The 57,671-nt window shown below is 45.7% G+C and carries 59 protein-coding genes and 1 tRNA gene (1 of these 60 running past the window's edge); 30 read left to right on the forward strand and 30 right to left on the reverse strand.

Going from position 1 to position 57,671, the window contains the following annotated elements:
- Nucleotides 1–14: 14 nt before the first annotated feature.
- From ACYVGR_RS01945 to ACYVGR_RS01955, 3 genes are all read right to left on the reverse strand, one after another.
- A complete protein-coding gene (locus ACYVGR_RS01945) occupies nt 15–857 on the reverse strand; it encodes a DUF4011 domain-containing protein (protein ID WP_460953510.1) in 843 nt (280 codons plus the stop codon).
- A 353-nt stretch (nt 858–1,210) separates the two neighbouring features.
- Complete coding sequence (locus ACYVGR_RS01950) at nt 1,211–1,774, reverse strand: ImmA/IrrE family metallo-endopeptidase (RefSeq protein WP_460953512.1); 564 nt, start codon at nt 1,772–1,774, stop codon at nt 1,211–1,213.
- A 2-nt stretch (nt 1,775–1,776) separates the two neighbouring features.
- Complete coding sequence (locus ACYVGR_RS01955) at nt 1,777–2,142, reverse strand: helix-turn-helix domain-containing protein (protein ID WP_460953514.1); 366 nt, start codon at nt 2,140–2,142, stop codon at nt 1,777–1,779.
- Between the two features lie 168 nt (nt 2,143–2,310).
- On the opposite strand from ACYVGR_RS01955, the gene ACYVGR_RS01960 reads away from it, so the two are divergent.
- The 5 genes from ACYVGR_RS01960 (at nt 2,311) to ACYVGR_RS01980 (ending at nt 11,338) form a co-directional block, all read left to right on the forward strand.
- Nucleotides 2,311–3,402 (forward strand): restriction endonuclease-related protein, encoded by a 1,092-nt coding sequence (locus ACYVGR_RS01960; RefSeq protein WP_460953516.1) that lies wholly within the window; start codon nt 2,311–2,313, stop codon nt 3,400–3,402.
- Entirely contained in the window at nt 3,399–7,028 is a 3,630-nt protein-coding gene (locus tag ACYVGR_RS01965; RefSeq protein WP_460953517.1) for a pPIWI_RE_Z domain-containing protein, read from the forward strand. The genes ACYVGR_RS01960 and ACYVGR_RS01965 overlap by 4 nt, the downstream gene beginning before the upstream one ends.
- A 14-nt stretch (nt 7,029–7,042) precedes the next feature.
- On the forward strand, nt 7,043–9,934 hold the full coding sequence (locus tag ACYVGR_RS01970; protein WP_460953519.1) for an RNaseH domain-containing protein: 2,892 nt from the start codon (nt 7,043–7,045) through the stop codon (nt 9,932–9,934).
- Nucleotides 9,935–10,012: 78 nt separating this feature from the next.
- A complete protein-coding gene (locus ACYVGR_RS01975; RefSeq protein ID WP_460953520.1) occupies nt 10,013–10,546 on the forward strand; it encodes a hypothetical protein in 534 nt (177 codons plus the stop codon).
- 60 nt (nt 10,547–10,606) lie between these two features.
- Entirely contained in the window at nt 10,607–11,338 is a 732-nt protein-coding gene (locus ACYVGR_RS01980; protein ID WP_460953521.1) for a hypothetical protein, read from the forward strand.
- 117 nt (nt 11,339–11,455) lie between these two features.
- On the opposite strand, the gene ACYVGR_RS01985 is transcribed toward ACYVGR_RS01980, so the two are convergent.
- A tRNA-Leu gene (locus ACYVGR_RS01985) sits at nt 11,456–11,539 on the reverse strand.
- Nucleotides 11,540–11,695: 156 nt separating this feature from the next.
- Complete coding sequence (locus ACYVGR_RS01990; RefSeq protein WP_460953523.1) at nt 11,696–12,934, reverse strand: ABC transporter permease; 1,239 nt, start codon at nt 12,932–12,934, stop codon at nt 11,696–11,698.
- Nucleotides 12,935–13,091: 157 nt separating this feature from the next.
- Between ACYVGR_RS01990 and ACYVGR_RS01995 the strand changes: the two genes are divergently transcribed.
- The 3 genes from ACYVGR_RS01995 (at nt 13,092) to ACYVGR_RS02005 (ending at nt 15,666) form a co-directional block, all read left to right on the forward strand.
- A complete protein-coding gene (locus ACYVGR_RS01995) occupies nt 13,092–14,354 on the forward strand; it encodes an asparagine synthetase B (RefSeq protein ID WP_460953524.1) in 1,263 nt (420 codons plus the stop codon).
- A gap of 2 nt (nt 14,355–14,356) precedes the next feature.
- Entirely contained in the window at nt 14,357–14,815 is a 459-nt protein-coding gene (locus ACYVGR_RS02000) for a hypothetical protein (protein ID WP_460953526.1), read from the forward strand.
- A gap of 71 nt (nt 14,816–14,886) precedes the next feature.
- Nucleotides 14,887–15,666 (forward strand): prohibitin family protein, encoded by a 780-nt coding sequence (locus ACYVGR_RS02005; protein ID WP_460953527.1) that lies wholly within the window; start codon nt 14,887–14,889, stop codon nt 15,664–15,666.
- An 86-nt stretch (nt 15,667–15,752) separates the two neighbouring features.
- Here ACYVGR_RS02005 and ACYVGR_RS02010 read toward each other — a convergent pair whose 3' ends face one another.
- On the reverse strand, nt 15,753–16,805 hold the full coding sequence (locus tag ACYVGR_RS02010; protein WP_460953528.1) for a DNA/RNA non-specific endonuclease: 1,053 nt from the start codon (nt 16,803–16,805) through the stop codon (nt 15,753–15,755).
- Between the two features lie 149 nt (nt 16,806–16,954).
- Here ACYVGR_RS02010 and ACYVGR_RS02015 point away from each other — a divergent pair, with 149 nt between their 5' ends.
- Nucleotides 16,955–18,181 (forward strand): BaiN/RdsA family NAD(P)/FAD-dependent oxidoreductase, encoded by a 1,227-nt coding sequence (locus ACYVGR_RS02015; RefSeq protein ID WP_460953530.1) that lies wholly within the window; start codon nt 16,955–16,957, stop codon nt 18,179–18,181.
- Nucleotides 18,182–18,247: 66 nt separating this feature from the next.
- Here the strand turns inward: ACYVGR_RS02015 and ACYVGR_RS02020 are convergent, their stop codons facing one another.
- The 23 genes from ACYVGR_RS02020 to ACYVGR_RS02130 form a co-directional block, all read right to left on the reverse strand.
- Entirely contained in the window at nt 18,248–19,570 is a 1,323-nt protein-coding gene (locus ACYVGR_RS02020; protein WP_460953532.1) for a hypothetical protein, read from the reverse strand.
- A 182-nt stretch (nt 19,571–19,752) separates the two neighbouring features.
- On the reverse strand, nt 19,753–20,685 hold the full coding sequence (locus ACYVGR_RS02025) for a bifunctional riboflavin kinase/FAD synthetase (RefSeq protein ID WP_460953533.1): 933 nt from the start codon (nt 20,683–20,685) through the stop codon (nt 19,753–19,755).
- A 244-nt stretch (nt 20,686–20,929) separates the two neighbouring features.
- Nucleotides 20,930–21,619 carry a tRNA pseudouridine(55) synthase TruB gene (truB, locus tag ACYVGR_RS02030; RefSeq protein ID WP_460953535.1) on the reverse strand — a complete coding sequence of 230 codons (690 nt, stop codon included), beginning with the start codon at nt 21,617–21,619 and terminating at the stop codon, nt 20,930–20,932.
- Between the two features lie 89 nt (nt 21,620–21,708).
- Nucleotides 21,709–22,140 carry a four helix bundle protein gene (locus tag ACYVGR_RS02035; RefSeq protein ID WP_460953537.1) on the reverse strand — a complete coding sequence of 144 codons (432 nt, stop codon included), beginning with the start codon at nt 22,138–22,140 and terminating at the stop codon, nt 21,709–21,711.
- Between the two features lie 92 nt (nt 22,141–22,232).
- Nucleotides 22,233–23,078, reverse strand: a complete 846-nt coding sequence (locus tag ACYVGR_RS02040) for an undecaprenyl-diphosphate phosphatase (protein ID WP_460953538.1) — start codon at nt 23,076–23,078, stop codon at nt 22,233–22,235.
- A gap of 94 nt (nt 23,079–23,172) precedes the next feature.
- Nucleotides 23,173–23,505, reverse strand: coding sequence for a DUF3098 domain-containing protein (locus ACYVGR_RS02045; protein WP_182461454.1), 333 nt, complete (start codon nt 23,503–23,505; stop codon nt 23,173–23,175).
- 117 nt (nt 23,506–23,622) lie between these two features.
- Nucleotides 23,623–24,504, reverse strand: a complete 882-nt coding sequence (locus ACYVGR_RS02050; RefSeq protein WP_460953540.1) for a cell division protein FtsX — start codon at nt 24,502–24,504, stop codon at nt 23,623–23,625.
- 122 nt (nt 24,505–24,626) lie between these two features.
- On the reverse strand, nt 24,627–25,409 hold the full coding sequence (gene truA / locus ACYVGR_RS02055) for a tRNA pseudouridine(38-40) synthase TruA (protein ID WP_460953542.1): 783 nt from the start codon (nt 25,407–25,409) through the stop codon (nt 24,627–24,629).
- A gap of 243 nt (nt 25,410–25,652) precedes the next feature.
- Nucleotides 25,653–27,020 carry a DUF6600 domain-containing protein gene (locus ACYVGR_RS02060; RefSeq protein ID WP_460953544.1) on the reverse strand — a complete coding sequence of 456 codons (1,368 nt, stop codon included), beginning with the start codon at nt 27,018–27,020 and terminating at the stop codon, nt 25,653–25,655.
- Nucleotides 27,021–27,276: 256 nt separating this feature from the next.
- The gene (locus tag ACYVGR_RS02065; RefSeq protein WP_460953545.1) at nt 27,277–28,101 is read right to left on the reverse strand and encodes a mechanosensitive ion channel family protein; all 825 of its coding nucleotides are present in this window, start codon (nt 28,099–28,101) and stop codon (nt 27,277–27,279) included.
- A 105-nt stretch (nt 28,102–28,206) separates the two neighbouring features.
- The gene (corA, locus tag ACYVGR_RS02070) at nt 28,207–29,157 is read right to left on the reverse strand and encodes a magnesium/cobalt transporter CorA (RefSeq protein ID WP_460953547.1); all 951 of its coding nucleotides are present in this window, start codon (nt 29,155–29,157) and stop codon (nt 28,207–28,209) included.
- Between the two features lie 99 nt (nt 29,158–29,256).
- Nucleotides 29,257–30,156 carry an FHA domain-containing protein gene (locus ACYVGR_RS02075; protein ID WP_460953548.1) on the reverse strand — a complete coding sequence of 300 codons (900 nt, stop codon included), beginning with the start codon at nt 30,154–30,156 and terminating at the stop codon, nt 29,257–29,259.
- 34 nt (nt 30,157–30,190) lie between these two features.
- Nucleotides 30,191–34,171 (reverse strand): FtsW/RodA/SpoVE family cell cycle protein, encoded by a 3,981-nt coding sequence (locus ACYVGR_RS02080; protein WP_460953549.1) that lies wholly within the window; start codon nt 34,169–34,171, stop codon nt 30,191–30,193.
- Nucleotides 34,172–34,307: 136 nt separating this feature from the next.
- Nucleotides 34,308–35,597: a serine/threonine-protein kinase gene (locus ACYVGR_RS02085; RefSeq protein ID WP_460953551.1), complete on the reverse strand. Its 1,290-nt coding sequence runs from the start codon at nt 35,595–35,597 to the stop codon at nt 34,308–34,310.
- 101 nt (nt 35,598–35,698) lie between these two features.
- Entirely contained in the window at nt 35,699–37,267 is a 1,569-nt protein-coding gene (locus ACYVGR_RS02090; protein WP_460953553.1) for a serine/threonine protein kinase, read from the reverse strand.
- The gene (locus tag ACYVGR_RS02095) at nt 37,267–38,715 is read right to left on the reverse strand and encodes a PP2C family protein-serine/threonine phosphatase (RefSeq protein WP_460953555.1); all 1,449 of its coding nucleotides are present in this window, start codon (nt 38,713–38,715) and stop codon (nt 37,267–37,269) included. The genes ACYVGR_RS02090 and ACYVGR_RS02095 overlap by 1 nt, the downstream gene beginning before the upstream one ends.
- A gap of 200 nt (nt 38,716–38,915) precedes the next feature.
- Nucleotides 38,916–39,920, reverse strand: a complete 1,005-nt coding sequence (locus ACYVGR_RS02100; RefSeq protein WP_460953556.1) for an FHA domain-containing protein — start codon at nt 39,918–39,920, stop codon at nt 38,916–38,918.
- Nucleotides 39,921–39,981: 61 nt separating this feature from the next.
- The gene (locus ACYVGR_RS02105) at nt 39,982–41,136 is read right to left on the reverse strand and encodes a glycoside hydrolase family 43 protein (protein ID WP_460953558.1); all 1,155 of its coding nucleotides are present in this window, start codon (nt 41,134–41,136) and stop codon (nt 39,982–39,984) included.
- A 149-nt stretch (nt 41,137–41,285) separates the two neighbouring features.
- On the reverse strand, nt 41,286–41,612 hold the full coding sequence (locus ACYVGR_RS02110; protein WP_460953559.1) for a hypothetical protein: 327 nt from the start codon (nt 41,610–41,612) through the stop codon (nt 41,286–41,288).
- Between the two features lie 65 nt (nt 41,613–41,677).
- On the reverse strand, nt 41,678–44,107 hold the full coding sequence (gene pheT / locus ACYVGR_RS02115) for a phenylalanine--tRNA ligase subunit beta (RefSeq protein ID WP_460953561.1): 2,430 nt from the start codon (nt 44,105–44,107) through the stop codon (nt 41,678–41,680).
- Between the two features lie 484 nt (nt 44,108–44,591).
- Complete coding sequence (locus tag ACYVGR_RS02120; RefSeq protein WP_460953563.1) at nt 44,592–44,945, reverse strand: hypothetical protein; 354 nt, start codon at nt 44,943–44,945, stop codon at nt 44,592–44,594.
- Between the two features lie 161 nt (nt 44,946–45,106).
- On the reverse strand, nt 45,107–45,868 hold the full coding sequence (gene map, locus ACYVGR_RS02125; RefSeq protein ID WP_460953564.1) for a type I methionyl aminopeptidase: 762 nt from the start codon (nt 45,866–45,868) through the stop codon (nt 45,107–45,109).
- 472 nt (nt 45,869–46,340) lie between these two features.
- Complete coding sequence (locus ACYVGR_RS02130; protein WP_460953566.1) at nt 46,341–46,661, reverse strand: hypothetical protein; 321 nt, start codon at nt 46,659–46,661, stop codon at nt 46,341–46,343.
- Nucleotides 46,662–46,794: 133 nt separating this feature from the next.
- On the opposite strand from ACYVGR_RS02130, the gene ACYVGR_RS02135 reads away from it, so the two are divergent.
- The 11 genes from ACYVGR_RS02135 to ACYVGR_RS02185 all read left to right on the forward strand — a co-directional run bounded on the left by ACYVGR_RS02135 (nt 46,795) and on the right by ACYVGR_RS02185 (nt 52,245).
- Nucleotides 46,795–47,079 carry a hypothetical protein gene (locus tag ACYVGR_RS02135; protein WP_460953568.1) on the forward strand — a complete coding sequence of 95 codons (285 nt, stop codon included), beginning with the start codon at nt 46,795–46,797 and terminating at the stop codon, nt 47,077–47,079.
- Nucleotides 47,076–47,354, forward strand: a complete 279-nt coding sequence (locus ACYVGR_RS02140) for a hypothetical protein (RefSeq protein WP_460953569.1) — start codon at nt 47,076–47,078, stop codon at nt 47,352–47,354. Before ACYVGR_RS02135 ends, ACYVGR_RS02140 begins: the two co-directional genes overlap by 4 nt.
- Nucleotides 47,351–47,644, forward strand: a complete 294-nt coding sequence (locus ACYVGR_RS02145) for a hypothetical protein (RefSeq protein ID WP_460953571.1) — start codon at nt 47,351–47,353, stop codon at nt 47,642–47,644. The genes ACYVGR_RS02140 and ACYVGR_RS02145 overlap by 4 nt, the downstream gene beginning before the upstream one ends.
- Complete coding sequence (locus ACYVGR_RS02150) at nt 47,628–47,786, forward strand: hypothetical protein (protein WP_460953573.1); 159 nt, start codon at nt 47,628–47,630, stop codon at nt 47,784–47,786. The genes ACYVGR_RS02145 and ACYVGR_RS02150 overlap by 17 nt, the downstream gene beginning before the upstream one ends.
- The gene (locus ACYVGR_RS02155; RefSeq protein WP_460953575.1) at nt 47,787–48,281 is read left to right on the forward strand and encodes a hypothetical protein; all 495 of its coding nucleotides are present in this window, start codon (nt 47,787–47,789) and stop codon (nt 48,279–48,281) included. It abuts the gene before it with no gap.
- The gene (locus ACYVGR_RS02160) at nt 48,274–49,407 is read left to right on the forward strand and encodes an AAA family ATPase (protein ID WP_460953577.1); all 1,134 of its coding nucleotides are present in this window, start codon (nt 48,274–48,276) and stop codon (nt 49,405–49,407) included. The genes ACYVGR_RS02155 and ACYVGR_RS02160 overlap by 8 nt, the downstream gene beginning before the upstream one ends.
- Nucleotides 49,408–50,149: 742 nt before the next feature.
- Nucleotides 50,150–50,500 carry a YrhB domain-containing protein gene (locus tag ACYVGR_RS02165; protein WP_460953579.1) on the forward strand — a complete coding sequence of 117 codons (351 nt, stop codon included), beginning with the start codon at nt 50,150–50,152 and terminating at the stop codon, nt 50,498–50,500.
- A gap of 39 nt (nt 50,501–50,539) precedes the next feature.
- A complete protein-coding gene (locus ACYVGR_RS02170; protein WP_460953581.1) occupies nt 50,540–50,770 on the forward strand; it encodes a hypothetical protein in 231 nt (76 codons plus the stop codon).
- Nucleotides 50,771–50,803: 33 nt separating this feature from the next.
- Complete coding sequence (locus ACYVGR_RS02175; protein ID WP_460953583.1) at nt 50,804–51,049, forward strand: hypothetical protein; 246 nt, start codon at nt 50,804–50,806, stop codon at nt 51,047–51,049.
- A gap of 482 nt (nt 51,050–51,531) precedes the next feature.
- Nucleotides 51,532–51,774, forward strand: a complete 243-nt coding sequence (locus tag ACYVGR_RS02180; RefSeq protein WP_460953584.1) for a DUF7683 domain-containing protein — start codon at nt 51,532–51,534, stop codon at nt 51,772–51,774.
- A 27-nt stretch (nt 51,775–51,801) separates the two neighbouring features.
- Nucleotides 51,802–52,245, forward strand: coding sequence for a WapI family immunity protein (locus tag ACYVGR_RS02185; RefSeq protein ID WP_460953586.1), 444 nt, complete (start codon nt 51,802–51,804; stop codon nt 52,243–52,245).
- A gap of 175 nt (nt 52,246–52,420) precedes the next feature.
- Here ACYVGR_RS02185 and ACYVGR_RS02190 read toward each other — a convergent pair whose 3' ends face one another.
- The gene (locus ACYVGR_RS02190) at nt 52,421–52,645 is read right to left on the reverse strand and encodes a hypothetical protein (RefSeq protein ID WP_460953587.1); all 225 of its coding nucleotides are present in this window, start codon (nt 52,643–52,645) and stop codon (nt 52,421–52,423) included.
- 112 nt (nt 52,646–52,757) lie between these two features.
- Here ACYVGR_RS02190 and ACYVGR_RS02195 point away from each other — a divergent pair, with 112 nt between their 5' ends.
- From ACYVGR_RS02195 to ACYVGR_RS02240, 10 genes are all read left to right on the forward strand, one after another.
- Entirely contained in the window at nt 52,758–53,429 is a 672-nt protein-coding gene (locus ACYVGR_RS02195) for a hypothetical protein (protein ID WP_460953589.1), read from the forward strand.
- The gene (locus tag ACYVGR_RS02200) at nt 53,426–53,905 is read left to right on the forward strand and encodes an LEA/WHy family protein (RefSeq protein ID WP_460953590.1); all 480 of its coding nucleotides are present in this window, start codon (nt 53,426–53,428) and stop codon (nt 53,903–53,905) included. Before ACYVGR_RS02195 ends, ACYVGR_RS02200 begins: the two co-directional genes overlap by 4 nt.
- Nucleotides 53,906–53,909: 4 nt before the next feature.
- On the forward strand, nt 53,910–54,356 hold the full coding sequence (locus tag ACYVGR_RS02205; RefSeq protein ID WP_460953591.1) for a hypothetical protein: 447 nt from the start codon (nt 53,910–53,912) through the stop codon (nt 54,354–54,356).
- Nucleotides 54,343–54,705: a hypothetical protein gene (locus ACYVGR_RS02210; protein WP_460953593.1), complete on the forward strand. Its 363-nt coding sequence runs from the start codon at nt 54,343–54,345 to the stop codon at nt 54,703–54,705. The genes ACYVGR_RS02205 and ACYVGR_RS02210 overlap by 14 nt, the downstream gene beginning before the upstream one ends.
- Nucleotides 54,706–54,742: 37 nt before the next feature.
- Nucleotides 54,743–55,378 (forward strand): hypothetical protein, encoded by a 636-nt coding sequence (locus ACYVGR_RS02215; RefSeq protein ID WP_460953595.1) that lies wholly within the window; start codon nt 54,743–54,745, stop codon nt 55,376–55,378.
- Between the two features lie 103 nt (nt 55,379–55,481).
- On the forward strand, nt 55,482–55,613 hold the full coding sequence (locus tag ACYVGR_RS02220; RefSeq protein ID WP_460953597.1) for a hypothetical protein: 132 nt from the start codon (nt 55,482–55,484) through the stop codon (nt 55,611–55,613).
- A 44-nt stretch (nt 55,614–55,657) separates the two neighbouring features.
- Nucleotides 55,658–56,197, forward strand: a complete 540-nt coding sequence (locus tag ACYVGR_RS02225) for a hypothetical protein (RefSeq protein ID WP_460953598.1) — start codon at nt 55,658–55,660, stop codon at nt 56,195–56,197.
- 14 nt (nt 56,198–56,211) lie between these two features.
- A complete protein-coding gene (locus tag ACYVGR_RS02230; RefSeq protein WP_460953599.1) occupies nt 56,212–56,547 on the forward strand; it encodes a hypothetical protein in 336 nt (111 codons plus the stop codon).
- On the forward strand, nt 56,547–57,254 hold the full coding sequence (locus ACYVGR_RS02235; RefSeq protein ID WP_460953601.1) for a hypothetical protein: 708 nt from the start codon (nt 56,547–56,549) through the stop codon (nt 57,252–57,254). The genes ACYVGR_RS02230 and ACYVGR_RS02235 overlap by 1 nt, the downstream gene beginning before the upstream one ends.
- Nucleotides 57,255–57,262: 8 nt before the next feature.
- Nucleotides 57,263–57,671, forward strand: the 5' portion of a protein-coding gene (locus tag ACYVGR_RS02240) for a transglycosylase SLT domain-containing protein (RefSeq protein ID WP_460953603.1). It continues 188 nt past the right edge of the window; 409 of the gene's 597 nt are visible here — the first part of the coding sequence; it begins with the start codon at nt 57,263–57,265; its stop codon lies beyond the right edge, outside the window.

The raw sequence follows: 57,671 nt of genomic DNA on the forward strand, positions 1-57,671 counted from the left end.
TGAACAGGAGTACTTTACAAATCTGACAAATTCAGTGTGCCGCTAAATCGGACCACCTCATACATCAAAAATTTGGCGAATGAGAAGAAACCAACACACATGCTATCTTGGTCCACAGACCAACCTGGCATCGTACTGATAGTTTGCTCTACTTTGTTAAAGTATGCACCTATTTCAAAGCTTTCGCTATCAGCACTATTAATGATCGGTAAGGTGATGCCAAATTCGATTTGAAGTTTTTCTGCCAATGAGAGATTATCTTGAAAATCTTCTTCCCTCCATTTGATAGCAAAACGATCGCTAATAGACTGTCGTACTAGATCTATAGGAATCAATAATAGAGGTGCAACACGTTCAGTATTATTATTTGAACGATCTATCCATTTTAAAAAACCGATAGCTAAATAAAGAATATTGACTCCTTGTTCTTCAGTAATAGTACGGGCCTCATTATGAAGGTCAAATAAACGGCGTTGTAAAACCTCAGGAGTAAGCCTAGTCTGTAGGCGAGAATCTGTATGACGTTTGGCCTTACCTGTCAATGGATCTACATCATCCTCTGGCAGTGGTAATTCAACTAGCGGCTCAATATCATTATATATACTCTCTTTATGGCTTGCTACTGGCTTAAAAAGCTCCATTTGCCCTTTACCTGGCAGAAAGGTAAAAGATTTCTTTTCGGAAATAAGCCGTCGATAGACCTCTTCTGATTTTTCATCAAAGATTTGAATAAGCCGAGCACTTTTAGATCCGATAGGGATAGCTATTAATCGATTACGAGTTGATAAATCTAACAACTCTCGTCTGCTGTCATCTAACTGTTTTTGGATTGAATCAGTAATAAAATCTAGGTTCATGTGGACAATAGAGTGAAGGATGCAAGTAAATGAGTTGATTCTCGAATCTATATAGGGCCGATTGAAAGTATAGGGGTAAATTAACAAATAATGTTCCGATATTTATAAACAGCCCTCCTTTATATTGTCAACTGAAAGTAGCAGGTGGAGGTAATATGAATTGAGAAGGAAAATATGATTTTTCCGCCGTTGAGTATTGTGGGCTACTTAGTTTTTTGTTGGTTAGCAAAGATATAATCTTGATTTTTCCAATACTCATCGACTCAGTTTATCAAGGCCATATATTAGTGTTCCTATAGCAAGACGTTTTTCATCGACCGATGATAATGTTCAATAAATAGGTAGGTATTTAACTAGTTTGTACCTAAACGAACATTATTAATTTGGCAGCGCCAAGTGACTATTTTTTGACTGACTCCAAAATGGTTCATCACCTGTTCAACAGTAAATTGTTTTATTGCAGCCCACTCAACAGCGCGTTTAGGTAACAGTAAACACCCCCCTAAGTATGTAGCTTCTGCTTCGTGAATAGGAGAGAAAAGAAACTTACCAGTTACATTATCCAAACTACCTAGTGGGTGATGTAACAATACGTGTGCTAGTTCGTGCATCAAGTCAGATTGTTGTCTGGCAAGTGAATTTGTTGGCTTATACATGACGACAACCGGGTTCTGTTGAATAATAGCTGCAGACCAATCAGGTCGGGCCAACGCATTCGCTACCATCTCTGGCTCAACTCCAGGTAATTTATCAATTGGGTAAATGTGAACTTGCAGCTTTTGAGCCAGTACCTGCGCCGTTAAAGGAGTGAATGCATATAGACCTAATTCGTGACGTTGCAGGGTGGCAATCTCTTCACATCGCTGCCGAAATGCTAATGAAAGTTGTGGTGATTTACTATCTTGGTCGGAAGTCACGTCTACGAAGTGAGAGGGAGCTTGGGTAAGTTGTTATACGTAGCTTTAATAATAGCAGCTAGTGCGTTTGCAGTAGCTGGATCAAGCGTTTTGTCAGATCGTAGCAAAATGTCAATCTGTTCAGCCGTTCCTTCCGGTTCATTCGCAACAAGTGAACCTTCGTCAATAAGTAGCTCTGCGGGCGGAATCTGCAGCCAATCACATACTCGTAAAAAGACCGTCATATCTGGCGTTTTACCGTTTTCTAATCTGGAAAGCGTTGATGGGCTAACTTCACCAATTTCCTCCGCTAACTCCCGAAGTCCACGGCCTGCCCGCTTTGTACGCACGAGCACAGCTAACCGTTCTGTGTCTAATTGGTAAGCCATAATTCTGTTTTAATTGTTTCACACAAAAATAAATTGTAAAATTCTTGACACAAAGAAAAACTATCGCATACTTTGTGAAACAATTTAATAATATAAGAAACAAAAAGATATGCTATGAATGGTCTGCGAGAGTTCAATCAGTTAATAATTGGTTTGAGTCAGCAAACTATGCAAGCAGAAATTTACCGAAGTGGAGTTTTCTCGACTGCTTTGCTACGTGCCTGTAACGCATTAGTCTGTCAACTGCTGGTAGATGCTCCTAAAACACAGATGGGCTGGATACGGCATTTCGCAATGCCTGTGGCTGCTTGGTGGCCACCTGGGTGGCAAATACCAGATACCTACGATAGCTCATTTGCGTTGCTTGATGGCCCATTGCTCAGCGAAGAAGCCAGTGTCTACCTGAATGAGCTAATGAAACAGATAGAACAGGCAGATATTAACGATGGCGTACTCGTTGCTTTGGCTATTGAGAACCTGCATTTTAAACGACTGATTGATCAGCTCAGGGTACGTAGTGAGAATGCTAACCAAGATCAGGTAGCTCAATTTCAGGGTGAATATGTACAATTACGCAAATTCCTAATTGAACATCCATTTACAACGAGTGAAGCCATCTCACGAACGTTTATGAACAACCAGGTCGTATTACCGAAGGTAGTTGGTGGTTTCTACGACGACTGTCCAATTGGTCAGGTTAATTTAGTTTGTAAAAGATGTGGTCCGTTACGGCATAAGGATAATGAATGGCGTGGATTGCGTCCTAGTGTTTGCGAGCAGCACGACACCGAAACAATTATAGCTCAGCGCGACGCCCGTCAGCTTAAGTTATCTCTTCAGTGGCGGGTTTGTCTACCTGGACTGCCTGAAATTCGGCTATTTAACGATTTACTACAGTTGAAGGATCAATACCCTAAGCGACTACTGCACCTCGAACTATGGCCAAGTCTGGATGCTTATGACATCCAACTTCGATTCAGTGATGGTAATGTATGGGCTGTTGACGTAAAGGACTATCGCCATCCTCATCAGATGGCGAAGAAAGTCGAACGATTTAAGATTGCTAACGCGCTGCCTCATCAGATGAGTTTTTACGTGGTACCAACTCACCGAATAGAGCGAAATCGGAATTATCTGAGCCTGGTTCGAGATGATGCTCCAGTTTACACCAATATAGATGTTGTCGATGAGCACGCTTTCATGGACCGTGTGCGTGCAAAGCTACGTCAACGCGCCCAGTCAAAATCCAATAAAACATGAGCCGGAACTACGCATTATTCTCCACACCTGCTGCGTTTGAGCGAATCGCTAAGCGCTTAGTTGAGCGTTCACGTAATGACCTTGATAATAAACTATCAACTCAAGACGCCCGTAATATATTGCTGATTGAAATAGGATTTCGATTGTTCGAATTACTCGGTATTGAAGATGAAAATGTCACGACACCTTGGGTTATCCTAAGTGGCATGCCTCTTTATGAACCTCGACTGGCTAAACTCGATTCTGTCCAACGACGAGCCATTGCTAACGCTCGACAACTTATCCCCTATTCAGCCCGCTTTGCCTGGCAAAATGCACTAAGGCATTATAGCCGAGTTGCAGGTACATATAGGAACTATGAGCTTGCTGAGCCTGAGTGGAAAAAACAGCCGATTATTGACGCAAAAAAACCTGAAAGTGAATCAACTTTTGATCCCTCTCGGCAAGTGCTTTATGATGAGTGGCTAAAAATGACTTTGCCTTTCAAAACGAAGAAGCTCCCTGCTTTCGCTCGCTCTGGAGTTACTTATCAGTTTGATGCTAGAGTTCAAAGCAGTGAGAAAGACTATCTAAAGGTACCCGTCAATATCGGCTTCAAGGCCAATCAAATTGATAATATACTTAAGCCATCACCCAGTTGGTTTAATTCACGTCCAGAACCCGTTTCTTTTGTGGTGAAATGGAGCGAACTAGAAGCCGAAACACGTTGGCTAACTGAACGAGAAAACGCACTACATGAGCAATGGGGCAGTAAAATGAACGGCTGGGTAAAACGATTTGAGGGTCTGGATTTGCGTACTATTTTACCAAATGGTTCGGTCAATCCTGAAAAGTCAGCGGAGTTAACTATCACCGAGTTTATGCACTTAGCCGGTATGGTAGCCTCTGGCAAGTCAACGTTGGCCCAATTACTAGCAGTTTTCATAGCTCGCCATCGACCTCAACAACGGCTAACAATTATTGTAGGTGATGTACAAACGGCTATTCAATGGGCTAATCAGCTTAATACATGGCTTTGCGACGACCCCGAAACAGACACGCCAATCGCGGTTCCCCTTTTCGGGCGTAGTATGCGAAGTAATCATATTCGTTCATTCTACCGATCTCAAGAATACCTGCAATTTAGCCAACGCCAGCAACCCCATTGGGGCGAACGTTGGTTAAGTTCACTTTGCCCTTTGCAGGCCTATTTACCTGACAATACAGTTATTGGATCGCTTAATAATCAACTAATCATTACTGGTCAGGAGCCCTGCAATAGACTCAGTCTAAAAGAAACTAGTGAAGAAGATATTGGTGATAATGAGCCGTCGGATGAAATTCCAAAACAATGTGCCTGCCCGTTCATCGGTGTTTGTCCACAATATCAAGCCATCCGCGATATGCCTACTGCGCCAATTTGGATTACAACGCCCGGTGGATTTAACTCGCGGGTTCCAGTACAATTTGATAACCGACCAATTAGTTTAGGAGAAATAATCTATGAACAGTCGGATTTAGTTATAGTTGATGAGGCCGATGCTGTCATTAATTGGTTTGACAATCAATTTGCTGAAACGCTTTATTTAACAGGTAGTGATGATAGCTTGCTGGATAAGGTTGCGATTCCTTCAATAGGATATGTGATACGAAACCGGGTTATGCCTCCTGCTACAGCCCGTTGGATCGGTGGTCAACAAAGCGCACAACTGGCGGTTTCTGCTATGCTAACCTTACTAGATCCTTTTCAGGGACGAGACTGTCTGCGTCGTTGGGTAGCTAATCATTATTTTACGCCACTTCATTTATTTGATCGCTTAGCCACTAGGTTAGCTGGCTTGGAAGAGGTGGCTAGCCCTGACTTAACCGAGGATCAACATAAAGCGCGAACCGAGCGTATTCAGCCTATTCGTGACTTATTTAATATACTGCTTAACGACGATGAACGCTTGGAAACAGATCAACCAAAACGTGAATCAGAGCAATCAGCTTATGAATTAAGCCGAATTCTACAGGTTATTAATGGCTTAAGTGATAGTGCAACCAGTTCGGTGGTTCATCAACAATGTATTAACTGGATTAAACGCCATTTTTCTAATATTGAAGCGTTATTGAACGACCTTAAGCAACAGTTAATAGATCATCAACAGCAGCAGGTCATTACAGCGAAACGTCGGCGTAAACCTAATCGGAAACAGGAAGTACAAGTTGATACTATCGATACGCTGGCGTATCGATTACAGTTTGCACTAACAGTATTACTACTGGACCATCACAATCGAACGGTGCTCTATGAATGGGACAATCGACCACATACTATTCAAGATGATTCTCCAGCGTATCGTAGAAATACCGTATTACGGAGTCTATTACCGCTACCCTTGACGGGGCGTCAATTTGGTACCTATTATGCACGTGGCGAGGCAGAGAGCGAATTAAAAAGACGCTCAGAACCACAAACGGTAAGTTTATTTGCGTATACGAATATTGGGCGAGCATATATATTAAATTTTCACAGACTTCTTACCGACTACACAGGCCGTCAAGGGCCTAATGTACTCGCCATGTCAGGCACATCATATTTACCCGACTCCACTACATTTCATGTTGGCAATCCACAGGCGATCCTTCTGCCATCAACAGAAGCAGAAACAGCCATTAAGGCAAGCCACTTCCATTTTTGTTGGCAGGAATCATCTATTGGCGAACCTATACGAGTTTCCGGCAACCTGCAACGAGGGGGAATATCTCTATTTACGGAACTGGCCAATGCCTTGGCTGGTCATAACGGAAGTGGCTTAGTACAGCGTATCTTAAACGAATTAGAAGAGGCCGCAATGGAATGTCCCAACCACTGGCAAGACCGGCAACGGATTCTGCTCTTTGTTAATTCCTATGAGCAAGCTTATTGGGCCGCTCTAGCCCTGCAAGAGGCCATTCCAGCACAGAAAAATGCGATAAAGTTCTTAACAAACGGTGGATCACCCTACAATCAATCACCCCATGCTGTTCTCCGTACCGATATTGAACAGTTTGCGCAAACCAATGGGCGGTTACTGATAGCGCCTATGAGTGCCATCGGGCGAGGTTTCAACATACTTAATCAGTATAATAAGGCAGCCTTTGGAGCGGTGTTCTTTCTGACTCGTCCTTATCCGCACCCCCATGATACACAAAGTATCGCCCGAGAATTGAATCGTAGAGCAGACGAATGGGCTAATGACCCCACGTACGAAGCTTGGGCCTTCGATGGACTTGGGGGAAAAGCAGAAGAAATTCGTAAGCGAGCGTCTCGCTACTGGCGATTGGCTGAAAGTCGTACTTACTATCGCACTCTGCGCGACGTACCGGAGCTAACAGCCAAACCTAGGCTCGATTTAGCCGCAACAACCATCGGCTATTTAATTCAAGCTGTTGGGCGGCTTATTCGGGGTAATGTACCATTTAAAGCGTACTTTATAGATGCAGCTTGGGCGCCAGAATGGACAAAAGCGAATCAGCCAGAATCGTCAAGAACTAGTTTGCTGGCAGCTATCATTGAAACTTTAACGAATTACGTGGCGGACGATCCTATCTGTGAGAAACTGTATGGATCGTTGGCTGACCGTTTTGATTGGATTGAAAACTTTGAACGCTCTAATGATTAATAACACACCATTTTATGTCACAACCTCACATTCAATTATTGCGATACTCAATAAACCCTGCTGCCCTTGATAATTTGTCAGCCGCTTGGATACCTCTTCCTTATGCAGGTGCCATCGAACGTTTCCGGCAAGCTGTAGAATCAGATCGGAATAAAGCTGTATGGATACCCTACCGACAGCTTAATAATGCACTTTTGGCCTGTATACCAACTCTTACACATGGTTTTGAGACGTATGAAAATGGAATGCGACGAGCCTTAGTAGTAGGCACAGCACAGAACCCAATTTATCCGCCGACACCGGAGCAACTACAACACTTATTATTGCTCTGGGCCAACAGTTGGATTCAGCAATTGGCCAATAATCCGACACTACAGGCACACGCCAACGTACTTCGAGAGGCTTTGGCTAAACCACTATCAAACTTTCAGTGGACAACCATTGATGTAAAACGGTTGGTTACTGATGTAACCCATCAAAATGGCTTAGCTTTTTCGGCATTACCGAGTCTACTGGCTACCTTATTGCATGGACAAACCACAGTTATTGGAAATAATCAGACACTAACGTGGCGCAAGGTACAGGGAGACGGAGCTGACCGAACGGGTTTATATGTGGTTAGTCAGCCTTTTGAAGGTAAGTATCCCGTAGATGAAAAGGGGACGCTACGCAATGGTTATTTCGCATATAGGCTCGACTTTCGTGTTCAAACGCAGGCTGGGCGATTCAACACAATAAATAAATCGGAACCCTGGATATTTATTACGCTAAGTTGTCAGCGGTACGCTCACGAGCCAGTCAACAAATTCGCTCATAAGCGTAATGTGTCGGTGTTAACAGGTGTACGGCAAGCTCGCTTGACCGAACATCCTTCTGATAGTACTCTGATTAGGCTAGTACTGGAAAATCAGAGCGATAGCAAACCTGTCTTTTGGCGTGATCAACTCCACGATGTTTTACAAGCATTTGGTGCTCGCAAACTAGTGGACCCTATCGACTTACGAACGGACCCTGCTCGATTCGCTAATCTACACAGTCAACCTGATTGGCTCGATGATGAATACTTAATTGTTCACACGGAAGGTATTCATTATGGAGTCAATCGAAAACGTAACCATGCGCTAAAAACTGGCTTTCCATTTGCCGAACGTCGAGCTATTTTGGATAGTGTGCTCAATTTGTTGGGTGGCTTGTTGATCGCTAACAAAACTCTATCAGCTGATACGGTGCCAACTCCGTCTGGTATCAAAACACCACCTATGCTCCGAAGCTATGATTTCTTCGTAGATAGGCAAAAAAGACAGGATGTAAAGCAAAAGGCAGCAAAGCAATTAGGAACGTTAGTTAAGGATGTCCCCTCTGCTCTGTTGCCAGTTCAGGAAGCAATACGGCAAGTTTTACCTAAAAACTTTATTCGGCTAGTTATTTTCCATCAAACTCACCAATCAGGCCGTTTAATGGCTATGCAGTTAAAACTATTGCTCGGTGTTGAGCAAGACAAATCTTTTCCTGACTGGCTGGATGTCAAAACGGTTCAAATTCCTGAAAACGACTTACTCGAACCACTAGCCACACCCGAAACCACTACTAATAAAGTCAATCACTGGCGACAAGAACATGTACGTAAACGCGAAGCTTGGACTACGTTTTTAGCTAAATACTTGCCGGGTAAGAGTGCCCCCACTCTAGCTATTATAGAATTGCCAATCGTTAAGCAAAAAGGCGTTTCATCCCTACAAAGCATTAAGGGAGCTGTTCGGGAAGCCTGCGCTCGCGCAGGTATTAATTCCCAAATGTTACAACTTATGCAGGTACAAACCATTGATGAGGTGGATGTGTTGAAGGATGAGTCCGTATATCGGTTGAATACCGCATTTCTAGATTTATTAATCCGTCATACAGGCACTTTATATGGCACTCCTTCGGCTATGTATCACTGTGCTGGTTTACCAGAGTCTATTGCTAATAAAATGGATGTAATTGCCCTATATCGCCATCAGACGCAGCCAGACTATGGGGATATACACTATGCTTTAGCTATCCGATTACAGGCCACAGGTATAGTTGACGTTCTCTTACCAGGTCAGGAGGATTGGATATCCTATCTGCAAGCAGGGCCGATTCTGGGTAGATTGTTTGCTGAAGCACGGAAGGAGTCTATGTCAAATGGTAAAAGAGATAGCAAAACAAGTTCGGTGAAACTAGCTAATTTTCGACTTAAGAACTTCTTAACGAACGTTTTGAAAAGACCGTCTGAGCGGCCTACATTATTTGTAATTGATGCTGATGTCTGGCGTAATGGACGCACCGACGAGGGAAAAATATGGCCTCAACTCCAGAACGGTTTATTAGCCAAAGAGCGCGAAGTAGTGAATATCAATGAGTTTGAATATTCCCGAAATCACCCAGAACTAGCTCACATTCTAGGTATTATTAGGTTGCGGAATGGAATTGAAACACCTGATTATCTGCCAATCCGTGAATCTATTGAAGAAATACTTCCTGATCGAGATTTCGCTCATCTAAGCGGTTTTATTGATGACAACGTACCTGACCTGTTACACTATTTTTCTGTTGGTCGCCTACCTGAAACGCAAAAAAAGGTACAATGGGATAAAAATACCGTCGACTTGTTTAAGCTTCAGGAGTATATCAAAGGGATAGATCCCCGTAATAATCATTATGGAGTAGACACTGCGTTCAAACACCAACAGGCTATTGAGATGGTTCCTTTTTACGTACATCCCGATTTAAGCCATGAAGAAGGGAAAACAGCTTTATGTCGAGCCATACACTGGTCACGAATTTCGCCTGCTTGGTCAGCAGGCAATACTCTGCTTCCCTACCCAATGCACTTAGCTAAGTGTCTGCTTGAAGATCAACTTTGTATTATACGTAGTGAGTAATGGTAGGAATTATAAGCGCCAGGCAAAAAGGGCAGTTGGGAACGTCGAATAAATCCTTGATAATAAGCATATAAGCTAATGACAGATCCTGATTATAACAATCCAGACATCTTTTACTGGAGAGGCTCAAAACGGTACATATATTCAGAGTACATCCAATACTTAGTAAAGAATAAGTTGATTGTATATCCACTTGAGGGCGGCTTAGTGCTGGGGCCGTCTCATGATGAAGGAGGTATCCAGATAATAGGGATAGAGGATAGAGAGTTTGTGTGGCTTGGAGAAATGGAAGGGTTGGAATACTTGTTCAATGCAGTTTGTAGCTCAACTGTGAATGAAAAGCTCAGAGCAATTAATTCAGATCAACCAGGTCATCACTTCTTTTTTGAAGAATATAAAGCGCCTTCGGATATCACTGTGATTGATTGCCGCGCTATCCTAGTTAATGGCCAATACATAAGTAAATGGATTGGCTTCGGTGGATATTCGCAATGGATCATAAATAAAACCTCCACAAAGGCTAACCTTCGGCTTCTGCATGAGCTGAACCTTAAAACCTGGAATGGAGGCAGCTTTATTCAGAATAACAATACTGAGGTGACTAGCTTTTAGCGGAGGCTATATAACAAAATCACTTCACTCTTTTGAGTTAAACAATATCTTAACTCCAACATGGCAACTAAATCAACAGAGCATCGCCTTAAGGAACTCCGCGATGCGATAAATGCAATAGGATATTCTGTCAATTCCTTTCTTCAAAGCAGAGGTGATGATATGCACCTTTTAACAATCAAAACCCAACTGAGGGCATTGATTGCTACTGGAGGCAGAAATATGAAGCCTTTGCTGTTAGAGATGGCCGACAAAGCAAATATTGATCTAAACATATACGGACTTAAACCAATGGAGCCTAATCCTCATGGTGAAGATGTATTGATTGATGTTCCTTGGCCAAAAACGTGGGCAACCATACCAAGTGAACACTTTGAAAAGATGAGTTTTAGAGACTGGCTTCAGGAGCCGAGTTACAAAGGGCTCTACACAAATGGATATGTTAGTCGAAATAGACTTTTAAGAGAAATTGCGGACAAAAGCGGATCGCATTACGACGAAGAACTCACAGAAATAATTGAGTACATTGACGGAATGCAGAATGTAGTTTATAATCAAAGAGGAATCCCGGTAATGTTAGCAGGTATTCCATTGTTTCTGCTTAACTTAGCTTCGGCTACTTGTTGGCTTGGAGGTAGATTTTTCCTCAAGGCAAACAAAGATTTTCACAGAATAAAAGATCATGATAATCTGCATAAAAGTTCTACCCTGGTTGGGGGGCCTATAAGACGGATGGTTCTTTATGGCGAAATTATAACAAAATACACTAGCACCGATTCAGTTAAGGATTGAAAATAAATTCCGAGTGTTTGTCTGCTTAACTAAAGTAAACTTTACAATTGTTACAGTAGCCGCTAACAATAAAGGGTGCAGAGCTCTGACTTACAGATGCTTGCACCCTTTTCATTGTACCGGGAGCCGGACTCGAACCGGCATGTCCTTGCAGACAATGGTGTTTGAGACCATCGCGTCTACCGATTCCGCCATCCCGGCGACTGAATCGTCCCGCTGAAGCGAGATGCGTTTGTCAAACGTGGGTGCAAAAGTAGGAATTAATGGATAATGTACAAGGGCTAATGAATAATTTTATTTCAGTAGTGCCCAACTACATTATCCATTGTGCATTGTTAATGATCCATTCTTTTACGATTACTCATATCGAAGCGCATCAATAGGATCTAATTTGGAAGCGCGCACGGCGGGGTAAATCCCCGCAAATAATCCAACTGAGATACATACCACCAGCCCAAGACCCATCCAGGCCCAGGGAACTACAAAACTTCCTTTCCCCTGACTAACAACACTTGAGATCAGGTTGCCTACGCCCAATCCCAGAACTACCCCACCAATTCCGCCAAGAATACAGATGACAATAGCCTCAATCAGAAACTGTTCCCGGATTCGTTGTGGAGTGGCTCCCAACGATTTCCGAATCCCAATCTCACGGGTTCGCTCTGTGACCGATACCAGCATGATATTCAATAGAGCGATGGATGCACCAAGCAAGGTAATAAACCCAATGCCAAAGCCACCGATACGCAAATAACCGGTAATATTCCCGGTCTCTTTTGCCAACTCGTCGGCGCGTTCAATTTCAAACGAATCGGGCTGGCCAAGTTGGTCACGTCGAACCAATCGCATGGTGCCGCGCGCTTCGTCTACGGCCTCATCCTGATCAGCAACTGTGGGTACCGATGCCGTAATATCAAATGTTAGTTGCTGATTTCCAGCTAGTGCACGGCCATTATCGAGCGGTATCAGGATTATTCGATCGTCGCCCCCGCCCGAAAAACCACCTTTTTTAGCCAATACACCAATAATTTTATACTGGTTGCCCGCCACCCGAATTACCTGATTGATAGGGTCCAGCTTCTTTTCGAACAACGTATTCGCCACTTCGCTACCAATAATGGCCACATTGCGGGCACCAGTCAGGTCATTAGTAGTCAAATTCCGACCACTCTGAATCGTAAACCCTTTTACGGATAAGTAGTTATCATCTCCCCCCGTAAGCTGAATATTCGGATTTGTCTTTTTCGATCCGAACTTAGCCTGAGCCGCCCCCGCCACGACTGACGACACGGAAATAGTTGCCCCATACGGAAATCGGCGCTTAAACTGCACCGCGTCGAAATAGTCAATCGGAGCATCCTGACGCTGAACACGTCCACCCCGACGGAAGGCATCCTGCCGGGCTACAATGCTGAATGTATTGGCTCCCAAACCGGCAAAGCTGCTATCCACCGAACTTTGAATCCCATCAATAGCGGTCAGGATACCCACCAATGAGGTGATACCAATGGCAATAATGAGCGAGGTCAGAATGGTTCGCAGTCGATTCCCAGCAATTGAACGCAGCCCTTCGCGTATGTTTTCGAGTAGATTCATTTTAAATGAGTGAGAGAGCGAAAGAATGAAAGAGTGAAAGGCTGTCACAAATTTTTCGCTCTTTCACTCTTTCATTCTTTCGCCTTTAATCTCGCACAATATTTGCTTATCTTTCGTTATTACAAAACTACCAAGCGCATTCTTAATAGGGAAACCAATGAAACGGCTGCTGTTACCGCTTATCCTAATTCTGACCCTGGTGGGCCGGACATGGGCCTCTAAGATCCTGATTCCTATGGATGATGCCCAAAAAAATCATCTCAAAGCCTATGGTATTGCCTATTGGGTGCTTAAGGTTCATGACACCGAAATTGACTGGTTGTTAAATTACCGGGGCGGGTCGTTTATGATGCCGCAAAGCCAGGCATTTATCAACGAAATGGTGATTCGGGGCGTTAGTTACGAAGTAATTTCGGATGCTCAGTCGGCGCAGATTTTAAGCGAAGTGGCCGCTGCTGATGCCAATATGGATGCGGTCAAATTGCAAAAACCGCCGAAAGTGGCCGTTTATTCGCCTAAAACAAAGCAGCCCTGGGACGATGCCGTAACAATGGTGATGACCTATGCTGAGATTCCCTACGATGTTGTGTTCGATGAAGAAGTTATGAATGGCAAGTTGCCTGAATATGACTGGATTCACTTGCATCATGAGGATTTTACGGGACAGTATGGCAAGTTTTTCCACTTTAAAGATCAGCCCTGGTATATTGCCCAAAAGCGTGAAGCCGAGACGATTGCGAATAAATTTGGCTTCTCAAAAGTCCCTCAACTGAAGTTGGCTGTAGCGCAAAAAATCCGCGATTTCGTGTTGGGTGGTGGGTATTTGTTCGCGATGTGTAACGCTACCGATACCTACGACATCGCGCTGGCGGCTCACAATACCGACATCGTCGATACATTTTACGACGGTGATCCAGCCGACCCAAATGCAAACAGCAAACTGGATTATAGCCAGACCTTTGCTTTTCGGAATTTTCAAGTCTACACAAATCCTTACCTGATCGAATTTTCGAACATCGATAATCAGCCCGAAGAACGGGGGTTGAGTGAGCATAACGATTATTTTACGCTCTTCCAGTTTTCGGCCAAGTACGATCCTATTCCAACCATGCTTACCCAAAATCACCTGAATGTGATTAAAGGGTTCATGGGTCAGACGACGGCGTTTAAGAAAAATTACATTAAGCCCGAAGTTGTGATCATGGCCGAAAATCGTGCAGCAGGCGAGGCACGTTATATTCATTCCCCTTATGGTCGGGGGTTTTTCACCTTCTATGGCGGTCATGATCCTGAAGATTATCGGCACGAAATCGGCGAGGAGCCTACAGATTTGAATTTACATCCTAATTCAGCCGGTTACCGCCTGATTTTGAACAACATTCTCTTCCCGGCGGCTAAGAAGAAGAAACAGAAAACCTAGACATGGCACCGTTCATAGAAACGCAACGATTCCGGCAATGGTGGCTATGGCTTCTGTTAACCGGCGTAGTGATCGTTACGGCAAGTCCATTATGGGCCGCGAATAGTCAAAGTAAGCCGTCTGCCTGGATTGGCATTGGGATTGGTTTACTCGTCATGTTGCTGTTCTATGTTTGGCGATTAGATACACGTCTGGATTCCGACGGAATTCATTATCGTGTTTTCCCGATTTTCTCCTGGCGCACCATTTCATGGAACAACATACAGACCCTATCCATCACTCAATACGGTTTTGTCGGTTATGGAATCCGGTTGGGGTTCGATGGTTGGGTCTATAATATAGCCGGAAACAAAGGCTTGCGAATCGAATACAAGAACAAACGAAAAATTACCATTGGCACCCAACGCCCCAACGAACTTCAGGCATTTTTAGACGCTCGTTTAAGTTTAACAACAACTTAACTTCTTTTCAATCAGGATTTAACGAGCAAACTGGTAGTTAGCAAAACGATTCAAATCTTTTGTTTACTACTATGAAAAGGCTTATATTCTGTTTGCTATCAGCGCTGCTTATCATCAGTTGCACCACCATTCGCCAGGGCGAAGTTGGAGTGAAACGTCGGCTCGGGAAATTAGATCCAGTGGTGAAAGGATCGGGTATACACAGCTACAATCCGTTCACAACAACCATCATTCGGGTACCAACCCGCACCATTAATCTGCCACTCGCTCTGGAAAATATACCCTCGAAAGAAGGCTTGAATATCAGTGCCGAGATGGCCGTTCTGTATCGAATAATCCCGGAAAAAGCGCCACAGGTGCTCACCACGATTGGGGAGAAATACGAAAGCGTTGTTATTGTAAGTGTCTTTCGTTCGGCAGCTGCCGATGTCTGCGCCCGCTTTTTCGCCAAAGATATGTATACAGGCCAGCGGGAGGAGATCGAAAAGGAAATTGCCACCGAGATGCACACCGTGCTTGAGAAGCGGGGTATCATTGTTGAAAGCGTACTTATGAAAAGCATTCAACTACCCAAAGGGCTAGCGCAGTCTATCGAGCAAAAACTCGAAGCCGAACAACAGGCGCAGCAAATGGAATTTGTTCTACAAAAAGAGCATAAGGAGGCCGACAGAAAAGTAATTGAAGCCCAAGGGATTGCAGACTCTCAGAAAATCATTTCAGAAGGTTTGAATAAGCAGATTATCGAATACAAAACCATCGAAGCCTTCCGACAATTGGCCACTTCGCCCAACGCAAAGATCATTATAACAGACGGCAAAACACCGATGCTCATCAACCCGAATGGGCAATAGTTTTTGTTTCAAGTTCAATGTTTCAAGTTTCATGTTCCAAGAGCACTGATTCCGCTGGAACTTGAAACATTGAACTTGAAACAGTTTTAATTGTCAAACCACTCGTCCACCACCTCTTCGCGGCTTTTACTTTCGAGTTTTTGCTCCAGATCGTCGGGAATTTTGGGAAAGAAATCGAGTCCTGTTAGTTGCTCAATAAAATCCACAGGTACCACAAATTCTTTTAGCGACTTGTTAGAGCCTTCATTATTGAGCAGAAAGCCAACCATCCGAATATCAGGTTTGTTGCAGTACAGAATTACTTTATAAAACTTCTCAGGCACGCTCACTTCCGTACTTTTCCCAATAGTCGATAACCCGGGCTTGAGTACCGGTCCGGTCACTACATAAACCCCCTTATCACGACGCGCCCATGACCGTATTTGATTCTCCAGATCACCCCAAATACCTCGGTTAAACTCAGGCGCCTGCGGGGTAATGTTGCTCATAAAAAAGGTTTCCCGCATCATCCGCTGCGAAAATTTAAAATCGGCAGCTGGAGCCAGGTGCCCCCGATCGTAGCCAGAACGAGTGTAATCAGATGGCAGCGCTGTGCCATCCTCTACAGCAGGATCAGGCTTGAATTGTTCATTTTTTCGGTCAGCATCGCCCGTTGTTTCATAGGCCAGTAGTGGATACGCTACCCACTCGGCATCTTTGTACTGGTTTCGATAACTGAGCGTATAGCCCTCATGCCGAATCAGTTCGCCATTGGCTTTAGATACAGGGAGTAGAAAGTCAACCTGTTTTTCAAAGTCAAATCGCTGATTACCAGATGATGCTTCCGATGGACTGCTCGAATTATTGTCACTGGCTTCACTTTCATCCGATTGCCCTCCCCTCCGATCGTCAGTTGCCTCATCAGACTTGGGTTCGGGCGCTTTATAGGGATTTGACCCTTCTCGGTCAGAACGGGAACGCCCTAATCCAATAATCTGTCGGAAATCATTCCAGAACGCCACAACCGGTTTCGTCCGACCGCCATAGTGGAGAAAAAGCCCGATCAGAAAAAACACGAACAAGGTGATCAGCGAGTTGCCTCGCAGCCGAAAGCCCCGACGGGCGTAGTTTTTAGTTGAAAATTTAGGTTTGAAGAACATAAATCAAAGTTAGTTTTTTGTTCCAGGTTTATTCACTTTCAAGTTTCAGGTTTAATGTTTCGGGTTGGCAGTATTTATAAAATCAAGGGCGCAGTCTGATTGAAGCGTTGAACGGGGAACATGAAACTTGAAACACCTGTTAGTGCCCTATGTCATCTCTGAATATTGTCGTTATCGGTGGGGGAGCCGCCGGTTTCTTTGGGGCCATCACAGCTGCCGAAACCTATCCCAATGCTACCGTTACACTTCTCGAAAAAAATCGTACTGTCCTGAACAAAGTCCGCATTTCGGGCGGAGGCCGCTGCAATGTTACACATGCCTGTTTCGATAATCGGCAACTTGTAAAATTTTATCCTCGTGGAGAGAAACCCCTGCGCGCCCTGCTTACTCAGTTCGATACAACGGCCACGGTAAAGTGGTTCGAACAACGGGGAGTCAGTCTGAAAACGGAAGCCGATGGGCGCATGTTTCCCGAATCCAACACGTCTGATACAATCGTCGACTGCTTGCTCACTACAGCCCGCCGATCAGGCATTCAGGTTCGTACCAGTTGCGGAGTGGCTTCCATTCGACAAAATGCGTCCTCACAGTGGCTGGTCGATTTACTAACCAACGAAACCATCGTTGCCGACCGGCTTCTGATTGCAACAGGTGGTTACCCTCAGTTAGCTTCTTATGACTGGTTACCCACTCAAAGCGAGCCCTTGTCGTCCCCTGTACCATCGTTATTTACCTTTAATGTACCCGACAGTTATTTAATCCCATTGGCGGGAGTAGCCGTACCCGATGCCAAAGTGTATGTTTTGGGAACGAAACAGGAACAGCACGGCCCGGTTTTAGTAACGCACTGGGGATTTAGTGGGCCCGCCGTCTTACGTTTATCGGCCTGGGCTGCCCGCGAGCTGGCCGATAAAAACTACAATTTCACGCTCCGAATCAATTGGACTCCCGACCTGAACGATAATACATTACGAAACAAATTGCAGGATTTCCGTCAGCAAAACGGACGCAAACAGGTTGTTTCTCAGAATCCATTCGGGCTGCCTTCTCGTTTATGGCAAGCCTTTGCCACCGAAGCTGGTATTTCCGATTCGCAACGGTGGGCGGATCTACCCGCGAAACTCCTGAATCGCCTAAGCGAACGAGTTATTAACAGTCAGTTTCAGGTATCCGGAAAAACAACTTTTAAAGATGAATTTGTAACCTGTGGCGGCATTTCATTGGATGGCCTCAATCCACAAACACTCGAAAGCAAATCCCAACCGGGAATCTATTTTGCAGGCGAAGTACTGGACATTGATGGCATTACCGGTGGTTTCAACTTCCAGAACGCCTGGACAACCGGTTATGTAGCGGGTTTGAACATTGGGAAATAGCCATTTTGTCCTGGCCAGGCCACAGCTTAGCCAGGACAAAATGTGAATCACTCAATTGGAAAAATATTAGGCAGCTGACGACAGATCCAGGTTCGACTCTGACTGGTCAGTAGACTCACCCCAATTTGAGTCACCGGACTCAAGCATCGTTGCATTTAGAGAGATTAAGCGGGCCTGGTAGCTTTGCTGAAGATCGCCTAACGCTTCCTGCCCTGTTTCCCAGCGCCGAACAACATTAACCTCACGGATAACTTCAGGCGCTTTAGGGACGTTTGCCTGGGCAAAATACTCCGGCATCCGGGCGGTCATCTCGCTAACCAGCTCTTCAATTGGGCCATTAATGAGTTCAGGCGATTGTTTGGTAATCTGAATAAGCGCACGGGCCATCGACGCGGAATAAAAAGCGCAATCAATATCCTGATGACGAATTGGGACACCATCGTGGAGCCGTTGAAGATTTAGCCCGCCATCCTCCAGCCGATCGGAGGCCATTGGGCTTCCTTCTGGTTGTGGAAAAACGGCATCGACATACCGCTTAAACTTCCCCCACCAGGGTGGCTTACCAGTTGGTTTCAACGTATCGCAGAAAATTATCCGCAAAGGCAGTTCGGGCTGTTGAACCTGCATAACAACAAAAGCTGCCCCCAGATGCCGATCATCAGCTGCATGCCGTCGTTGCACAACAAAGCAATGAAGTGATTGCAGACTCTCTCCTTCTTCCCGTAATTTCTCCGTCGCCAATCGAATTGCCCGTAGCGAATCTTCCATGTAACCTTCCGTCACGACATGAATCGGCAGAGAAGTTGAAAAGAGGGCTTCCCGACGAAGCTGGCGGGCAATTAGGTTCAAGGCAGTTGTATCTGATCGGCGGGTACCGAAATAGAAGCCAATGTCTTCCCGAACTTCACTAGGCATTTCAGCCAAACTGATCGAATCGCCAAAGGCGCTTTGCCGGCTCTTAGGGCTGTATCGAAACGGCACTTCCAGATGCTCGCGGTGAGCCGCTACATTATAAATGCGCTTTTCGAAGCTAGACAACAGTGGCTCGTAAGCATCAGGCTCAAAAAAAACCTGTGCACTGGGGCGTAGCAAATGTCGGGCAATTTCTTCTTCCTGAAGCAAGCGTTCGAGCGCATCATCATGCTGCTTAAAAAAGCTTCGCAAGGCTCCTTGCTGAATGAATTCGTCGGTACCATTTTGCAGCTCTAGCCGGTAATCCGCATCCGCTGCTAAACGCTGCTCAATCCATTGGCGGAGGTACCGTTTTACAGCCTCATCAAAGGCACTATTTGCCGCTTCCGCCTGCGATCTGGTATAGTCAATATAGGAAATTTGTAGGCAATTCATCGACTCGGATTCGCTGGAACCGAGCGTCATAAATAAGGTCATGGCAGGAAAATGCAGCGATATAAATTCGTAGCTAAGATACGAATTTATCAGGGTATTATTTTGACTTATCGGTAACCTGTCATAAATAAATTTTGGCATTTCTTTACCCGACAGATTTATTAATAGAAATCAACTAATAGCTACGAGAGCAATCATATAGCTCGCTATACTTTCTCCTTACGCTATTCCTTACTCAGCACAGTTCTCGCTGTTTCTTCGTCCCGTTTTAATTGAGCAACCAGCGCGGGCAAGCCATCGAATTTTTGTTCAGGGCGCAGAAATTCCCGGAGTTTAAGGGTCAGATGTTCTCCATAGATATCCTTATCAAAATCGAAAATATAGGTCTCAATAGTTTGGTTCGTGCCTGCCACTGTCGGCCGAAAACCAATGTTGAGCATCCCCCCGAACTTTTGTCCAGCGTACTCAACATCAACGGCATACACGCCATTAGCCGGGATAAGCTTGGCAGGGTCGTCTACTTGCAAGTTCGCTGTTGGAAAACCAATGGTTCGGCCTAGTTGCCGTCCTTTCACGATCGTTCCAGTTAGGTTATACTCCCTTCCCAGAAACAGATTGGCTGTGTGAACATGGCCTTCGTTGAGAGCCGCCCGAATTTTCGACGAACTGACCCCTATTGCATCAATATCCTGCCGTGGTATTTCCTCTACCTCGAACCCGTACTCGCTCTGGTGCGCCTTTATGTATTCGAATCCGCCCTCACGATCACGGCCGAAGCGGTGATCATAGCCGATAACCAGTTTTTTGGTGCCAATTTTTTCGATCAGAATCTGTCGAATGTATTCCTCTGAGATTAGTTGTGAGAACGAACGGGTAAACGGAATAATCACTAAATGCTCAACCCCAGCCTGATCGAGCAGCTCGATTTTCTCATCAAGCGTGGTTAGTAGCTTTAAATTCTGACTGTCATTGGAAACAACGGTGCGCGGGTGTGGCCAATACGTAATCAGCACCGACTCTCCTCCACTCGCTTTAGCCACTTCTGTTAAGCGAGTCAGAATTGTCTGATGACCACGGTGTACTCCGTCAAAAGTACCACTCGTAACAACGGCGTTTGCTAAAGGTTGTATATCGTTGAGACCTCTGTAAATAATCATTCGCTAATAAGTAGGAGTCAGGAGTAGTCAGATAGGTCAAGCGTAGTCAGATATCGTTTTACGTCTATCATTTTTAATATACTTGACTACTAGTACTCGTCCAATTCAGTTTCTATCGATTCTTTGGATTCTATCGTCTTTGACTGTCAGCACAATAGGACCAACCGCGCGGGCGGCCCCGAGAATCTATAGAATCCCCTAGAATCTAGTTTGTCAAAGCACTAGTTGGTTATTCCTGACAAAGTTAAATCGCCCGGTGCATTTCGATGAATTTCTCAATGGTATGTGCATCCTCAACCCGGAAATCGCCGATGCGTGTCCGCCGTAGCTTGCTCATATAGGCTCCATTGTTAAGGAACAGGCCCAAATCACGTACCAGACTGCGAATATAGGTCCCTTTAGAACACACGATGTGAAAATCTACTTCGGGGAAACGTTCCGTATTGACCTCAAATACCGAAACCGTTACCTGACGCGCCTTAATACCCCCCTCAACTTGATCAGCGGTTTCGCCCCGGCGAGCTTTCTCGTACAAACGCTCTCCATTAACCCGAATAGCAGAATAAATAGGGGGCACTTGTAGTATATCGCCCGTTAGTTTTTGAGCTGCTTCCTGTATTTGTTCAGGGGTTATGCCAGCCGTATCGAACTCGGCGTCGAAGGTAGTTTCCAAATCGACGGAAGGCGTAGTTTTACCCAGAACAAGCGTTCCGGTATATTCTTTTTCCTGCGCCTGATACTTGTCGATCTGTTTCGTCATCTTGCCCGTGCAAAGTATAATCAAACCCGTTGCCAACGGATCGAGCGTACCGGCATGACCGATTTTCTTAAACTTACAGGCAAATTTTAACTTATTCGCCACATCGAACGATGTCCAGGTAAGTGGCTTATCAATCAGAATAATCTGGCCGGGATCGGGGGTTTGTTGTTCCAAGTTATATGTTTCAGGTTCAATGTTTCAAGCTCCAAATTTGATTATCATCAGTTGATATAGCATTAGGAACTTGAAATATTGAACCTAATTTATTCCTGGTGATTGGTATAATAATCAGCCTCAGGTTCACCTACTTTAAATTTATTACCTTTCATATCTGATTGCCTTAGATAGGCCATAAATCGCTGAAGTAGGTTGCTGATTTCAATGCACTGGGCATATATACCGTTAAATTCTTCCTGAGAAATGTAGTTTCTGTCCAAAGCGCGATAAGTTTGAGAACGAACCTCTCCCGCGGACCCTTTGGCAATACTTAAAAAATTGATAAATTCTTTATTTCCATCGCGCTCAAAGCCTTCTGCAATATTATCCATGATTGATCCGCTAGCCCCACGCCATTGGTCAATCAATCGAAAATCACGAGCAATAGAATGCTTGAGGGTTAATTGATAAATATTATTATCAAGAGTTCTCGCTTTCTGCCAGCAGTTCAAGTCTTCAAAACAGCGGATTGTTGCCATTTATCAATTATTACAGTCAGTCTACCCGTGTAAACCTTATCTTGATTGTACAAATTCTTGTTCGAGAACCTGAAACATTGAACTTGAAACAACTATATTACATCCAACTTCACACCAGCCGCTACTAAGCCGAGCAGCAATAAGCCAAGTGCAATGCGGTAGTAACCAAATACTTTAAAGCCATAACGGGTCAGAAAGCCAACAAAACCACGAATTGCCAACAGCCCCACAACAAAGGCAATTGCATTACCAATGAGCAGCATCTGATAATCTTCTGGTTGAAGAAGTTTGTATGTTTTGAGCAGCTTATACCCCGATGCCGCAGCCATAGTTGGTACAGCCAGAAAAAACGAAAACTCAGCGGCCTGTGTCCGGGTTAATCCCTGGAACATGCCCCCAATAATCGTTGCTGCCGACCGTGAAACCCCTGGAATCATGGCGATACACTGAAAGAAGCCAATTTTAAGCGCGTCGGGCACACTCACATCACCATCTTTAGGCTGCACATTTACAATTCGATCAATAAATACCAAAACAATTCCGCCCAGTAGCAGTGTAACAGCCACAACCACTACATTTTCGAGTAGCGAATCGATGAAATCGTTCAGTAGAAAGCCAATGACAGCAGCAGGCAGGAACGCAATCAGGATTTTGCTATAGAAATCCAGCATCGGCTGCCAGCGCGGAGGGAATGATTTTAAGTAGCTGGGTACAACAAATTTTTCGGTACGGGGATCGGTCAGAAAACGCCGATGATAGAGCACCAGAACCGACAGAATACAACCGAACTGAATATCGACCGTGTAAAGTTTGGTGAATTCGTTACCGGCAATGCCAGCCAAAGAAGAGTAGATGATCATGTGGCCAGTTGAGGACACTGGCAAAAACTCCGTTAGCCCTTCAATTATGGCCAACGCAATTGCGTGAATAAGCTCCATTTACAGAGTTATAAAGTTGTAGCGGTTATAAAGCTGTAAAATTGCCTTTCAAAAACGTTATAACCACTACAACCTAACAACTTTATAACTGCTTTTATGCCTTTGGCCGGGCCAGAATGGCAAAAAATTCGAGTACAAAACCGCCCATGACCACAATGGGGCCAAGCGTAAGGCCTAAAAAGCCAAAACCAAACTCTTCTTTGTCGAGGCTCATAATAAAGAACCCGGCCAGAATAATGGCAATCCCCGCTAACATCAGCGTGTAGTTCTGCCGACCAAATGGCAGGGAAGCCGCTGACCGGGATGGGTCGCTGATTACCGACCGAGTTGGCGTAGGTTTAGGCGCCACAGTCGATGCAGCCGCTGCTTTTTTCACTGGTTCGTCACGTGTTAGCGTTGCTGGTCCAGCCTGTTTATCTTTTGCCATAGTCTTTTTTGTTATCAATGTATAATGAACAATGCAAAATGAAAAATGGATTGGCTACACCATTTCATCACCGCATTTTATTTCATTATGCATTCTTCATTTTACATTATACATTAATCAATAAAGCTCATCTAGTGTCAGACCCAGGTACCGATGAACGGCCTGAAATGTACTCACAAAACCAATTAGTACGCCTAGTCCAACAATACCTACCATCAGAAAAATTATCTTTTCTGGGTCCTGAAACGTCGATAATTCAGGCAGGTTATGGATGGCAAGCTGCAAGCCTGCAAGTAGCAAGCCAACGGCAATAATGCCCGCCAGAAACCCCTGCCAAATACCACGCCCCAAAAACGGTCGGGTAATAAATGCATTTGTTGCGCCAACCAATTGCATACTTCTAATGAGCATCCGCTGCGAATGAAGCGCCAACCGAATAGTATTATTCATCAACACCACAATAATGATCAGCAGAATGACCGCAAAGGCCGACATGATTGCGTAAATCTTGGTGATGTTCCGATTGATATTATCTACCAGATTCTCCTGATAAACAACTTCAAACACACCATCGATCTGCTCTAAATCCTGTTTAACCTCCTGTAGTTTAGCCTCCTCAAAATACCCCTCATTGAGTTTAATTCGGTAGCTATCATGCAGTGGGTTCTCACCTAAAAACTTCGAAAAATCCTCTTTTGTTTCTGCAATAAACTCTTTGGCGGCTTCGTCTTTCGTAACCAGATTAACCTGTGGTTTACCGTTAGCTACTAGTACATAAGGTCGTTCGGCGATGGTTTTATACAACGTTTCCGTTTTTTTCTCGCTGAGGTCTTTATCTAAAAACGCCCGGATTTCGTAGTTCTCGCGGATGTAGGTGACTAACTTCTTCGACTGAATTGCCAGCAACCCACAAAAACCAATTAAAAACAAGGCCAGCGTCAGACTGAACAAAATCATGCCGCTGGGGTACATACCTACTTTCTTCTTTGTACGAGCCATTCAGGGGTTCGTGTTATGAGACAAAAATAACGGATTCAACCGCTAAGCGGCTCAATTTAAGAAAATTTAAGGGGAAACGAGCACAGAGCGCGGAGCAGGGGGCACGGGGCAGGAAGAATTGATTAGATAAACCCTGTTCCCTGCCCTATGCTCCGCGCCAACAACACCTCCTCTGGGTAGCCGACTTCAACCAGGAATAGCCCATTAGCCGGTGCCGCTCGCCCTGCCCTGTTTCGATCCCTTGACAGAATAATCTGCTCAAACTGGTCAAGACTCATTCGCTTCTGTCCTATTTCAATCATCGTACCAACAATAGTGCGGACCATACCCCATAAGAACCGATCTGCTCGAATATGAAACGTCAGCGAATCGTCATTTATGCGTTCCCAGTAGGCAAAATCGAGTCGGCAATTGAAATGCGTGACGTTTGCCCGAGCCTTGCTGAAACTCTGAAAATTAGTATGTTGCAAGAGTATTTCGCAAGCCTCATTCATCAGGGTTTCGTCAAGTGTCGGTCGAAAATGGTAGGTTAAGCCGCCCTCAAAAGCACTTTTCTGACGACTAATCAGGTATTGATAATAGCGAAACGTAGCCGAAAATCGCGCATGGTCTTTCTCCCGAACTGGAAAAATCCGGTGAATGACAATGTCTTCAGGCAGGATACAATTGAGCGAATAAATAAATGAATCGGTAAATAAAAATGGCTCTACCAACTCAAAATGGGCAAACTGCTGACGGGCATGCACACCGGCATCCGTACGGCCACTGGCAACAACATACATGGGTTTGCCGAACCGCTGCGTTAGTGCGGCTTCGAGAGTTGTCTGCACGCTTATTCCATTTGCCTGCGTCTGCCAGCCATGATAAGCCGTTCCCCGGTACGATAACTCAATAAAATAACGCATCTGCGGCAAAAGTACCGTTTAATCCCTTGCGCTACTACTTACTCGTCTTTAATCATCTTCCGGTGCTCCTTACCCCAATCGATCATTGCCTGTATGATCTTCCCAAAGGATTTGCAATAGGGCGTCGTTTCATATTCCACCAGAAACCGAAACCGAGCTAACGCAGCATCCTACGCTTAGCTCTCTAAAAACAAAAGCCACGTATCGAATTCGATACGTGGCTTTTGTTTGCTTGACTAGTTATTAACGTGGACCACGGCCACGATGTTCTCCTCCATTAAATCCACCACCCGAAGGTTGTGGCTGGCTCTGGGGCTGCATGCCACCACGGCCACCCTCTGCGCTCCGCTGGAAATCTCCACCACTTCGGCCACCGGGCATCCCTTGCGGACTCATCTGAGGCTGGCGCTCAACACGTTCGAATGAACGATTAGGTTGTTGCATATTCCCTTGTGAATTACCTCCTGGCTGGAAACCTCCCGGCGAGTAAGCACCTCGATTTGATTCAAATCGATTGGGTTGGCTCTGAGGGCTGGCAGGTGCAGGTGTGTTACCGTAACTACTGCTTCGATCGGCTGGCGCATTCCCACCATAATTACCTCTATTCGGCATAGTGGCACCTCCATCATTTGGCCGATTTGGCGTAGCATTGCTGTTAAAATCCCGGTTAGTAGCACCATTGCTACCATTGCCATTATAGCCTCGGTTGGGAGCACCATTACCATTGTAATCGCGGTTTGGGGTATTATTTCCGTTGTTAAAATCCCGATTCGGTGCGTTGCCAGGGCCGCCATAATAGCCTCGGTTCGAAGGGAAATTTCCGTTATAGCCAGGTCGACCTGAGTTATCGAATCGGTCGTTACGGCCATAATCCCGACGATTATCAAACCCACCACCAGGGCGATAGAATCCTACAGAGCCATTACCTACAACCGAACGCCCTGGCCGATCCATCTGATCGATACGATAAACTGGAACATTTCGACGGGTAATCCGCTCTATATCACCACGTGGTGGTCCGTACACATAAGCCCGGTTGTTCGACCGATAGATATTATTGAAAATCACTGTGCGTTGATAGATGTTCACGATCTGAGGTCGTGGCACGTAGTAGCTATATAAGTTGGGACTCGTGATATAAATCTGAGGAACGAAGATCCAGTACGGAGCCGGAATGTTAATGTTCACGTTGATATCCCAGCCAGGTGCTAACGGAGCCCAGCCGTAATATCCTCCACCCGAACGCCAAGACACCCAGGCTGGCCCCCAGTCAGAGCCTGGAATCCAGAGCCATCCACCATAGGCTTGATCAAAAATCCAACGTCCATAATGAAACGGTGCCCAACCCCAGGCATAATCAGACACCCAGGTATTCCCATATTCTGTAACAACCCAGTGTCCGGCACTAGCATAAGGTTGAAAATCAGGACCCGCATTAGGTAACCATACGTTGCCGTAGCCAGGGTACTGTATCCATTGCCCATAAGGAGCCAGTTCATTATAAAACGACTCGATTGGTACACTAACGCCCGGTTGAGCAGCCACTTTGCCAGAATAAACAAAGCTGCTCATTACCAGCGCAATCAGGGCGATATATCTTATTGGTTTCATGATATTCATGGCGCGTTGCTGTTTTACTTGTCAGCATTATCTGACACTCACAATCGTTAGATAGCCTAGCCATCCAAACGTTTAACAACCGTCGAAAAAAAACGCTTATTAAATTCTCTAAAAAAATGCCCGACTGAATGAATCAATCGGGCAGGTATCAGTAAGGTTTAGTTTCTGTAGATTCTATTGATTCTCTGGACTCTATTGTGTAATAACTGGAATCCAGAGAATCAATAGAATCTACTTTATCTAACCACTAATCTTCGTTGGTAATAAACATTTTTGGCTTGGGAGCTTCAATACCATCTTTACCAAACTGGCGGGCAATATTTTCGAGCATATAGTAATAGGTTTCCCAATAGGTGTCGCTCTTGGTCCAGACACGCACGTCATACTCGCGCGAATTCGGATTCAATTTGGCGATCAGCACATCATGTTCTCGGTCTTTAAGCGCATACGGACAGGCTTCTACCACACGCATAATTGACGCTTTGGTCGCATCGATATCATTCTGACTGCCAACTCCATATACCTGATCGACTCGAATAACACCTTTCGTGCTGATGTTCACAATGGACGATGTCGATAAGGGGCCGTTAGGTAGGATAATCGTTTTGTTATCCAAGGTCACCAGCGTTGTGTCGAAAATACGGATGGCTTCCACATTACCAGTAAAACCCTGTGCCGTAACCAGATCACCTACACGGAATGGCTTAAAAATCAGAATTAATACGCCACCAGCAAAGTTGGCTAAACTTCCCTGAAGGGCTAGTCCAACGGCCAAACCGGCAGCCCCGATAATCGCAACAAAGGACGTGGTTTGTACGCCAAGCGTACTGGCAATACTTAATAAGAGTAGTACCCGTAACAAGCCATTTACCAACGAGATCAGGAACGGTTGCACATCGCGATCAACGTGCCGCTTTGCCATCGAAGACGACAGCAATCGAATGATCCAGCCAATTACCCAAAGACCCACAATAAGGGTTAAGATAGCCAGCAATACGCGTCCGCCATAAACGGTAACAAAGGTTACCAGCTGGCTGTAAAAAAGTTCAACTTTTGTCTGCGCCTGTTCCATAAGGTATATAGATCGGAATTTAGTTTGAACTAAGACGCAGATAAATAGAAAAGTAACCCCCTGAGAGTTACCTTTCTGCAGTATATTTTTAGGCTCACTAAGGCTCTATAGCCAGTTTTTACGCCGGAAAATCCAGACCGTTAACGCCGATGAAAGTACCATCATGGCCAGGGCAAAAACATAACCATATTTCCAGTGCACTTCTGGCATTTCATCGAAGTTCATACCCCAGATACTAGCCAGCAAGGTAGGCGGCAGAAACACCAGCGAAACAACCGTGAATATTTTAACAACCCGGTTCTGCTCCAGGTCAATCAAACCGAGGTAGGTATTTTGAAGGAACTCCAGTCGCTCAAAAATGAAATTAGTATGATCGATTAAGGAGTTAATATCTTTGATTAGGGTTCGGAGTCGTTGCTGCTCGAGTTCATTAAACCAGCCATCGGAACGAATCATCGACGAAATAACTCGCTGTTTATCAACCACATTCTCTCGAATTGACATAGTCAACTCCTGATAATCGTTAATATTCAGCAGCATTTCTTTATCCAGATTCGCATCCAGATCGAGTATTCGATTGATCGCTTTAATTTCACTCGACACTAACTCAATCAAATCGGCATCATAATCAATCCGAGATTCGAAAATAGAGATCAATATCTGTGCTCCATCACTAAACAATGCCCGACGCGACTTGATCCGCTTGACCGTATCGGCAAATGACTTGATATCGGCATTTCGATAGGTGAACAGCGTATCATCTTTGAGGATAAAGCTTACCGGCACCGTAACGTAACGTTGCTCCTTATCGGGCACCAGGAAATTGGAGTTTGCAATCATGAATTCGTCCTCTTCAATGTAGCGCGAACTACTTTCAATCTCCAACTGCTCCTGCTGACTCAGAAAATCGACATCGAATTTTTCTTCAACGCTCTTGATTTCGGCGGCTGTCGGATTTTGCAGATCTACCCAGAGCGTTCGTTCGGTATCGGAAAACGAGTCAATATCACGAATTTTGCGAACAGCGGTTTCGTCTTGCTGAAAGATGCGAATCATAGTAGTTGAGTGGCGGATGGCACGGGCGCAAAGTTCGCACAAACAACCAGAATGCCATCTACCACTACCTCATTTCCGGGATTACTAAGACTAGTTGCTTCAGGCCAGTTTAAATAAAAGCATGACCTCTCCGCCCAACTCAATCTGATCGCCATCCTGAAGCGGATATACCAGATTCGCAATATCGGCACGTTCAACCTGCTCATCGGGGTGCATGATCTTCGTTTTATTGCCATTGGCCGGAAGCCCCCCGGCATCCACCAGAAGAACATACCGTTGCTGCGCTGCCTCATACCGGATGGTTGCGTGCGACCGACTAACGGCACCATTTCCAGCCCCTTTCTGAGGGTCGAAGCCCGGATCATCTTCATTGAGAATCACAATATCGTTCGTCCGAACCCGGCCCGACGTTGTTTGAGTCGTATGCCCACGACCAATGCAGTAAACGGTCTTTTGAGTAGGATCGAGTAGATAGCTTGCCTGTTCCGTTTGACCTACTAATGCACTGATACTAGCTCGAAGTGATGCGTTATTCGGCTTTGATTTATCCAGTACAGTCAGCCCCAGATTCCCTTCCAGATAAGTACTATCAGGTAGTTCATCCGAGAAAAATGAATAGTTAAACTGCCAGTTGGGAGGCAGTGTAATGTAGTTGTCAGCTAGTTGCCGATTCAGTTCACGCTGAAACTTACCAGGTTGATTTTCCCACAAAGCCACTCGGTACAGCTCCTCCTCTTCAGAGCTTGCCATTAAAATACCCAATCGAAGCCCAATTGGAGCCGTTTCCGGTTCGTTCTGATAAGCCCGAAGTTTACCGACTATAAAGTGAATGATCCGCTCCCGTTGCTGGGCAGCTGGCGGAGGCCCTGCCGGAACAGACGTTGGAACAACGGGAACAGATTCATGAGTTTGTGGCAAATCGGTGATAGGTGCAACAGGAGGGCGTTGTTCCGAAGGTGTAAAGCCAAATAAGTTTTTTACTTTTTCGATCAAACTCATGGTTGATTGATAGTTAAGCGTGATATACATCCCATTAAAAGCTACCCAAATAGCCTCGCTGTTTTAAGATTGGAGCCACAACGGTATTCGCCAGATTAACGGCGTCGGCCGATGAGTTACCCAACTCAATTCGTACAGCCACCACCGTATGTGAACGTCCGTCGGGTGTAGGGGCAAAAAATACATACCAACCGTCATTGATCTGAACACCCCGCACGATGCGTTCAGGTGTACCCGTTTTGCCCGCCACTCGGGAAACGCTAATTTTGTTCCGCCCCTCTGAAGGATTCGATTGTTCAATCATAAACTCCTGCAATTGCTCCGCATAATCGGGTCGACGGGCTATTGGCTTGCCGGTAGCGATCGGTTTCGCCTTTCCGGCCTGTTCCAACAGATAGCGTGATGGTTGCAGGATGCCTTTATTGGCAATGGCACCTGCCATTCTGGCCATTGATGCGGGCGTTGCGGTCAGTTGCCCCTGCCCCCACGCTAAGCCCGAAAATTCAGAACGATAACGCCTTGGGTACTGAGTACTCTGGTACAATTTCCGACGTACTACAAAGGATGAGTCGCGCCAATGCTTCCGAATCTGAACGCGTTCCGCATCGGTATGCGTATCCGAAAAGGAATAACCGCCAATCAGATCGACGTTCATACCCGTAGCCAGATAGAGGTCCGCCATCTCATTATCTAACGAATTATCGTTCGCCGTTCGGATAAAATACACGTTGCTAGAGCGCACAATGGCTTTTCGCATATCCACCGATTCGCCACAAGGTTCCGACTCCCGCGTACCTCGTCGGATAATCTCCTGACAGGAAATCGGATAAGCAACGGTCGATGCCGATGATCCTAATTTATTAAATGCGGCCATCGCTGTCAGGATTTTAGCGGTCGAACCGGGTGCCGTTGGGTACGTCATGCCCAGATCGCGTTCGGTCACCAGATATGGCAATTTCAATCGATCACGATCCGACAGCAGCATCGTTTCCGGCGTTTTCAGATTGGGCAACGGATACATTGCCGATGCCAAAACATCGCCCGAACTAGCATCCAGCACCACTACCGAAAGGCGCTTGTTATTGTACGCCGATTGCGCAAGACCCTGTTGGATAGCTACTTGCAACTCAGCATGTACACTCAAATGTACATCTCGGTTTTGAGCCTTGCGACGAGCCACTTCGCGACTATCAATTCCGGCTCGTAAGGCTGGGGCCAGTTCACTGTAATCGTAAACCGAAAGCGTACGCTCCTGCTGAACCGACGGGCTGAAGCGATCCGCGCGATACTCAGTAGCCACAAGGTTCGTTTTGCGAGGGCGACTGTTAAAACCACGTAACTCACTGAAATGGGTGGCCTCGGCATAATAGCCATTACTTTGTCCCCAGAAAAGCTGCGTATTCAAATCACCAACCCAGAAAAACAGCTGTTCACCAAACGGGTAATAGCGTTGCAGTCGCTTTTGCGTGAGCGTTTCGATCTGGTCGGATTTCAGACCACTTTGCCGTAACCTGGAAAATTGCTGCCGAACAAGTTCCGGCGAACTCGTTGCCAATACCAGACCGTTTCTGTCGTAGATCGTGCCGGATGCCAGTACACGAGTCAAACGCTCAATTCGAGGATTGTAGCTATAAACAGGATCACCGTTTCGCGTGACGACCCGCGCTGGCCGCACAATATAGTCGTTTCCTTTCCAGCTAATAATTGGCAACAGGCGACCAATCAGAATTAACACCCCAATCAGGAAACCGGCAATACCCGACATTAGCACCAGATCGTAATGCTTCTCCAGATACTCCCGTTGTTCTGCCTGTCCCGGCCTATTGGCTACACTGAACACAACGCCCATCGCCACCAAGTTAATGATCAGCGAGATTTTCCCATAACTCAGAAACGGCACGCTAATGCCTGTAAGTGGCAATAAGCCAATCGATCCACCAGCAATAATCAGGAGTTGAACGCCTGTGGCAATAGCGATTCCGGCAACCAGAAAAAAACTGAATGGTTGACCGGCCCGACGAGCGTGCAGGAATGTCCGATGCAATAGAATGCCCATCAGCAGAAATACAGCAATGACGCCTAATCCACCCAACTCCTCCCCTACGCTGGGCAGAATCATATCGGTATGAGCGGCTGGCATAGCGCTGGCAAACCCCTTGCCGAGTCCCTGCCCTGTCCAGCCACCCGATGCCAATGTCCAGAAGCTATGTGCCAGGTGATCGCCCCCGTATACATCGTTATTCCAGGGACTGAGCCACATAGCTTTTCGGCCAGCCAGACGGTCGCCAACGAATGGTAATTGATCGCCAAAGGCAAACATCGCCATTACTAGTAAGAGCAATACCGGTGCTTCGGTTAATAAAGCGGCCCAGCCTAGTCCTGTCGTTGAGCGAGCTTCGCCCCGCCAGTACATATAGCCGATCAAGATCGCTAACGAAAGGATGGTAGCAATTCCGCCGGGAAGCAGCCAGAGCGCAATCCCATACCCCAGCCCTGTTGCCAGCGTCAGCAGTAAATTGCCCCGAGCGATGCTATAAAACAGTAGGAACGTAAAACAGACAACCAGCGCGGGGCCCATATCGCCCAGCAATAAATAGAGTAGCATGAGCAGTCCAGCTCCGGCCAACGCCCCAAAGCTTACAGTGAATCGCCAGCGTAAATCGGGCAGCTGGCGAATCTGTTGTTCATTGGCGGCAAAGAAACCGGCAAAGAACAGAACCAGCAGGTATTTGGTAATCTCGCTCGGTTGTATCGTAAGCCCTAGTATCGACAGGTTAACCCGTACGCCACTACCCTCCGGCCCCGAACCAATCAATAATGTCAGCACGGCCAATCCAACGGCGAGCACCAGCCAGGTCCAGCCAGATAGCTTAACGGACGTTCGGTTTCGGAAGGTAACTAGCCAGTCATAACGCCAGTCCGCGTAAAAACGACCGATGTCCAGTTGCGATAGAATTGTCATGCCGATCAACCCAACAGCAATCCCTTGTAGCGTTTGCCAGGCGTAGAGAATATCCTGCAACGGGTCTTGAATGGCTAAAAGTGTTAATACCGATATGCCCGTGAGGAGCATGAGTATGGGCAGTAGCAATGGATCTGACTGGAAACGCCGAATTGACCAGAAACCCTCTACGAGCCAGAAGGCCAGAATAAAGAGAATAACAATAGACCAGAATTGCGCAGTATACGCGTTTGGTGTCCGCACCGTAAAGGCATGATCGGTTTTAAGCTGTCCGTAAACAACTGAACCAATTAGACGTAGATGATGCGGCCGAGCCGAAAAGGTATAATCCTGATGGCTCATCAGCCGACTTACTCCCCGGCGGCTCCCAAACTCGAAGCCCGGTTTAAGCGGCACAACACTATACCCAGCCCCTTCTGTTAACCCCGTAAAGCTGAATTTACCATCGGCATCGGTACGAGCATACGCCACTCGGTCAGGAAGCGTATCGGGCTGAGCAGTGGCAGGATGGCGCTTTAATTGCACCAACACGTTCGACATTGGTTGCTCATCGCGCAATACTTCTCCCGAAATTGACTCCGATTCTGCACCTAGATTAACGGCAGTTGGGTATGTTTTGGGGTTATTCCGTTCGCGGACATAAAGCACCGAATCGAACCCCATTTGCTGACGAGAAGCCTGCAATCGACTCTGAAAATCAACCCCACCAATCCGGCTCCGCCACGCTACAGGAGCTAGTACAGAAAACTGCCGCTTATTGATGGCTCCCAGATTGTCGAGCGAACCGTTTTGGCGAAGTTTGGCAGCTAACGAATCGGCAACGAACGCTATGTCTTTCGGATCACTGTAATAGTTGCCGCTGTTAAGTAATCGCTGAACTGATGTCGATTTGAGCTTTTCGTCAAGCAGTAAGGCCTGTCCACTGGCAAAGGCTTCCTTAGCTTTGCTAAGCCCGGGAAACAGGTTCATATACAGCCGGGCAAACAGAGCCAGCAGCATAACCGATGCACCTATTAAATACAAACGTCCAGACGGAACGGTGGCTTCTTTCATGTAATCGTGTTGATGATCGTTAAATTTCCCTCACCCCCGGCCCCTCTCCCAAAACAGGAGAGGGGTGAAAATAAGGGGCTGGCTACCCCCCTCGCCCGTTTTGAGAGAGGGGCCGGGGGTGAGGGGAAAGCCTCCCTTAAGGAATCCTCGTTGTATCCTCCACCACACCCGACGAATCAGGCATCGGTATGGGTGGCGCAGGTTCTGTTGTGGTTTCGGAATGATCCTCTATTTCGTCGGAATCATCTGACGATCCACTGGAATGATCTGACCAGGTAGATGTCGTATCGGCAGCAACTTCGGTGGCAGTCGATGAATCCGTTATCATCTGTGTTGAGTCCGACGTTATCGTAGAGCTAGCCTTATTCTTCTGGCGATTTGTGTAAATAACGGCCAGACCAATTAATAAAGCCACCAGCAAACTGGCTAAGCCAATGTTCCACTTCGTTAAGCTATTGGCAGGTTCTTCCTCATAGATTGGCTGAGATGGGACTGGTCGGGGTGTTTGTGGGGCAACCACAGGTGCGGCTACGGTTCGAGCAGAAACCGGCACCCGGCGATCACCAGACCGGCTTGCCTGCAACTGCTCAACGTTTGCCTGACCAAGCAGTAGCACCAGTTCGTTTACGTCACTGAGTCGTTCGGCGGGATTTTTGACTAGCATCCAGTCCAGCAGTGTATTCAGGCTGGGTGGCAGGTATTGCCCCGAAGGAAGTTGTAATTCGGGCGGAGATGTACGCAGAACCTGGTTCATAAACGTAGCCATTCCCGAACTGTCTGTCATTGAAAAAGGCACCCGCCCCGACAGGCACTCGTACAGTACGATTCCCAATGAATAATAATCTGTGGCAACATCAACACCCCTGGGATTATCAAATTGTTCGGGCGAGGCATATTCATAGGTCATCAACGACTGCCCTGTCATTGTTTGCGTCTGTTCGCGCAGGCGGGCAACCCCAAAGTCCGTTAAGAGGAAATGGATTTCTTCGCTGGGTAGTACCCGGAACAAAATATTTTCCGGCTTGATGTCGCGATGGATAATTCCACGAGCGTGAATGGCCTTAAAGGCCTCGGCCATTTGCTGACCCAGTCGAATACATACTGGCACATCCAGATATTCCCGCTCGGTAAGAAGCGTTCGTAAATTGCCACCCTCAATCCAGTCCATGACAATAAACGGCATGGGCATGTCGAGCTGCACCTCCCGAATACGCACAACATTTGGGTGCCGAATGTCAGTCATTAGCTGCGATTCGAGCCGGAACCGACGAAGTGTTTCGGCATCGGTGTTGAGCGCGAAGTGTTTAATCGCCACCAGCTCGCCCGTAGCCAGATGACGCGCCTTCAGCACACGGGCATTGGAGCGGCCCAGTTCACCGATAATTTCGTAACCCGGAAAATGCGTATTGACGCTTACAGTTGGCATCGGTCAATTAATTTAACGAGTATAAAAGGAACGCTGATTTTTAAGATTCATATGGTTAATTATGATTTTAAGGGCCTACTAAATCATACCGATCCTAAAAATCAGCGTTCTATTGTCGAGTCTGACGTCATTGTATTGGTAAGCGAATCCAAAGGCGGAGCAAACTGATGACCCACAATTTTGCAGCTCAATCGAACTCCCCGATCGCTGTTGGGGGCATTTTGAAGTAACGAGGCATTCGGACCGACCGAACTGAACGACACGTTTTCCGATTTATACAACCCACCACTCTCTTTGTAATAATTCACCCGAACCGTAACCGACGAAAAGGTGACGGTACTTGGGTTCGTCAGCTGAAGTTGAATATTCTTGATTCCCCCGAATAAGCCAACCCGAAAATCCGTAGTCTTCACCCGTAGGCTCTTGACAGCAGCCAGCGCTTCCTGTCGAAGCTGTTCCTGACGAGCCGCTTCTTCGGCTGCTCGTTGCTGGGTTGCCGCTTCCTCCGCCAGATCAACAGGTGCAGTTGAGTCCCCACTCGTAACTGAATTTTCAACGGGATCTATGGCCAAAGCCTTATTGCCCGATTTGGAGCCAACCAGAACATAATAGAGCGCAAATCCTACGAGCAAAGCCGCCAATGCCAACGTCTCCAGTTTTAACCAGCCTCTTTTGTGTTTAGGTAGCTGGCGTTCTGGAACGGGCAAGCGTTCTTCAGAATCGGCCGGTAGAGCAGTCGACTTGTTTTGTTCAGGTTCCTGAATAAGCGGGGCAACTTGTGGCGACTTAGCATGTACAGTGGGAGTCGTCATAGCTCGACCAGCCTGCAAATAATTGAGCTCAGCTTGTTTCAGGAGCCACATTAATTCGTCGGGATCGCTTAGGCGGTCACTGGCTTTTTTCTGCAATAAACCTTGCAATAACTCCCGGAATGGATTCAACGATTGATCGTCGGTGATGGTTAGCGCGGGTGGTGCTTCGGCCAATACACGATTCATAAAGGTTACAATTCCCGAATGATCGTCCAGGGCAAAGGGCACACACCCATGAAGGCATTGGTACAAAACCACACCCAGCGAGTAATAATCCGTTGCGGGTCCCACGCTTTTAGGATCGTTAAATTGCTCTGGCGATGCATACTCGTAGGTCATCAACGACTGGCCTGTCAGGGTATTCGACTGCTCGTGCAGGCGAGCCACGCCAAAATCCGTCAGGAGAAAATGTAGCTCTCCGCTGGGTAATGGCCGATACAGAATATTTTCGGGTTTTATATCCCGGTGAACAATCCCTTGTGGGTGAATCGCTTTAAACGCGCTGGCCATCTGCAAACCCAGCCGAATAACGGTTGGTACATCCACGCAATCCTGACCAGCAATGAGTTGTTTCAAATTGCCCCCTTCAATCAGTTCCATGACGATGTAGGGTAATTCGGCTTCGAGCTGAACCTCCCGTACCTTAACAATATTGGGGTGAGCAATGCTGGTCATAATGGCCGACTCACGCTGAAACCGACGAAGTGTTTCGGCATCGGTATTCAGGGCAAAGTGCTTAATCGCCACCAGATCGCCCGTGGCCAGGTGACGCGCCTTCAGAATCCGGGCATTTGAGCGACCTAGTTCACTCAGCACTTCATAGCCCGGAAATCGCGTATCAAATCGAATCGTAGCCATTAGTGACGTACCGTTTTAGATGAATCAGGTTGATTTTGTACAGAAAACTCGATAACGGCATTACGGAATGCATCCTGCCGAATCAGTGCGTTAACGGGTAAATCCACTTGTCGAAAAGAGACATTCACAAGCTGTAACTTCGTTTTGGGTGTCGTTTCAATCCCGGTCTTAAACCCAGCGATAACGACGTTTTCCAGCCGAACAGGCCCCACTCGCGTTATACGTAACGCCAGTTGCGCTCGCAACGTATCGGCGGGCATGAATACGGTCAATTTCTTATCTCCCACAACGCTGAGCAGCGAATCGGTCAGCAAGAGAGGGGTATCCAGCCGAAAGGTATCGGCAGGTAAAATCAGTCGATGGTCTTTGCTCCGATGCGCAGCTTGCAATAATGAATCAAACCGCGACATGGTTCCTGTCACGATCGACGCAGCTCCCGGCTCCGTACTAATGGCTGACACACTATCGGTCGTTGTAGCATCGGGTTGTTGAGCTGGTTGAAATTGATACCAAACGATTCCGGCGATTAATCCCCCCACAAGCAGCCCTAAGACACTTAAAAGTCCTGTCAGACTCCGTTTTTGAGGTTTTTGTTTTATCGGTGATGGATCGGTGCTTGTTGCCGCAACAGGCGAAGATGGCAGCTTCGGGACTGACGTATCGACGGTTTTCGGGATTTGGTTCTCAGCCGTCGACGTTCTTGTATTTCGGGCCAGCACAACCGTAATATTGTCATTTCCACCCTGTTCATTCGCGATGCGGATCAGCTCTGCGGTCTGTTGCTGAATAGGAAACGAGCGATCCAGGACAGCCTTAATCTGTGCCTGCGTAATCATATCGGTCAGCCCATCGCTGCACAACAGCAATTGATCGCCCGGCAGGAAATCCGTTTCTCCCGACTCCAGAAAATCGGGATCATCGACCCGGTGTTCCGCCGAGCCAACTTCCCGTAGGATTTCGTTGCGTCGTGGATGTTTCATGGCCTCGGCTTCGGTAAGCTCGTTCGCATCTTCCCGAATTCCAACCATCGAATGATCGCGGGTAAGCTTTTCAAGGACACCCTGCCGATAGCGATACAACCGGGTATCGCCTACATGCACGAACGATAGTTTTCCCGAACGGTCATCGGCGACAACAGCCGTCAACACGCAACACATCTGCGCCAATCGAAGGTCCTGCTGCCGTTGATCGTTGATCCGATTATTGGCAAATACCACCGCTTCGCGAAGCATGGACAGGGGTTTCCCATTGGGCGTTGCCATGTATTGTTCAATCGACTCTTTGGCAACCGCTGCCGCCCGGTCGCCACCAGCGTAACCACCAACGCCATCGATAACCACCAGCAACGCACTAGTGTCGCCCCAGATCATGGAGCACACAAACGTGTCCTGGTTATCATTTCGGCGCTGGCCAACATCTGTCTGACCGGCAATTTGGATTGAATTCATTCAGTAACGTATTTATTTCCGACAGGATTTACAGGATGAAACAGGATTTTTCTTTTGTACTTAAATCATGTAAATCCTGTACATCCTGTCGGAAAAATAGCCGTACTTCTATATTATCGAGGTAAGTCCTGAAAATGTTTTGCCGCTATCCCCAGAACAAATATGAGTAACAGCGTAACCAGCAAGGCGTCGATCATAGCTTAGGCGTTGCGTTTAAAGTGTAACGTAACCATGCTGTTGAGCAGAATCTGGGCATTATCCGGCAAGGTATGCCACTGGGGATTAGCGGGTTCGCTACGCGAAATCAACTGCTCGTTGACTCGCGTTTCGTTTCGACTAAAGGAGGCTATCTGAAAGGAATCTGTTGCATCGTTGAACCGAATTCGGGCATGTGGATTCGAGACATACACCGATTCGACCAACAGATAATTCGGGAAATGCTGATTGTCGGGTTCTTTACGAGCTACCACAATTTCCCGATCCCGCATGAGGTATGTTTGCTCTTTGTTCAGTTCGGCAATGTAATAGTCGATCTGAGCCAGGCCAGCACTCAGGCTTCGAGGCAGTTGTGCGGCATGCTGGGTAGCACCTGGCGAACCAGTAGCGCTTTTCGGGGTGGATACCGATGCATCGAAATTGAATTTCACTACAAAGGCACCTGGTTCGCGGAAATCGATATGCTGAAACATAGTCAGACCGACATCTACTTTTTCGTAGCGATTGGTCTGTTTCACCCGACGCGTTACGTTCACCCGTTCCGACGACTGAGCCTGCCCATTGCCCGGTAGAATTCCGGTCAGTGCGCCTACCACGATGACATCGGACGGAGTTACTTCCTGCCCTCCAAACTCTCGCCCACCTCCAAACTTAAAAAACCAGCTCGACGCGACAGGCGCGACATAAGCATACTGCCCTTTTTGCGACTCAATAATCGCTTTAAAGGCATTTACCGCTTCACTCACGATAACGGGAAACGCATTCTGACGATCTTCATAGGTATCAGGATGCAGAATAATCAGAAAGTGCGCGTTGAACAGCATACTTTTCCCGACCGATTCCCGGTGTATCGAATCTTCGAAAGAAGCTACAAGCTCTTCCAGGATACGTTTGTTGGTTACCGTATTTACCGAGTTGGTTGGGGTTTGGCTGGTTGGAACCAGCAGATTGCCCAATTTACCAAGCCACCCTTCAGGCCGATTTGCCATGTATGAACCGATTAGTGAGGATTACAGCCTTCTAAACGATCAGAGGAGCTGCTTTCGTTTATCAATTAGTAGCAACGGTTGTTTTTACGCCTGAAGGGAGTTTTTGCGGGGTTGTGGTTGGGCCGAGAATCGTTATGGTGCCATTTTTGACCTGCATTCGGTCGAGGCAAACAACCCGTTCGTCGCCGGTTTTGGCGGTTCGTGCGTGATAGACGCAAAACATCTCCTTGCCATCTGGCGAATACGCAATGCTATTATGTCCCGTGCCTGTTACAGTGCCGCCCTTATCCGTATTTTTCTGCAAAATTGGGTTGTTAGCCGCTTTTTTGAATGGGCCCAACGGCGAACTGGCAGTGGCATAACCAATGGCGTAATACTGGCCACCAAAATGATTGGCCGAGTACATAATGTAATAGATATTGTCTTTTTTAAACGTTACCGAACCTTCTGTCCAGCGCCGATTTACCTCCCGTGAGGTAACCGACCGACTTTCCCATTCGGCCTGCTTATCACTGAGACTAACGGGAGGGCGCAGTACTAAAACAGGCTCGCCAATAACGCCCGAAAAATCGGGTTTAAGTTCAACGCTGTACACCCAGCTTTCTTCGATCTCGTTGAACCAACCTTTCGCCTTGGCTAAATCAGCAACGTCGCTTTTGACCGGATGCTTGTAACAGCAACGCGAAAAATACAGATAGGTTTTCCCGTTGGTATCGAAAAACACATTGGCGTCAATAATCGGATAGCCGGGATCAAAAACAGGCTTATTAGTCAGGTCAACAAACGGTCCGGTGGGTTTGTCGGCAACGGCCACGCCAATCCGAAAATTTTCCGCTTCCTGCGTCGGGTTCACCTTCCACTGGGCACTGTAAAACAGGTAAAATTTACCTTTCACCTCATATACTTCAGGCGCCCAGTAAGCCCCACCCCAGTTGGCTTTCGGATCGCTCCAGCCGTTGGCATTGTCATGAAAATAGACTTGCCCTTCCGCTTTCCAGTTCACCATATCTTTCGACGAGTAAGCCATGAAGCCCTTATTCGCTCCCCCACCCGTGCCATACATGTAATACATATTTCCTGTATGCAAAATGTAAGGATCGCCGAACTCAACAGGTAATGGATTGGAGAAAGTGGCTTTGGATTCGGCAACCTGTGCGCTGGCAGAACGCAAAATCAGAGCGACCGAAATAAAAAATAAGGACAGTACTTTTTGCATGGTAAGGGGGTATACTTTTCGAACTAAAGGTAAGCAAATTGTTCAGGAGGTTATGGCCTTTCCTGGACTGTCATCTAGTTTAATACAAACGATAAACGTCTGACAGTCAGCTTCGAAAAACTGTCCATCAGACGTTTATAGCTTATTATTTAACTCAATGCACTCAAATGAGCGATACATTCATCCACTTCTTTGATATACGTATCAAGCTGTACTAAAAGAGCGCTATTCGATTCGAGGTTGATTGTATGGGTCGACTTTTTAATGGGGGCAACCGGCGTTTTATCGATGCTGGCTAGTTTCCGTCGCAATTCCAGTACTTGTTTTTGCTCTTCTCTCAGGCTTTCCTGAAGCGCAGCATTTTCCTCCTCCAGCAACAGTATCTGCTGTCGAGATTCATTATATCTAACAAGTAGTTGCTTCAGCTTGTGCTCGAATCGCTCAACCAGAGCCAGAATTTGTTTTTCAGAAACCATAAACAATCAGACGTTCAAAACTGAGTTTAGCTCCCCTTTTTCACCACACATATTTCCCTGATTCTTTATTTTCGAATCACAGCGCCCAGCTCTTTTTCGAAGGCTGCCATCAATCGATTCATGGTCTTTTCAATAGCGGTATCCGTCAGCGTTTGGGCTTCGTCCTGAAGCGTAAAACTTACCGAATAGGCTTTCTTATCCTGACCCAGATTTTGTCCTTCATAGGTATCAAATACATTAACAGCCCGCAGTATTTTCCGCTCGGTTTGTTGGGCCAGTCGGCTGATTTGTTCAAAATTTACCTGCTTGTCCAATACCAGCGACAAATCGCGTCTAACTTCCGGGAAACGAGGCACTTCCTGATAGCGAGCCTTAGTAGACGACAGTTTCAGGAGCGCCTGCCAGTCGAAATCGGCATAAAATACGTCCTGCTTCAGATCAACCAGTTTTGCCAATTTTGGTTGAACCAGCCCTAAGCTGACAATTGGTTTCTTATTAACAAAATACGTTAAGCCATATTGAAAGAGAGTCGTATCGGCAGGCTGCGTCTCAAACGATTTGACCCGGAACAAACTCAACACCCGCTGAACCATTGACGCTAAATCGTGATAAACAAGTTGCTGATTTTTTTCGAGCCAGCTTTCAGCATGTTGCTGTCCAGTCATTGCCAAACTCAACCGCATCCGTTCTTTATAGGCGGATTTGCCATCCTCACCTATAACTTTATGATAGACCTTGCCAAATTCGAACGTCTTAAGATCTTTCTGTCGTCGGTTAATATTGTACACCAACGTTTCCAGAGATGAGAACAGCAAGCTTTGCCGCATCACTGATAGTTCATCGCTGAGCGGATTCAGGAGGGTTACATCAGCACCCGGCAATGTCGACCGAATAGCCTCATTAAACGCGGGTCGGGTAAGCGACAGGGTCAGGATTTCGTAAAACCCGTTAGCCGCCAATAATTGACCAACCCGGCCTTGCCATTGATCCGGGTCAGTTTTGGGAAATTCGGATAGCGAATCAGCGGATAAATTCACCGACAGCGGAACATTGTCCAACCCATAAATCCGTAGTATTTCCTCGATCACATCCGCTTCACGCGTCACATCGACCCGGTAAGGTGGCACAATGGCTACAAAGCCTGTTTCGCTGGTTTGCTCAGCGGTAATATCCAATGCTTCCAGGATACGGTGTATCTCGGCATGGTCAATGGCAATACCGATCAGTCGATCGATGTGCTTGTACAGAACCGGAACCCGGAATGGCTGAATCGGGTCGGGGTAAATGTCGATAAGATCGGAGCTTACGTATCCTCCGGCAACCTCCTGAATCAAGAGTGCGGCCCGTTTTAGCGCATAAACAGGCATGTTCGGATCGGTGCCACGCTCAAAGCGGAAAGACGCATCCGTTTTCAACCCATGATGCTGCGCCGTTTTACGAACGGAAGCCGCCGAAAAGTAAGCTGATTCCAGAAAGATACTTGTTGTTTCGGCAGATACGCCCGAATGCAAACCGCCGAACACACCGGCAATACACATAGGCTTTTCAGCATCGCAAACCATCAGATCGGTTGCGAGTAACTTACGCTCAATGCCATCCAGGGTTACGAACGGAGTGCCCTCCGGCAGCGTTTTCACCACAACCAGATCGCCAGCAATTTTAGCCGCATCGTAGGCATGGAGTGGCTGGCCGAGGTCGTAGCAGACAAAATTGGTAATATCGACAATATTGTTAATCGGCTTAAGGCCAATACTCACCAATCGTTTTTTTAGCCAATCCGGCGATTCTCCCACCTGAAGCCCGCTTAACGTCAGACCACTAAACCGGGGGCATGCAGACTGATCCTCAACGCGAATCGCCACGGCCTTGCTGTTATCTTTAACGGCAAATGAATCCACCGATGGCATGCGCAATGGCCGATTAAGCACCGCTTTCAGATCTCTTGCTGTACCAAAATGAGACGCAGCATCAATCCGGTTCGGGGTTAAACCAATTGCAATTTGATAGTCAGCTTCCAGGTTGAAATAGACAGCGGCAGGTGTTCCATTGGGCAGCGTCGTATCCAGCACCAAAATACCAGCGTGGGAAGTTCCTAACCCCAATTCGTCTTCTGCACAGAGCATTCCCTCCGAGACAGCGCCACGTATTTTCGTTTTTTTCAGCTGAATGGGTTCACCCGAACTAGGATGAAGCGTTGCTCCGACCAGCGCCACCACCACTTTTTGGCCAGCCGCCACATTAGGCGCCCCACAAACAATGGATAATGGCTCAGGTTGCCCCACATCGACGGTTGTCAGGCTTAGCTTATCGGCTTCTGGGTGTTTGGTACAGGTCAATACTTCACCAATTACCACCCCAGCCAATCCGCCAGGAATCATATCAATTTTTTCAATTCCTTCCACTTCCAGACCTGTACCCGTCAACAATTTGCCTACTTCTTCAGGCGATTCGGGTAAGTCAATAAACTCTTTTAACCAACTATATGAAACTTCCATGCCAAAGCAAATACAGATAAATACCTCAAAGGTAGCCAGAAGGCAAATCGTACAAAAACAAAAACTGTAAAACTATGAACACCACGTGATTTAGCTGCCTCAACTTTTACTTTAGATTTAACTTGATCAGTGATATTCAAGAATTAGAACAGATAATTCATTATCAACGAAATACGAGCAATAACCAAGCAGAATCAGATTCCATCATTTACTATTCTGTGCGACCCCGATGGGTCGAATGTTTATAGAAAAGAGCTTTCACTATAAACATTCGACCCCATCGGGGTCGCACAGAATAGTAGGCCAACTTAATTCTGCTTGGTTGCTAGTGTTTATTTTCAAGGTTAAACATGGTCGAGAAGAATGGTTTAAAGACAATGAAGGCTACGATTCCAGAGACTTCTCTCGGCCCCAATAGCTGTTATAGGATTATGAAATTGTTTAAGGAATGGAGACCCTTCTTTTCATTGAAAAAGCTGAGTTCTCATTTCGCAGTGACAGATGTCACAGTGATAATAGGGTATGCAGGCCCCATAGTGGTACAAGCCCGGTCTTCACTTGCTGCTGTTTTACGAATTGTCACTTGAAGACTTGTGCCGGCCCTCGCATAAGTTGAGTCAAGATTAACGGCGTAATACCATTTATAAGGAGACGTTTGACCAATGAGCGCGCCTACTTCGGCGGTTCGAGACCCGAAATCAAGCAGTGGCAGTTTGCAGTCCCCGCCAATACCCTGCGCTACCACATCAAAGGTTGATGTTATTTCATCGTTTTGGGTTTTACAGCCAAAGACTATCAGAGAGAATATTCCTGCAAAAAGTACATGGACTGTTTTCATCTATTGAAGTAGTTTACAGATTCAAAATGGCTTATTCGCTTGAATTTCCTGTTATGTAATCAAGAAAGTGGCTATCTGGTTTTATCGAAACGCTTAATAGCCATGTATTGAAAGAGCAAATCTATTCTATAATGTGTCGATTAGATCGTCGCATCAAGATTCTAGTTCCATAATTGATTCGCAGCGGTCAGGATGATCGGTTTATTATCAGTAACGACAATCGTATGTTCATGCTGCACCGCAAAACTGTCCTTGGCAATTAATGTCCAGCCATCCCCTTTTTCGTGAGCATACGTGGCTTTGGTGGATAAAAACGTCTCGATAGCCACAACTGAATTCTTTCGAAACCGCGTTTTATTGGACCGATCATAATAACATAGAATCTCATGAGGTTCTTCATGCAGGCTCCGGCCTACTCCATGTCCGGCCAGATTCTTAATGACCCGATAACCACTTCGTTTGGCTTCTGTTTCAATTAAGCGCCCAATCTCCGCTATTTGTACACCCCCTCGGATATGGCTAATGGCTTTGGCCAGGATTCGCTTCGAAGCTTCGACAAGAGCGCTTTGCTGATGAATATCTTTCCCTAAAACGAAAGAGCCACCATTGTCTGACCAATAGCCATTCAATTCGGCAGATACATCAATGTTCACTAAATCTCCTTCCTGAAGTATCCGTTTGACAGAAGGAATGCCGTGGCAGACTTCCTCATTTAAACTAATACAAGTCCAACCCGGAAAGCCATAGGTAAGTTTGGGGGCCGATCGGGCACCGTACTGTTCCAGCAATTGTCGCCCATATTGGTCCAGTTCGAATGTCGACATCCCTGGCCGGGCATACTGTTGCATCTGCTTAAGAGTGGAGCCCACAACTTGACTGATCTGCTGCATACCGAGCAAGTCCTCTTCAGATTTCAATGACATAACCTTGTAGTTTTGATTTTATAATTCCCGATAGGCTGCGTACTAAAGCTATCGCTTATTATCATAACCCAGATCGGCAATTTTATATCCCTCTCGGGTTATAATTAATAACCTGAACTAGCCACTCCAACTTTAAGGGAACCGCTTCTTTACCCGCTTTATCGTAACGATTACACGTTAAAGTAGTGATTTCCATTGCTGTCTCGCTCTATCACCTTGACCTTTTATTGGACTTGGACTGGTAAGGATTAACAACTCTGGAATATTACAAAAAAATAACGCCCATACAGACTGTACGGGCGTTTCATGTTGGATTTATGCAAACCTGTGGAGAATATCGGATTCAATTGATATACCCCACACTGTAGCTTATTAAACGCGACACGAGCCCTATGCAGGCCCAAACACCCTCAATTACTGTTTCCGTTCCCTGTGTTAAAAGGTGTAATTGATAAATCTGTTAACTATTTTGTTAAACCAGTTGTGCCGCGTTCGGAAAAAAACGTTCCTGTAAATCAATGTACTTACGCTGCCAATAAATAATCTCAGCCTGTAGCTTTTCTATCTTATTTGCATCACTAGCTACCGCAACACTCGGTTCCCCTTTAAAGAAAGAATCCATATCAATATCTAATATTGACACGTATTTCTTTAGAATTCTCCTTGTAAGTTTCTCCGCTTTAAAATCCCCCTCAATAGTTACACGATGCATTTCCAATGCATCAGCAAGCCTTTGAATATCAAATCCTTGCTCTTTTGCGATTTGCTTTAGTCGTTTTCCCTGATGTTCCATTTTAAAAAAATCTTTGATTATTTCTTTGATTTTGTCTTAGATAGCATCTATACTTGTCACCGTTATAGCGTTACAAATTACCGTTATAACGGCAAAAGGAAAGTTAAATCTATCTAAAAACCATCAATTTGTTATGCCTAAGAAAATAGTCAAATCAAAAGGTTTAATCGGTCGCCTATACGAGTCAGCAGATTATGCTAATAAACTTATGTTCCGGGCCGAATTGCTTAAAGCAGCTTCGGAGGATGGCACCGACTACTCTAAGCGATTCCGGGACCATTACCAGTACTGCGAGAACCCGCGTGAAGTATTGTCGATCTATTTAGACTTAGCCCGTAAGCATTTGGGATACATTGACGGGCAACCTTTTTCTACACCTGCAATGCTCGAAACCCTTTTAATGGAACAAGCCGCATGAAAACGCTACGAGAACAACTTATAGAACGGCTGACCATATCAGACCAGCCCTTTAGCATTGTCGTAAAAGATAAGAATCCTTACTTGGCAAAATGGCCTAAGCAAATTGATTTTGAAGCCTTTGACAGCAGTTGGTTTATACGGAGTAGCGATAAACAAGCCGAATTTTTATACGATAGGCATACAGATACTGACATTCACTTTATCAGTTTTTTAGCTGGCTTCGAGATTAATGTTAGTATTCCTTTTTCACACCTACTTGAAGTAAAACCATGAGACCTAACCTAAAGCAACAATTCATTAACCATCTGGTTTCCAGCGACGAAACGTTCAAGGCAACGTTTAGAAATTCGGCTCACCTGACCCTAAAGCAATCAATTCTATTTGAGCGGGTTTTAGACGTTTGGTCTGCTGATGTAGAACACAAAAACCTACGGTTCAATGTTGGCAAGATCACCAAAACAAGCATCCACCTGTACAGCTACGTAGCTGGTTGCAAAGTCTCTGTAGTGCTTCCCCTTGACTTACTCCTTTACATTCAGCCAATCCATGAGCAACCAGCGTGACCAACTCCGGGAAATGCGTAAGCTGTTAGCCACAGGCAAGCATGACGACCGCAAGAAAGCACAGGACATTTTAGCATCCATCGGGCGACATACCAAACAGGTAAAGAAAGAAGCCGCCAAACAACAAACCTCCCTATTCTGAATGGACGACGTACAAAATGGCTCCTACCTACGGGCTGGCGGCATTTGGACGGAGTTAAACCGGCGCAAGTCGTTTGCCCGGTTTGCAGCCATTAAATCCATGCTATCAGCCCACATAACCCGCACCCTATACGACGAAAGTCGGGCAGCTGTACTCCAACTCATTAGCCGGAAAATCAGCCGGAAAGAGTACCTAATTAAACAACAGGATGAAGCCTTTACCGAACTGCTACACAAACAGATAGCCAGCGTAGAAAGTGAAATTTCTACGCTGTTGGCGTTCGTGAAAGCCTTTGACCGAATGGCCGAATTTATGCAACAGGAAACAGCCGGGTTTGTCGATGAATGGTATAAGGTTCAACGCCAAAATATTCGTTTAAATCTGCTACTAGACGCGGAAACCGAACGTGCCGGAGCTTGGAGCGACACCGCCTTTAAACTCGCTGACGACTACATAAAACGGCAACTCAACCCTTCCCAATTTGCCCATGCATAAACCAGAACTTGACATTAACGCGCTGGTTGAGCGCAACAATAACGTTACTCCTGTAGTGCCGTTAGTCAGCAAGAAGCCTTCAAAATGGAAGTTTGATATTGCTGAACTAGAAAGCAACCGGATAACCCACGAAACTAGCTTTCCTGAACCTATACCCGTCCTGAATATCAACGGTTCTACTTACGCCGTTGAGAATGAATTGTCGATCATAACTGGACTACCTAAAGCTGGTAAATCGGCGGTCATTGCGGCCATGATAGCCGCACCCTTCGTGTCGGGTAAAGACGTTGATACGCTGAGCATTACCGCGCCACCTGCAAAGGGGCGTAACGTTATTTATATCGATACCGAAATGAGTAAAGGGAGTACGCAGAAACTTCATAACCAAGTTTTGCGGATGATCGACACTAAAACCACTCCGAAGAATCTCCGTTTTTGGAACTGGAAAAAGTACCGACCTGATGACCGGGTAGAAGCCATTAAAGCAGCCTTCGAACTAATTCCAGATATACACATCATTTTTATTGATGGTATTGCCGATTTCATGGCATCGGTGAATGATGAAATAAAGGCTAACGAATTGCTTGAAATGTTGGGTGATTACGCCGAAGAAAAGAAATGCACTATCATAACGGTTATCCATGAGAATTTCGGTAATGGGCAAGCTAGGGGGCACATTGGCAGTGGATTAGGTCGTAAGTGCGCGGGTACTATTTCCATTAAGAAAGACCGAGCTAAAGGCATCACGAGCATTGAATGTAAGACGCTTCGTCATGCTCCTGATTTCGAGCCGGTTTTCTGTCAATGGGATATTGATCTAAAGCGGCTGGCGCTCGTTGACGAAACCGTAGCGAAGGCTCTGACAAAGGAATCTAAAAAAACAGAAGAAGAACTTGAAGCCGAAGAAAAAGAGCGATTACGGGGAATCTTTAAACAGGCATTCGGGCCGGATACCAATTTGAATAAGAAGGAATTAAATAGCCGCGTAACGCGCTACTACAACCCAAACAAAGGTATCGTATCAGAGAAGACAGCCGATAGAGCTATTAAAGACGGCATAGACTTAGGATTGCTTACTGCCGATGCACAGAAGAATTACCAGTTAGTTAAAGATTCACCATTCTAAACTATATCTAACCACCATGTCACAGGGTAAAAAATACATAGTTGATTACGCAATAGGTGAGCTTAAGGGGCAACTTGAAGTATGGGCTGAAAACGAGGTTCAAGCAATGAACAAGGCTAAGACCTGGGCGGCCACACACTTCACCAATTACACACGCACCAGAAGTTTCAAGGTAGTAGAAGCTTGACTGGCAGTAAAGCTCTTATGCCGCTTTCAGTCAGTCACGATACAACCCGGCCAACCAGCCGGGTTTTTTATTGCCCAAACTTTCACTATTCTAATTTTTGGACAAAGACAGACGCCCCCTATATATATGGACAGACAGACAAAAATATATATAAGGGTAAAATGTCTGTCTGTCCAAAATGTCCAGACATTTTTAGACATTGTATTTGTCTAAGATTTTCTGAGTAAAGATGCAAAAACTACCTCTAAACAGAATAATATTTCACAAAGTGGTATCAATCAAGTAGCGGTTTCAGAATAATATTTTGGACAGACAGACAAATTTCCCTTATATATAAATATTGTCCGTGTCCATGTCCATTTGTCGTTGTCCAAATATTCTATGAGCGGGATAGTAAGGTTACTCTGGGGCTATCTTCAGGGGCGGGATATATCTTTCTGACAACTTTTTGAGGACTTTCGCAGGACTTTCTGACAACTAGGCCATTTTCGGGCTAGGACTTTCCGAGATTTTTTTTCTTTAGCTTTACAGATAGGAGATTATACAACAGGAACTATGCTTACTTATGAGGATGCCAAGGAAATAGCCTTTGCTTATGTCCAAGCTATGAATAATGACTATACTGCGTACGATCCTGTGTATTTAGCCTATTTGCGGAAAAACAATCCTACTTATAATCAGGAACAAATAACATTAGTCCTAACTAAGAGTCGGGAAGAATCTTTTGGCTGGATATTCTTCTATGATTCAAAGGAGTTTCTCGAAACTGGCGATTTTAGCAAGGCTGTTGTGGGCAATGCTCCTGTTATTATTGATAGAGCAACAGGCGAGCTAACCGAAACAGGTACAGCCCACTCAATTGAGTATTATATTGAGCAGTACAAAACGAAAGTTAGATTACACTAACTTATTGCCAACTATGCAACAGATTTGACGCTCTATTAGATGGGAGAAAATATTTATGTTCAGTTACTGGAAGAAGGTACTCAAGTTTATAAATCCGTTCCAGCTCAACTAATTGGGGGCGGAGTCTATCAACTTCAAGGTCATGAACTATATGATCCTGAGGATGAAGTATGGGAATTCACACCAGGTACTTTGGTTAAGGCAGAACTGAAAGACCTTTCAGAAGGGCCTGTTTTGGTAGCCGTTGAAAAATTGTCAGCCAAAGGTTAACTAATATAGTGCCATTTACATAAAACTTTAAATATGGATAGTATAGCTACTTTTTTGAATGCCTTTGAGTCGGAAAAAGACATTGAAGCAGGCCTTCTGTCGCTTAAAAATAAAGGCTTTAGCCAAGTGGATTCAATAAAAGTACTGATGCGAGTATTGAATGTTTCACTTTCGGAGGCTGATAAAATAGTATTAAACTCAACTACTTGGAAAGATTGCAAAAGTGATATAATCTTTCTACGTGAAACGATCTATGAGACTTGGAAAGATTTGCAATAAGATGACCTGCATTTTTGAATACATACAAATATTGGGACGATGTTGAATTCCAAGAAAATAGAACTTTTCCGACGTTATAAGGGAAATTTGGATAATTGGAGTCGTGGCCCTTCGAAAAGAGAAAGAGCAGTATTAAGTGATTCAGAATGGTATTTGATATCCAATATTGCACAAGATCTATTCATCATTGAAGGAGGCCTCTGTTCTGAGCAATACAAAAATACATTTGAAGAAAAGTTGAAACGAGAAGGAGTTGACCAGGAAATGAGAAGTCAGTTAGTTGAAATTATGAGATCAGGAAAGTTTTAGTGTACTATATCTAGTTATAAATCCACTTTAGAGAAAATACAAAATACAAACGCAGGTCAAACGAGCCTGCGTTTGTATTTTACCAAAATCTCGATAGCCCGGCCTTTGGGCTGGTAAACTAGAAACTTTTGGCCCATTCCAGACTTTTGCAACAGCCACGCAAATTAAACAACATGAAAATTCAGCGTTTGATAAGTTGGTACGACAAGGGTAATGACGAATTGATAGGCGAAATAAACGTGGATCAAATACCGATTACGTACCTAAGAAAACTCTTCAATCCACCTGGCAAAGATCCACTCCTGTATAACCCTTATACGATTCGTCAATATCAAGCGAATCGCCTAGTAGAATGGGTAACGATTGACTTTAAGCTAGATAAATACAGCTACCATCTTGAGTGTTTTCAAGCATAGACTAACATATTTGCACTTATATAACAAATGAATTTTTTAATTAAGGGGCCAAACGGATTTGTTGAAATAGAGATTAAGGAAGTGTTTAACTATCCAGCTCATACCTGTATGTGGGGGGGGTATGAAACAACTAGTAAGCTTACTTTTAGAGGTAGCAGATTTTTAATGGAAAAGGAATTGTACCTTTCTACAGGTGAGATTTATAATTTTTATAATGAATTATATACGGCTCACTCTCTCTTAAAAGGTGAAGCGGAACTCTTTCATGAAAGCATCCCGTTGCTTACAGTTAGCTACGATGGAACAGGTAATGTAATTGTAAAAGGAGAGCTATCAGACCATGACAAAGACGGTAATTTCTTAAGATTCAAACTAGAAACAGATCAAAGTTATATAGTAGAAACTTTAATCAATATTAGACAGATCGTTAACGAATATGGTGATAACACTGGAAAAAAAACGAAAATATAAAGGTTTAATAGATATGATTTTTTGTAGATAAAGACTAATTGAAATTAATTACACTTCTCTGTTAAATCCCTTTACATATTCGTAGTTATATGCCTACTCCGGTAAAAATACAAAATACAAACGCAGGCTTATTCGGCCTGCGTTTGTATTTTACCAAAATCCAGATAGCGCGGTTCTACTGATTCAACACCTTTAAGCTTATTGGTTGCCCGATGTGTTCTATAATTCGCTGGGCTACTCTAGGCGGGAATATCTGTTTGCCTTTCGCTTTCCATCCGATCTCTACTTTAATATCCTCAATCCACGATTCGAAAACCTCGATTGTAACACCATCATACATGGTCAAAAAATCCTGTTTGCAAAATTTGGCTTGGGTCTTAACTCCGGTTTTCTCGCTCATACTCGGCTTAACTTAGGTTTTCGGGCGAATTATCCTGCTAACTTACTTATACCTAAATCAATAGTCAAATCAATACTAATCTTGTGTCGTTCAAACGAAGCAAGGTAGGTTAATGGCAGATGTTAATACGGTTTATGCTGGTGTACTAGAATACTTCGACCCGAAGGCGGATAGTGGCATACCAAACCCCGATACTTGGAATTGGTTTGGCATGGGCGGTAGTAACTTCTGGTTAGATGAAACACCAATGTGGCCCGAATTGGATGCCATCAACAAAGCGTCTAGCTCAACCATCGAAGCCGTTAAAGTAGCTTACACGGGTACAGCCCAAGCCGAACGAAACCAATGGCTAACCGACCGGATAACAGCCATAAACAACCGGGTTTCATTCATTCAGGGACGTGTTAATCAACTGCTCAACAGCTTAAAGAATGCAGGAGACCCAACCTATGATTTTCTGCTAAAGTCATTTACAGCGGCTGTTTCTACTGTTCCAGTTGTTGGGCAAGTGGTTAACTACTTCACAGGAAAGTCTGCAACCGCGCAAGCCGTTCAACAGCTTCAAATACAACAGCTTGTAAAAAACTACACGGCGGATTTAACCCAACTTGGCGAAATCCGCGCAACGCTGGTTAAAGAACTGCAAGCGGCTCCATCAGGGAATAAAGACCTAACTGACCCCGGCAACGCACCCACCCCTACCCTGTATTACTGGCTGGCTGGCTTGGCAGTCTTGTTCCTGCTGTTCGTGTATCTCAAAAAACGCAAACGTCGTAAGCGATGAATAAAAAAGGCTTCATACTCATTGCGGCTATTGCCTTAATAGTCCTCTGGATTCTCTACAAGGTCAATACAGCCCAACGGCTAAACTTTGCCCTCGGAGTTCCGAAACAGATTTCGTTACAAAGTGGGGCACTAACGTTCATTATTCCGGTCAACGTGACCAACAATAGTAGCGGCTCAATACGGGTTAAATCGGCTGATTTTGATGTCATCACGTCGGGCAAATCAATTGGTTTAGCACTCATTAAAGATGCCCTAACCATTGCGCCCAAAGCCACTACGGTCATGCCGGTTTACGTGACCATCGGGGCGTTAGATGCGATTTCGGCGGCTAGTACATTTTGGGCATCGCTCCAAGCGGGCAAAATAAATCTAACGCTCGATGGGGTGGTGTACGCTGAACTGTTCCAATTCCCTGTAAAGCAGTCGTTTGACTTACAGAGCGATCTACTGAAAAACTTCACCAAAATTTTCTAAGCCAATGAATGACGAAATCGACTTATCGGGCATTTCGGATGCCGATATACGGGCTTACCTGCTTGATATGGGTATTGACCCGGATAAGCCGTTAACCGATTCGGATAAGGCCGTATTGACCCAAAGCCAGACGACCGCTAAACAATCGGGAAACAGTAAGTTAATCAACACGGTTAACACGATTTTAGGCTTTGTGAATACTGAAATCGGTGTACTGTCTAAGGCCGGAATAATCGGGAAACAGCAGTTGGCAAATACTTACCCTACCCTTGCCAGTATCGACAACAGCACCGATACAACAGACAGTAACAACGCGCCAACGTCTAGCGGCAAGCTGTTCAATATCGACTTCACGAGTCCAACAACGCTAATCATTGCGTTTGTGGCTATCGTTCTCCTTTTCTACTTCCTCTTTTTTAACTCCAAAAAATCTAAAAATGGCAAACGTTAGAATAGCCCAAATTGGACAAGTACGGGCCAAATGCCCTATCTACGAGTTCGTCTTAGCCGGGCGCAAGTTTGTTGGTATCGCAAATCTGGACGCTGAGTTAGAGTTCGCGGCTCCCTCCGTAGTTCGTAGTCTCGGCATCTCGTCCGTATACACCGATACGTTAGACAAAAAGCTATCGGCTGATATGGTTGTAGCGTTAGGGTTTAGTGCCAACAAAACCATTTACGATAGCAGATTCCCAACCGCAGTAACGAATCTGGGAACCGGGCTTGCCTTTGTCCCTGACTTTATACCTTATTCAGGATGGGCCGGTTTGAATCCAGCGGCTTCCGTAACCCGCTCCTATTAGTTTTCTCTTTCCTCTTTTTTAAACCAGTTCACAAAAAATGGCAGATGTAAAAATTAGTCAGATGGGCCAACAGGCCGCTGGACTACCCTTCTATGAGGCCGTACTAAGTACAACCTCAAAAAAGTATGTAATTGGTTGCGATGGTAACGGGGTAATGGTGGTTAAAACCCGCGCTTGGCTCAATAACCTTGGCTACTCAACAACGCTTCAAAATACATTTGAAGACGGTGCGGACGCAGACATCCGTTCGGCACTGAACCTGAATGCAAGCAACGCAACCAATCTCGACAGCCGGTTTCCGGTTGCTACTTTGCCTGCTGGCTTCCAAGTTGTTACGGGCTATGACCGTACAACGGGATGGGCTTCTACCTATCCAAAAGACACCATCACAACAACATGGGGGGCCGTTGGTACAGGCGGTTCAGGTGGAACAGGCAACGGCGGATCAGGTACAGGTGGCACAGGTTCAAGTGGTTCAGGCTCAGGCGGCACAGGCTCAGGCGGTAACGACGACAAAATCACCTACCAAGCCGCAACGATTGGCGAACAGATCACTACGTTCCTGTCTAACTATTGGTGGGTAGTCGTAATTCTTGCGCTGTTACTGCTCTGGAATCCTGTCATTGCACCCGCGCTGGGCATGGGTAAAAAGCGGAAACGCTCGTATCGGTAGAACCAACAAGGGCAACGTCAATAAGGCCCAATAACCGGGCTGGGCAACGTCAATAAGACCCGGCTAATTTTAACCTCATTCATTTTTAACCTCCTGTAAAACAATGGCTAAGGCTCCAAAAAAACCAAAACGTTCGGCTCCTGTATCCTCTTGGGAAAAATATGATGTAAAAAAGGCCGAGTTCGACAAAGGCAAAAAGAAAAAGGATGCGCTGATTAAGAAGCACTCCAAGTAATCAATTAGCCCGGCTCTAACGGGCCGGGCTAAACCTCTAAGCCGATGGACACAACACAGGACGCAATCAACTACTTACGCCATTACAAAACCCCGTATTGGCGCATTATGAACGGTTCGGCTAAGGTGGGCGAATATTCAGCTAACGATAACCTAGAACAGTCGGTACAGGACTTTCAAACAGCTTTAACGTTCCTTCCGGCTGGGGCTTACAAGCTCAAGGCCGCAGACAAGCCCGATAAGTACAACGGCGCATTTGAAACCACCTTCACTAAAGGCCAATCTAGCCCGGCTATGCAACAAAATTCGTATCAGATACCATCGACCAACGCCTACGGTATTCCTGACCATGTGAAGCGGGAAATTGAAGCCAATGCCTATAAAGAGTTCATGCTTCAACAACTCTCTAAGGATGTGAAAGAACTCTTTGACAAGGTTGCCAAAATTGAATCCTATCTAAAAGAAGATGCCGATGGCGACGGCACCCCGGACATTTTCCAGACGGCCAAAAATGCCGCTGAAACCGTTCAGAAGGTTGGCGAAATCAAGAAAGTATTTAGCGGATCGTCAGTATTTGGCGACTAATCAATTAATCGAAAATGGAACACACTACCAAGCAAATCGAACTTACCCCGGATTACACCCTAGCTCAATTAAAGCGTTTGTTCCGGGCATTAGAGAAATCATTCCTTAACCCTGACGTTCAGGGTGAAGGCTCCATAAAAGCATTAGAAGTAATTGAAAATCTGGCCGATATGATTGAGGACGACCCGGCTATGATTAGAACCGTCCTGACCGAACAGAACCTACGTGCCCTAAAATCCTTGCAGGAAAAACAGGCCAAAGGGGGTGTAGGTATTCTGGACTTTTTCAATGCGTTTCCTGACATCGGCAACGCGGTCAAATCCTCGTTTAATCCTTTCGCTAAGAAGTGATGCAAGAGCAATCGTTTAAATCGCAAATCGACGTTAACAAAGTCTTATTCTGGGTATTACTGCTTTATCTGGTTTGGCAGCTAAAACGCGGTTGGGACAAGAGTAAAGCACAAGTCTATTCCGAGAATGCCGGGTCTGACCTTTCTATCCAACAGGCCATCCAGCTACGGCAGGCCATGAATCCGAGCGGTACAGGCTTATTTATGGCTGGCGATGGTACAGACGAAGAAGCCCTATTTGCAACAGCCCGTGCCATCACAAACTATCAGGCTGTTTCTCAGGCTTACCGGGCGTTGTATAGTGCCGATTTGACCAGCGATTTAACGAATGAACTGAGTCAGGAAGAACTTACGCAGTTCTGGGCAATCACCAATGGGAATAAAACCGCCACCACAACGGGCGGTACTACTACCGGCACAACGACTAAACCCGCAACAACGACCACCACGACTAAAACCGTAACAGCGACCACTACCGCAAACATTCGGATAGATAAGGCTCCCTATGGCGTAGAATCGGATTGGTTGGGCAATAACGTACAGTCTAAAGCGGGGCAAGTCTTAGGCAAATACGTCTCCGAAAAGGTTATACCCGATGTGCCGAATAAAGGCAATCGAAACATTTTTGTTCGCTATTCTGAGACATCATTAGCGGGCTATATAACCTCGTATCACTGGATTGTTAAGAGTGCTGTATCAATTAAATAACTGTTTTTATGGCACTTGCATACGAAACTAAAGTACCGGCCTCGTACCGGATGGCCTTTATCGAAAAAGTAAAAGCGGTCTGCTCACGGTTAGGAATTAACCCGGATTGGTTAATGATCGTGATGGACTTTGAGAGTGCCGGAACGTTTAGCCCTTCCGTCACGAACAAAGGTTCCGGGGCCGTTGGTCTGATTCAGTTTACCGAAAGCGGAATAGTTGGTTTAGGCGTTACGCTGGCGCAACTGAAGGCCATGACTGCGATTCAGCAACTTGATTATGTAGAGAAATATCTAACGCCCTACAAATCAAAGTTTGCGACGGTGTACGATGTTTATCTGGCTGTATTTGCCCCGGCCTATTTGGGTAAACCTGATGAACAGGTCGTCTACACAAAAACAGCATCGACTGATATTGGTA

It is taken from the genome of Spirosoma litoris (assembly GCF_054776755.1).

Coding starts and splice junctions, on each gene's coding strand:
- ACYVGR_RS02135 (WP_460953568.1), top strand. CDS start 46,795: ATGCCTAAGAAAATAGTCAAATCAAAAGGTTTAATCGGTCGCCTATAC.
- ACYVGR_RS02165 (WP_460953579.1), top strand. CDS start 50,150: ATGCTTACTTATGAGGATGCCAAGGAAATAGCCTTTGCTTATGTCCAA.
- ACYVGR_RS02085 (WP_460953551.1), bottom strand. CDS start 35,597: ATGCCAACTGTAAGCGTCAATACGCATTTTCCGGGTTACGAAATTATC.
- ACYVGR_RS02180 (WP_460953584.1), top strand. CDS start 51,532: ATGAAAATTCAGCGTTTGATAAGTTGGTACGACAAGGGTAATGACGAA.
- ACYVGR_RS02100 (WP_460953556.1), bottom strand. CDS start 39,920: ATGGCAAATCGGCCTGAAGGGTGGCTTGGTAAATTGGGCAATCTGCTG.
- ACYVGR_RS02235 (WP_460953601.1), top strand. CDS start 56,547: ATGCAAGAGCAATCGTTTAAATCGCAAATCGACGTTAACAAAGTCTTA.
- truA (WP_460953542.1), bottom strand. CDS start 25,409: ATGCGTTATTTTATTGAGTTATCGTACCGGGGAACGGCTTATCATGGC.
- ACYVGR_RS02065 (WP_460953545.1), bottom strand. CDS start 28,101: ATGGAACAGGCGCAGACAAAAGTTGAACTTTTTTACAGCCAGCTGGTA.
- ACYVGR_RS02105 (WP_460953558.1), bottom strand. CDS start 41,136: ATGCAAAAAGTACTGTCCTTATTTTTTATTTCGGTCGCTCTGATTTTG.
- ACYVGR_RS01980 (WP_460953521.1), top strand. CDS start 10,607: ATGGCAACTAAATCAACAGAGCATCGCCTTAAGGAACTCCGCGATGCG.
- ACYVGR_RS02155 (WP_460953575.1), top strand. CDS start 47,787: ATGGACGACGTACAAAATGGCTCCTACCTACGGGCTGGCGGCATTTGG.
- ACYVGR_RS02145 (WP_460953571.1), top strand. CDS start 47,351: ATGAGACCTAACCTAAAGCAACAATTCATTAACCATCTGGTTTCCAGC.
- ACYVGR_RS02195 (WP_460953589.1), top strand. CDS start 52,758: ATGGCAGATGTTAATACGGTTTATGCTGGTGTACTAGAATACTTCGAC.
- ACYVGR_RS01945 (WP_460953510.1), bottom strand. CDS start 857: ATGAACCTAGATTTTATTACTGATTCAATCCAAAAACAGTTAGATGAC.
- ACYVGR_RS01955 (WP_460953514.1), bottom strand. CDS start 2,142: ATGGCTTACCAATTAGACACAGAACGGTTAGCTGTGCTCGTGCGTACA.
- ACYVGR_RS02110 (WP_460953559.1), bottom strand. CDS start 41,612: ATGGTTTCTGAAAAACAAATTCTGGCTCTGGTTGAGCGATTCGAGCAC.
- ACYVGR_RS02010 (WP_460953528.1), bottom strand. CDS start 16,805: ATGTTCTTCAAACCTAAATTTTCAACTAAAAACTACGCCCGTCGGGGC.
- ACYVGR_RS02160 (WP_460953577.1), top strand. CDS start 48,274: ATGCATAAACCAGAACTTGACATTAACGCGCTGGTTGAGCGCAACAAT.
- corA (WP_460953547.1), bottom strand. CDS start 29,157: ATGATTCGCATCTTTCAGCAAGACGAAACCGCTGTTCGCAAAATTCGT.
- ACYVGR_RS02020 (WP_460953532.1), bottom strand. CDS start 19,570: ATGACCTTATTTATGACGCTCGGTTCCAGCGAATCCGAGTCGATGAAT.
- ACYVGR_RS01975 (WP_460953520.1), top strand. CDS start 10,013: ATGACAGATCCTGATTATAACAATCCAGACATCTTTTACTGGAGAGGC.
- ACYVGR_RS01960 (WP_460953516.1), top strand. CDS start 2,311: ATGCAAGCAGAAATTTACCGAAGTGGAGTTTTCTCGACTGCTTTGCTA.
- ACYVGR_RS02095 (WP_460953555.1), bottom strand. CDS start 38,715: ATGAATTCAATCCAAATTGCCGGTCAGACAGATGTTGGCCAGCGCCGA.
- ACYVGR_RS02015 (WP_460953530.1), top strand. CDS start 16,955: ATGTCATCTCTGAATATTGTCGTTATCGGTGGGGGAGCCGCCGGTTTC.
- ACYVGR_RS01995 (WP_460953524.1), top strand. CDS start 13,092: ATGAAACGGCTGCTGTTACCGCTTATCCTAATTCTGACCCTGGTGGGC.
- ACYVGR_RS02050 (WP_460953540.1), bottom strand. CDS start 24,504: ATGGCTCGTACAAAGAAGAAAGTAGGTATGTACCCCAGCGGCATGATT.
- ACYVGR_RS01970 (WP_460953519.1), top strand. CDS start 7,043: ATGTCACAACCTCACATTCAATTATTGCGATACTCAATAAACCCTGCT.
- ACYVGR_RS02080 (WP_460953549.1), bottom strand. CDS start 34,171: ATGAAAGAAGCCACCGTTCCGTCTGGACGTTTGTATTTAATAGGTGCA.
- ACYVGR_RS02005 (WP_460953527.1), top strand. CDS start 14,887: ATGAAAAGGCTTATATTCTGTTTGCTATCAGCGCTGCTTATCATCAGT.
- ACYVGR_RS02075 (WP_460953548.1), bottom strand. CDS start 30,156: ATGAGTTTGATCGAAAAAGTAAAAAACTTATTTGGCTTTACACCTTCG.
- ACYVGR_RS02120 (WP_460953563.1), bottom strand. CDS start 44,945: ATGAAAACAGTCCATGTACTTTTTGCAGGAATATTCTCTCTGATAGTC.
- ACYVGR_RS02225 (WP_460953598.1), top strand. CDS start 55,658: ATGGACACAACACAGGACGCAATCAACTACTTACGCCATTACAAAACC.
- ACYVGR_RS02140 (WP_460953569.1), top strand. CDS start 47,076: ATGAAAACGCTACGAGAACAACTTATAGAACGGCTGACCATATCAGAC.
- ACYVGR_RS02210 (WP_460953593.1), top strand. CDS start 54,343: ATGGCAAACGTTAGAATAGCCCAAATTGGACAAGTACGGGCCAAATGC.
- ACYVGR_RS02205 (WP_460953591.1), top strand. CDS start 53,910: ATGAATGACGAAATCGACTTATCGGGCATTTCGGATGCCGATATACGG.
- ACYVGR_RS02150 (WP_460953573.1), top strand. CDS start 47,628: ATGAGCAACCAGCGTGACCAACTCCGGGAAATGCGTAAGCTGTTAGCC.
- ACYVGR_RS02040 (WP_460953538.1), bottom strand. CDS start 23,078: ATGGAGCTTATTCACGCAATTGCGTTGGCCATAATTGAAGGGCTAACG.
- ACYVGR_RS02185 (WP_460953586.1), top strand. CDS start 51,802: ATGAATTTTTTAATTAAGGGGCCAAACGGATTTGTTGAAATAGAGATT.
- ACYVGR_RS01965 (WP_460953517.1), top strand. CDS start 3,399: ATGAGCCGGAACTACGCATTATTCTCCACACCTGCTGCGTTTGAGCGA.
- ACYVGR_RS02190 (WP_460953587.1), bottom strand. CDS start 52,645: ATGAGCGAGAAAACCGGAGTTAAGACCCAAGCCAAATTTTGCAAACAG.
- ACYVGR_RS02035 (WP_460953537.1), bottom strand. CDS start 22,140: ATGGCAACAATCCGCTGTTTTGAAGACTTGAACTGCTGGCAGAAAGCG.
- ACYVGR_RS02215 (WP_460953595.1), top strand. CDS start 54,743: ATGGCAGATGTAAAAATTAGTCAGATGGGCCAACAGGCCGCTGGACTA.
- map (WP_460953564.1), bottom strand. CDS start 45,868: ATGTCATTGAAATCTGAAGAGGACTTGCTCGGTATGCAGCAGATCAGT.
- ACYVGR_RS02130 (WP_460953566.1), bottom strand. CDS start 46,661: ATGGAACATCAGGGAAAACGACTAAAGCAAATCGCAAAAGAGCAAGGA.
- ACYVGR_RS02090 (WP_460953553.1), bottom strand. CDS start 37,267: ATGGCTACGATTCGATTTGATACGCGATTTCCGGGCTATGAAGTGCTG.
- ACYVGR_RS02170 (WP_460953581.1), top strand. CDS start 50,540: ATGGGAGAAAATATTTATGTTCAGTTACTGGAAGAAGGTACTCAAGTT.
- ACYVGR_RS02220 (WP_460953597.1), top strand. CDS start 55,482: ATGGCTAAGGCTCCAAAAAAACCAAAACGTTCGGCTCCTGTATCCTCT.
- pheT (WP_460953561.1), bottom strand. CDS start 44,107: ATGGAAGTTTCATATAGTTGGTTAAAAGAGTTTATTGACTTACCCGAA.
- ACYVGR_RS01990 (WP_460953523.1), bottom strand. CDS start 12,934: ATGAATCTACTCGAAAACATACGCGAAGGGCTGCGTTCAATTGCTGGG.
- ACYVGR_RS02175 (WP_460953583.1), top strand. CDS start 50,804: ATGGATAGTATAGCTACTTTTTTGAATGCCTTTGAGTCGGAAAAAGAC.
- ACYVGR_RS02025 (WP_460953533.1), bottom strand. CDS start 20,685: ATGATTATTTACAGAGGTCTCAACGATATACAACCTTTAGCAAACGCC.
- ACYVGR_RS02045 (WP_182461454.1), bottom strand. CDS start 23,505: ATGGCAAAAGATAAACAGGCTGGACCAGCAACGCTAACACGTGACGAA.
- ACYVGR_RS02230 (WP_460953599.1), top strand. CDS start 56,212: ATGGAACACACTACCAAGCAAATCGAACTTACCCCGGATTACACCCTA.
- ACYVGR_RS02060 (WP_460953544.1), bottom strand. CDS start 27,020: ATGAAACCAATAAGATATATCGCCCTGATTGCGCTGGTAATGAGCAGC.
- ACYVGR_RS02200 (WP_460953590.1), top strand. CDS start 53,426: ATGAATAAAAAAGGCTTCATACTCATTGCGGCTATTGCCTTAATAGTC.
- ACYVGR_RS02000 (WP_460953526.1), top strand. CDS start 14,357: ATGGCACCGTTCATAGAAACGCAACGATTCCGGCAATGGTGGCTATGG.